This window comes from Flavobacterium sp. Leaf359 (genome assembly GCF_001423985.1).
Lineage (GTDB): Bacteria > Bacteroidota > Bacteroidia > Flavobacteriales > Flavobacteriaceae > Flavobacterium > Flavobacterium lindanitolerans.
In genome coordinates this window covers 456,276-513,946 of sequence record NZ_LMPW01000012.1, presented here as the reverse complement: position 1 = coordinate 513,946, position 57,671 = coordinate 456,276, and the positions used below count along the sequence as shown (strand labels likewise).

Genomic DNA, 57,671 nt, shown 5'->3' with positions numbered 1-57,671 from the left:
TGGAATCAACACCTCCGGAAAGACCTACTACGACACGTTTCATTTTCTTTATTATTTAATTCAAAAATATTTGACGCTGCAAAAGTACGCCAAAATAGAATAGTTTTTATATGCTCTGCATTTGTTTAATTTATAAACGCATTTGAGAAATTTATCTGTTTGCAGGAGCATTTTGCGGCAATTTTCGGGCTCCTTTGTTTTTACTATTGATTTTGAATTTTTCCTTAACCGGTTTATTCGGGTTTTCTTCCTTGACTAATTTTCCGTTTTCGTAATATTTCCAGATACCGGATTTTTTACCATTTTTGAATTGTCCTTTTATAGTTTTTCCCGCATCATCATTATAAGTAACTGCTCCGTCAAATTCTCCGTTTTTGTAGATGGCATCCTCTAAAACGACTCCTCTTTCACTATACTTTTTATAAGGTCCGTTTTTGATTCCATCCTTATAATTAGCTTCTTCGGCTATTTTTCCACTTTTGTAAAAAACTTTTCTAATGCCATTTAATTTTCCTTTGGAGTAGTTTTCAACTGTCATTATTTCTTTTGACTCTAAATGATAGTATTTCCATTCGCCTTCATAAAGTTTGTTTACTTCTTTTCCTTCACTTACTTTATTCCCTTTTTGGTCAAAGAATGTAGTATAGGCACTTCCGTCTTTTGCCGTAAAATCTCTGGTAGCTATAACTTTTAGTTCTTTAGTATCGTCAAAAAACTTAAAAACACCGGTTTCTTTTCCGTGTTCGAAAGTTCCTTCATAGCGAGGTCTTTGGGATTCTGCATAAGTTCCTTTCCAAAGTCCGTGGCGCAGGCCTTTTTCGTCGAACTTATTAGTTTCCTGTGCAAATGCAGCCTGGAATATTGATAAAAATAGAATAAATGTTATGACATGTAATTTCATACAATAGTGGTTTTATTATTCTTGTTAACTAAAAATATCAGTTTTTATTGCCGTGGTCTTCACTTCAAAAAGCCTGCCGAAACATTTGTGTCACAGACTGTGTCAGAATTTAAAAAAGCACCCTAATTGAGTGCTTTTTATTTTTTATTTCTTTTTTCTCTCGTCGAGTGATTTTTTCTTATCCTCCAGAGCTTTGTTTTTTTGCTTTTGCTGTTCCTGCGCCTGCTCCATCATTTCCTGCATTTTTTGCTGGAATTTGCTTTTAGGCTTTTCTTTGGTTTTATTCTCCTGAATTCTTGCATGGATTTTTTCATCATTAATGATGTAATTCTTAATTACCAGCATGATTCCAATTGTAATAGTGTTGGAGACAAAATAGTACAAACTCAATCCGGAAGCATTGTTGTTAAAGAAAATCATCATCATCAATGGCGACAGATAAATCATCATTTTCATGATTTTGCTCATATCCGGCATACCTTCCTGTGGTGGTGCACTCATTGTCTGGTCACCTGTTGTCATCTTCATGTAAAAGAAGATAGCAATTGCTGCCAAAATCGGGAACAAACTGATGTGGTTTCCGTAAAAACCTGAGATTACCGGAATGTGCTGCTTCCATGAGAAAATAGCATCGAAAGAAGACAAATCTTCAGCCCAAAGGAAGCTTTTCTGTCTCAGTTCAATAGCCGAAGGAAAAAACTGGAATAAGGCATAGAATACCGGAATCTGCATTAAAGCCGGGAGACATCCCGCCATAGGATTAACGCCTGCCTTGTTGTACAGTTTCATGGTTTCCTGTTGTTTCTTCATCGGGTCTTTTTTGAACTTCTCGTTCAATTCCATAATTTCCGGACGAAGCACTTTCATTTTTGCCTGTGACAGGTAAGACTTATAGGTTACCGGTGACATTACCAAACGTACCAGAATAGTAAATACGATAATTGCAATTCCGTGTGATAAGAAAAGGCTCAGGAAATCATAAACCGGAATGAAAATCCAACGGTTAATCCATCCAAAGATTCCCCATCCTAAAGAAATCACTTCGTCAAGATTTTTGTCGTATTTGTTTAAGATTTTATAATCGGCTGGTCCGTAGTACCAGTTCATATTGTAATTCACTTCTCCACCTTTGAAAGCCAAAGGAACAGTAGCTTTAAACGATTTTGTGAAGATGGTGTCCTTCTCAATATCTTTTACAAGATTATCTGATTTCAACTCTGCTACCTTAAATGGCGTATCTGTCAGAAGGATTGAGGTAAAGAAATGTTGCTTGAATGCAATATAGGTTACGTCTTTAGCTTCGGTGTTGCTGGAAGATTGTCCTAAATAGTCGTCTTTTCCATTTTCATATTCGTACACCAATTCTGTATAGCGGTTTTCATACGAAATACTCTTTTCGCTTCTGTAGGTCTTCATGGTCCATTCCAAAGGAAGCGGATTGGAAGTCTGCAGTACTTTGCTCAAACCTTGTGTTCTGATAGAGAAGTCAAGCATGTATTCTTTTGGCTTCAATACATAACGGTATTCCAGATATTGCTCCGGACCTGCTTTTAAACGCATGGTCAATACCTGGTTTTCACCTTCTTTGGTAAGAGTCGGCTCAAAATAAAGGTCTTTTGTATTTAAAACAAGATTGCCTTGTGTTTTAAGCTCGATATTTAATTTGGCATTATTGTCTTTAATTATTTTTACCAGTTCACCGGAACCTTTGCTAACGGCTTCGAAATTTTTCATTTCTGCACCAACAATATAACCTCCTTTGTTAGAAAAAGTAAGTTTTACCAAATCATTTTCTAAAGTCTGGATTTCCTGTTTTGCTGACGGAAGTGTTGCAGCATAAGCAAAACTGCCTAAAGAGCTTTTCAATTTTTCCAATTGAAGCGAATCTTTTGCCGTAGTATCAACTGCGGTTAATGCGGCTTCTTTTTCAGATGTTTTTGCTGCTGCTTTTTGTTTTTCTGCCTCAATTTTGGCTTTCGCATCAATTTCTTTTTGTGAAGGCTTATTGATATACATTACGCCCAACAAAAGCATAAAAATCAACAAGAAGCCAATAATTGAATTACGGTCAAACTTTTTTTCTTCCATTGTATTCTAAATAATTAATTTAATTACGCATCTAACGCGTGAGTTCTTTGCTGAAGTTGCCTTCAAATACTATTTGTTTTTATGTGTTACGGCCGCTTTTACAAAACTCACAAATAACGGATGTGGCTGTGCGACTGTACTCTTATATTCCGGATGGTACTGTACTCCGATAAAAAACGGATGTTTCTCAATCTCGATGATTTCCACCAATTTCGTATCCGGATTTATACCCGATGCTTTTAATCCGGCATTTTCCAATTCTTCCAAATATTCGCCGTTAAATTCATAACGGTGGCGGTGACGCTCCTGAATCTGGTTTTTACCATAAATCTTTGAAGCCAGAGTATCCGGTTTTATTTCACATTTCCATGCTCCCAGACGCATTGTTCCACCTTTATCAGTAATCGTTTTCTGTTCTTCCATCAGATTGATTACCGGATGTGCTGTTCCCGCATTCATTTCTGTTGAATTGGCATCTGAATACCCCAAAACATTTCTTGAATATTCAATTACAGCCATTTGCATTCCTAAACAGATTCCAAAAAACGGAATATTATTTTCTCTTGCATAACGAACCGTATCAATCTTTCCTTCAATTCCTCTTTCACCAAAGCCCGGCGCTACAAGAATACCGTCTAAATCCCTTAGCTTGTCGGCAATATTTTTCTCATCTACATATTCAGAGTGAATGCTCACTACATTGACTTTGGTTTCATTGGCGGCTCCTGCATGAATAAAGGCTTCTAAAATGGATTTATAAGAATCCTGCAATTCAACATATTTCCCAACCAAACCGATATTTACAATGTGTTTCGGATTTTTCAGTTTTTGCAGGAACTCGTTCCATTGTTTCAAATCCGGAGTTGCTTTTTCCGGCAAATCCAATTTTTTCAATGCTACTTTGTCAAGGCCTTCTTCCAACATCAGGTTTGGAACATCGTAAATTGTTGAAGCATCAATCGATTGGATTACAGCTTCTCTTTTTACGTTACAGAATAAAGCCAGTTTCTGACGCAATTCATCAGAAAGTTCATGTTCTGTTCTGCAAACCAAAATATCGGCTTTAATTCCGCTTTCCATCAATGCCTTAACAGAATGCTGTGTCGGTTTCGTTTTTAGCTCACCTGCCGCTGCCAAATAAGGCACTAATGTCAGGTGAATTACAATTCCATTGTTTTCGCCCAATTCCCAAACCAGTTGACGAACGGACTCAATATAAGGAAGCGACTCAATATCGCCAACAGTACCTCCAATTTCAGTAATCACTATGTCAAATTCGCCAGTTTTTCCAAGCAGCTGCATTCGCTCCTTGATTTCATTGGTGATATGAGGAACCACCTGAACGGTTTTGCCTAAAAACTCTCCTCTTCGCTCTTTTTCAATTACAGAAAGATAAACCCTTCCTGTAGTCACATTATTTGCCTGCGAAGTAGGAACGTTTAAAAAACGTTCGTAGTGTCCAAGATCCAAATCGGTCTCGGCTCCATCATCCGTCACATAACATTCTCCGTGCTCATAGGGATTCAAAGTTCCCGGATCCACATTAATGTAAGGATCAAATTTCTGGATTGTCGTTCGATAACCTCTGGCCTGTAATAATTTTGCTAGAGACGCAGCAATAATCCCCTTTCCTAAAGAAGAAGTCACACCGCCTGTAACAAAAATATATTTTGTCTGATTCATTGTGCTGTTGTTTGTCGTTGTAGTTGTGTAAAAAAACGTGGCAAAAGTACAAATTATTAATTGATAATTGAGAAGCGGGAGCCTACATTATTTTTTTTGAAAAAATTTAGTGGCGGTTTGATTAGTAAAAAAGAATTTACATTAATTTATTTTAAATAAATTCAATTTTGTTAAAATAATTTGTATTTTAGTCTATAATCAACCAAATAAAAAATTATCATGACAGAAGTATCAAAATTAAATCGATTTCTTGGGATCTTTATTGACGGTATTATTGCGTACATCCCAATGTTTGTGTTTTCTTTTATAGCGGTTCTTGCCGGTATTGGGATAATCTCCTACATAGGATGGCTACTCGGTGTTGGCTATTACCTCTTAAGAGATGCGCTCCCGGGCGGGCAAAGCATTGGCAAAAAGCTGATAAAGTATGCAGCCGTTAAACAAGATGGTTCTTCTTTAGAAGGAGACTATGCTACCAGCGCCACAAGAAATATAACTTTATTTATTCCGTTACTTGATGCTATTCTGGTGCTTATCGATAAGCCAAGACTGGGTGACGACTTAGCTAAAACAAAAGTGGTCAACAAATAATTTTAAACAAAAAATAAAGCCTGTGAATATTTCACAGGCTTTTTTATTGCTGCCAACTCAAGGTTTGGCGTATTGTTTCTTTATATTTCTGACGAGTTCTTCCAGTCCGTTTAATTTCAATTCATAAACCAGTTGCAATTGCTGTCCTAACTCTCCTTTTGGAAAACCTTTATTGCTGTACCAAACAACATAGTATTCCGGCAAATCTATCAGATACCGGCCTTCATACTTTCCGAAAGGCATTTTGGTATGGGCTAATTTTATGAGAAGCTTTTTCTGTTCGTCCATTTATTTGGAAAAATAGATTCTGACTCCAATCCAAAACACAAGAGAAATTATACTTAGTGTCAGGATTCTGCCACCTTGTTTCCTGTCGGATTCGATATAATTATAAACACGGTCGCCGTTTGGGAGTGTTTTTCTATGGGTTTTCAAATACCATCCTATAAAAATCCCCATAAATCCGCCTAAAAAAGCCATGATATAGCCAATGATAATCCAGGTAGTCTGACGTTCTTCCGGCTTAGCCAAATCTTCCAATCGTTGCTTTCTGTGCCTTTCGATTTCTTCCGGGGCTATTTCATGTCCTCTTTCCTTAAGAATCTTTTGGGCCAATAAGTAATCTAAATGACTCCATTCGTCTTTTTTGACTATGATTTCTTTTAGCTCTTCATCTGTAAAGTCATGCAGATAATGGTCTGAACCAATAGTTTCTACCAGATTAGACGAAAGCTGTAGCAAAAGAACATCGGCTTTTTCAAAATCTTCCTTTTGCAGTTTTATCAGGTAATCCTTTGTCAGTTCTGAACCTCCAAAATTACCATCCAAACCGGAAGAAACATCTTCAATACGGTACTCTATCTTGCTTTCTTTTAAAAAATTAGCCAGTTCGACAGCATCTTCTTTAAGATTGAATTTCTGAAAAGTAATGAATTGAGAATTTTCCAATGATTATTTCCAGTTAAAAGTGATTACTTTTTCGATATCCGGATTCAGGCTAAGAATAACCGGGCAATTCATTGCTGTTCTTTCCAATATAGTTCTGGTTTTATCATCGGCTGCAACCGACATATTCATCACGATTTCAATCTTCGCAATTTTTCTTGGTTCTGCCTGCATGATTTTGGTTACTTCAACAGTCGAACCTACCAGGTTTATGTCCATATCTTTTGATTTGATTGCCATAATCGAAATCATACAGCTACCCAACGCATTGGCCAGTAAATCTGTAGGGGAAAAAGCTTCACCTTTTCCATGGTTATCGGTTGGTGCATCGGAAAGAATTTCGGTTCCTGATTGCAGATGTACGGAAGAAGTTCTTAAATCTCCCAGGTATGTTACTTTTGATGTCATTATTTTGCTTCTTTAACAGACAGGTCTTCATCATAATAAAGAATGTAAACACCTTTATTAGAGTAGCCTCCCGCCGGATTTCTATTATAGTTGAATTTATTTTCTACTTGTTCTGTAGCCACATCATAGATGGTTTCTTCAAAGCTTTTTTCTTGCGAAAGTCGTAGCATGGCATCAAACGTAACATCAAAACCACGGGTTGCATACTGGTTGGGCAGGATGTTGTTTTTCTTTTTGTACATTTTCGCAAAAATCAATGCTTCGGGCGTATCATTTTCACGTGTCACGGCAGGATACATCATTTTTAGCTTAGCAAGATTGGAAACTAAAATTTCATCAGAATCCAGGGCTTTATTCGATTCCAAAATAACCAATTGCAACTGGTATTCGGATTGTGCCGCCAACAAGGCTGTAATTGTAGACTTAATCATCCAGATACTAGCCGTTTCCATAACGACATAGTTCATCTGATTTGGTTTAAGTAATGATTTCAGGCTTTCTGCAGACAATCCTCCTTTATCGGTAAAAGTAGCAAATCGGACATTGCCATAGTTGTCTGAAATATATTTTCTGGTCGTCGCTTTTTTAGGGTCAACAACGGCCACTATATTACCATTTTTGCTGTTCATGTAATCAAACATAGCATTTCTCAGATATTCCGGCGTTGGCATTGACTGGTATAGGTTGCTATACAGTTTGGCACTATCTTTTGATAATGGTGAAATTACAGGAACATTGCTTTGGTTCAGCATTTCTGCCGTTTTTTCGGCATGTGCCTGATAAAATGGGCCGATTACCACATCTGCTTTCGTTAGATTATTCTGTACAAAAGTGCTTGAAATATTAGATGTATTTTTATTTTCCTGTGAGTCAAAAATCTTTACGTCAATATTCAGTCCTAATGTTTTTGCAGAGTCAATAGCCATCAAAGCTCCTGAGTAAAAATCGAGAGTCATATTTAAGAAACCGTCTTTCTTAAGTCTTGTCTGAACAGTTGATGTTGAATCTCCACTTATTTTTGTCAGGTTAAAAGGCAGCAACAATACCAATTCCTTTCTATCTTTTTTAGAAAGTGTTTTAGTCAAATCCGTAAAATTTTTAGTCGAAGCGCCTGATACCGGCAACGTATTAGGAACTTTTAGCATCATTCCAACTTTTACGCCATCTTTCAATTCCGGATTCAAATCAATCAACTCGTTTTGGCTTAAGCCAAATTGTCTGGAAAGGCTGTAAAGTGTTTCTTTAGGTTTTACTTCATATTTGTCAAAATTTGAATCTGCGGTTTCCTGTTTTGGAGCTTCCTGTCTGGTTTCCGATTTTTTATCAGCAGTTTCTACTTTTGAAGGATTGCCTTTAATAATCAATACCTGCCCTATTTTCAAACCTTCTTTGGTTTCAGGATTTCTCTTTTCCAATTCTTCAAGAGTAATTCCGTATTTTTTGGCAATAGAATATTTTGTTTCTTTTGGCTGTACTTCGTGAGTAAAATCCTGTACGGTATTTTTGAGCTCTTTCTTTTCTTCTTTTTCAGCTTTCTTTTCTGCCTTCTCCGCTTTTCTTTCCTCTTTCTTAGTAGGCTTTGTTTCTTGTGGTGGAACTTGTTGCTCTTTTTTAGGTATTGTAAGAACCTGACCTATTTTTAGCCCGTTTTTTATTTCCGGGTTTGCTTTTTCTAAATCAGAAACAGAAATATTGTACTGCTTCGCCAGACCGTAAACGGTTTCTTTTGGAGCAACGGTATGTGTTCCGTTTTTCTTTTGGGATGGCGTATCTGTAACTTTTTGCTCTTTAACCGGAATCTTAACCGTTCCTTTGGAAGGAATCAACAAAACCGAATTTTCCTTTAGGCCATTTCTCGCATCAGGATTAAGCGTGTAAATATCCAGAGGTGTAACTTTATATTTCTGCGCAATCTGTGTTACTGTTTCACCGCTCAACACCGTGTGTTTCACATTTTGCTGTGCCTTTGCTGTAAAGGACACTAAAAACATTAATACAAGTACATAAAAAAACTGCTTCATTTTATTCTTTCTTTTAAAGGCTATATAAGTTTTATAAGCTATTAAGTCGTTACTAATTTAGAGAAAAGCAACGACTTAATTAATTTAATTTTTCAATTTCTTATTCCCACTCAATTGTGGCAGGCGGTTTTGAGCTGATGTCGTATACAACTCTGTTCACACCTTTTACTTTGTTTATAATTTCGTTTGAAATCGTCATCAAAAATTCATACGGTAAGTGTACCCAGTCTGCCGTCATTCCGTCTGTTGATTCAACTGCTCTAAGGGCAACTACTTTTTCATAGGTTCTTTCATCTCCCATAACACCTACACTGTTTACCGGAAGCAGAATTGCGCCTGCCTGCCAAACTTTGTCATACAATCCGTGTGATTTCAATCCTTCAATAAAAATAGAGTCTACTTCCTGAAGAATCCTCACCTTTTCCGGTGTGATATCTCCTAAAATACGGATGGATAATCCCGGCCCTGGAAAAGGATGTCTTCCTAATAATTCCGGAGAGATTCCCAATGTAGCCCCTACACGTCTTACTTCATCTTTGAAAAGCATGCGCAATGGCTCTACAACTTTCAGTTTCATGAAATCCGGCAAACCTCCCACATTGTGATGGGATTTAATGGTTGCAGATGGTCCTTTCACAGAAACCGACTCGATTACATCAGGATAAATAGTTCCCTGGGCAAGCCATTTCACGTCTTCCAATTGATGGGATTCGTCGTCAAAAACTTCAATGAACACACGTCCGATTGTTTTTCTTTTTGTTTCAGGGTCTTCTATTCCTGCCAACTCACCCAAAAAACGTGCCGAAGCATCTACTCCCTTAACATTGAGTCCCATTCCTTTGTATTGTTCCAGGACGTTTTCGAATTCATTTTTGCGCAATAATCCGTTATTTACAAAAATACAGTATAGGTTTTCACCAATGGCCTTGTTTAACAAAACTGCCGCTACGGTAGAATCAACACCTCCTGATAAACCAAGAACTACTTTATCGTTTTTGATTTTTTCCTGAAGTTCGGCTACGATTTCTTCAACAAATGCATTTGGCGTGAAGTTTTGAGGCACTTTTGCAATCTTAACCAGGAAATTCTCTAAAATCTGTTTTCCATCCGTTGAGTGGTATACTTCCGGATGGAATTGAATAGCATAAGTCGTTTCTCCTTCTATTCTATAAGCCGCATTTTCTACATCTTTGGTACTTGCCAGCCTTACGCCATTTTCAGGCATTTTTTTGATAGTATCGCTATGGCTCATCCAAACCTGGCTGTTAAGATGTACATCATCAAAGAAATCTTCATCGTCTTTGATAAAAGTCAGATTGGCTCTTCCGTATTCACGAATATTGGAAGGTGCTACTTCACCTCCTGAAAAGTGGGCAAGATATTGTGCTCCATAACAAACGGCAAGCATTGGCAGTTTGCCTCTGATTTGTGACAGGTCAGGATGCGGTGCATCTTCTGCTCTTACAGAAAAAGGACTTCCTGATAAAATTACAGCTTTATAACTGGATAAATCACTCGGAAAATGATTGTATGGGAATATTTCGCAGAAGATATTTAATTCGCGAACCCTTCTCGCAATCAGTTGTGTGTATTGCGATCCGAAATCTAAAATAAGTACGTTGTGTTGCATACGCAAAAATACTATTACTATTTGAAATTAAAAACGCATCGGCAAAAAAACAAAAAAGTTTTTTTGTAGTATTGCATTACTGTTTACAACCAATTTTTTAATCAGGCACTTGTTTTTTGTCTTTTTATAATACCAGAAATTGTTCCGGTTGCTAAATGAACGAACCCATGAACATGGAATCAACAGGTATTCAAAATCATTTATCTTCTTTTTTCAAATGGATAGTAATCTGTTTGCTTACAGGAATACTTTCAGGATTAGCTTCAGCCCTCTTTCTTTTCTTGCTTGAATGGGCTACTTCTTACAGAGAAAATAATTATTGGATTATTTCCTTATTGCCTGTTGGAGGCCTGATGATAGGGCTTCTGTATTACTATTATGGTAAAGAAGCAGTAAAAGGAAACAATCTGATTTTAGAGGAATATGATAATCCGAAGAAAACCATTCCTTTTATAATGGCTCCACTGGTGTTAGCAGGAACCATCATCACACATCTTTTTGGCGGTTCTGCCGGCCGTGAAGGAACTGCCGTTCAAATGGGCGGTGCCCTATCCGATCAGTTTACACATCTGTTTAAATTACAGCCTGAAGAACGAAAAACGATATTAATAATAGGAATAAGTGCGGGATTTGCTTCCATTTTTGGAACGCCTTTGGCGGGAGCCCTCTTTGCTCTTGAGGTTTTGTATTTCAGCAAAATACGAATCAACAGCATCGTTCCATCTTTTATGACCGCCTACATTGCTTATTATACAGTAGAGCTATTGCCTGTAAAACACACCCACTATTCCATTCCTTTTGTTCCGGAGCTTACTGCCATGAATTTATTTTGGATAGTTCCTGCCGGCATTCTTTTTGGACTCGCAGCTATGCTATTTTCAAGAACAACTCATTTTTGGGGGCGCCTTTTTTCGAAATACATTCCATATCCACCTTTAAGACCATTTGCGGGCGGAATTATTCTTGCGATTATTATTTTCAGCTCCCATACCACAAAATTTATCGGATTGGGGATACCTGCCATTGTGGATTCTTTCCAAAACCAGAGTAACAATTTTGATTTTTTACTTAAAATACTTTTTACCGGATTTACGTTAGGCGCCGGATTTAAAGGAGGCGAAGTGACACCTTTGTTTTTTGTTGGCGCAACCTTAGGGAGTGCACTTTCAGGTTTGATTCCGCTGCCTGTGGCACTTTTGGCTGGTATGGGTTTTGTTGCTGTTTTTTCGGGCGCTACACATACGCCTGTTGCCTGTAGCATCATGGGAATGGAACTCTTTGGAGTAGATTGTGGAATTTATGTCGCATTGGCCTGCCTGGTGGCTTATTTCTGTTCAGGTTCTGTAGGAATCTATCACTCTCAAATCGTTAAAGGACCAAAACATATTGTTTATCAGAAAATCAGGCGAAAAGACCTGAAAGATTTATAATGCATTTGTATTACTACATTCCTTAATTTTATTAATTATTATAGCAAAAAAATGTAATTTCGCAATCTATGAAAGAAGAAGATATTAAAGGGATACAGGAATTATTGGTATCGCCTAAAAAGATTGCAATTATTCCGCACCGAAGTCCAGATGGTGATGCTATGGGGTCTACCCTGGGATTATGCCACCTGCTAAAAAAACTAGGCCATGATGCCGTAGTGATTGCTCCAAATGAATTTCCTGAATTTCTGGCCTGGCTGCCCGGTTCTGAAGCCGTACTGATTTATGAAAAAGACAAAACAAATGTTACAGCAGTTCTCCAAAAAGCAGAATTAGTCTTTACGTTAGATTTCAATGCACTTCACAGAACGGGAGAAATGGAAAGCGTATTGTCGAAGTTAACAGTGCCGTTTATTATGATAGACCATCATCAGAAACCGGACAATTATGCGATTTATACTTATTCTGATACAAATTTCGGCTCTACTTGCGAGATGATTTATAATTTCATCTTGTTTTTAGGTCATAAAAACCTGATTGACAAAACTATTGCTTCCTGCCTGTATACGGGAATAGTAACAGATTCCGGTTCTTTCCGTTTCCCTTCAACAACCAGTATGACCCATCGCGTTGTGGCCGAGTTGCTGGATATTGGCGTAGAAAACGGAGACATCCACAATTCATTGTTTGACAACAATTCTTATCACAGGCTTCAGCTTTTGGGAAGAGCATTGCAAAACATGAAAGTGCTGCCGGAATACAAAACCTCCTACATCAAACTGACACAGCAGGAACTCGATGAGTTTCATTATGTGAAAGGCGACACGGAAGGTATTGTAAACTATGGACTGACCATACGTGGAATTATCTTCACAGCCATATTTATCGAAAACAAAGAAGAAGGAATTATTAAGATTTCATTCCGTTCGCAGGGCAACTTTGATGTCAACCAATTTGCCCGCGACTATTTTAACGGTGGAGGACATATTAATGCTGCTGGAGGAAAATCAACTCTGTCTTTAGACGAAACCATAAAACAATTTGAATCTATTTTACCAAAACAAAATTTTAATGTGTAGGCCTATGAAATTTTTCAAGCTTATTTTGGGTATTACAGCCGGGGCTCTACTGGTTACGGGCTGTACACAACAACAGGCAAGAAAGCCTATTTCGAATTCCTCAGGAACTTTTATGAAAGAGTCTGTTGAGCGAAACAAAAAACTGATTGCCGGTGAGGAAGCCGAAATCGAAGCCGTTATCAAAAAAGATACGGCAGCCAAATATATAGCCACAGCAAAAGGTTATTGGTATAAATACGATTTAAAAAGTACGCTGGCCGATACGCTGACTCCAAAAAAAGGAGATGTTGCCTATTTTGATTATGAAGTCAAAGACCTGAACGGCAACATGATTTATACAGAATTAGAACTTCGTCCACAGGTGTATCGTGTCGATAAGCAAAATATCATGATGGGAATGCGTGACGGTATCAAGCTGATGAAAAAAGGGGAAAAATTGACTTTCCTTTTTCCTTCGCATATGGGCTATGGCTATCATGGCGACAACAGGAGAATTGGGCACAACCAGCCTTTGATGGTTACAATTACCCTAAAGGACATCAAACCGGAAAAAGACGCCAAAGCAGCTTCTAAGGACACAAAAACAACCGTTCCCCTAACTACCGAGACTCCAAAAACAACAGAAACAATTAAACAATAAACCGACTATTCACTATGAAGAAAATAACAAGTTTACTTTTAAGCCTTAGTGTTTTATTTTTATCCTGCGACAAGTCTAACAGCAATCTGCCTGATGGTATGTATGCTGAAATCGAAACAGACAAAGGAACCATTATGGTGGAACTGGAGTATAAAAAAACACCGGTTACGGTTGCTAATTTTGTATCGCTTGCCGAAGGAAAAAATCCTGTAGTAAATGAAAAATACAAAGGAAAACCCTTCTATGACGGATTAAAATTTCACAGGGTGATTCCTAATTTTATGATACAGGGTGGTGACCCCGACGGAAATGGTTCCGGAGGACCGGGTTACCGTTTTCAGGATGAAATTGTTCCGGAACTAAAACATGACAAAGGCGGTGTGCTGTCTATGGCAAACGGAGGTAAGGCTACAAACGGAAGTCAGTTTTTCATCACACACCAGGCTACACCATGGCTTGATGGCATCCATACTATTTTTGGCCATGTCATGGGCAACGGAATGGAAGTTGTGAATGCCATACAACAAGACGATGTTATTAAAAAAATAACCATTATCCGTAAGGGTCAGGATGCCAAAAAGTTTGATGCTCCTAAAATTTTTAAAGATGGTTTTGACAAACAAACTGAAGAGCTAAAAAAGCTTGAAGAAGAACAATTAAAGATGAGGGAGAAATATTCTGCTGTCATTAAAGAAAAGGAGGCTCAATTCCAACAGTTAAAAGCGCAATCAACCAAAACCCAATCCGGATTACAATATAAAATAATTACCAAAGGAAAAGGCAAAAAGCCTGTAGCCGGAACTCCGGTTTCTATTAACTATGCCGGTTACTTTGAAAATGGTGATTTGTTTGACACCAATATTGAAAGTATCGCTACAATTTTCGGGAAATTAGACCCTAACAGAGCTGCTGCCAAGGCTTATTCTCCAATTCCCTTCACTATTGGAATGAAAGAAGGCATGATTCCTGGCTTTATTGAGGGCATTGAACAATTATCGCCTGGAGACAAAGCAGTTATCTTTATTCCTTCTTATCTTGCCTATGGAGAAAGAGGGGCTGGTGGTGTTATTCCTCCAAATGCTAATATTATTTTTGAAATTGAAATGCTGGGAGCTACTCCTGCAAACTAATAGATTATTAAAAACAGTATAGAAAACTTAATCTGATACACAATGAAATTAAAATTTATTTGCTTATTGTTTCTGGCCATGACAACTGGTCTTAGCGCCCAGACAAAATCAGCCGCTCCAAAGAAAGCCGCAACCACTAAAAAAGCAGGAGCTACGGCTCAAGACCCGGGCATTTATGCTCAGATAGAAACAAACAAAGGAAGAATAGTCGTGAAGTTGGAATACCAAAAGACACCTATTACGGTGGCCAACTTTATCTCACTTGCAGAAGGAACCAACAATGCCGTAAGCGCAAAATATAAAGGAAAACCTTTCTATACGGGAATTAAGTTCCACAGAGTAATTAAAGATTTTATGATTCAGGCCGGTGACCCGGACGGTAATGGCTCCGGCGGTCCGGGCTACCGTTTTGCAGATGAAATTGTTCCGGAATTGAAACATGATTCAGGCGGTGTACTTTCAATGGCTAATGCCGGAGTTGGCACCAACGGAAGCCAGTTTTTTATTACTCATAAAGATACTCCGTGGCTTGACGGAAAACATACTGTTTTTGGTAAAGTAGTCAGCGGTATGGATGTGGTAAATGCTATTGAGCAGAATGATGTAATCATGGAAGTAAAAATCATCCGTAATGGAGCTGACGCTAAAAAATTCGATGCTGCAAAAGTTTTCAATGATTACTTTTCCAACAAAGATGAAATAGAGAAAAAACAACTTGCTGCCGAAGCCGAGAAAAAAAGAGCATTGGAAGCTGAGTATGCTCCTGTAAAGGCTAAAAAAGTTGCTGAATTTGCAGCTATGAAAGCTACTGCCAAAAAAACAGAATCAGGTTTACAGTATGCCATTACGCATAAAGGAACCGGAGCCAAACCTACATCAGGAACAGTTTATGTTGGTTATGCAGGTTATCTGGAAGACGGAAGCCTGTTTGACAGCAGTAATGCAGAAATATCAAAAGCATTCGGAAAATATGACGCTAACCGCGATGCACAAGGCGGCTACCAGCCATTTCCTTTTGACATTACAAACAAAGGAGGCCTGATTCCTGGTTTCCTTGAAGGAATTAACCTAATGTCGTTTGGAGATAAGGCTACGTTCTTCATCCCGTCTAATCTCGGTTATGGCGAAAGAGGTGCTGGCAACGTAATTCCACCAAACTCCAACATTATTTTTGAAGTAGAGCTTTTAGAAGCACCAAAACAATAATTAGCTTTTAAATACAATACAAAAAAAGGGATTTTCATTTAGAAAATCCCTTTTTTTATTTTTTGAACTTCCATTCAAATTCATCCTTGTCATTGATGATGGCACCTATTTCTACCTTTACCACCTCATCAAATTCAGCCTGCAGTATTGTCCAGTTAGCTTCGTTAAAAAAGTTTTCCAGCGTGTCGAATTCTTCCTTTTCCCATTTTGCCCATCCGGCAGCTTCGAGTTCTTTTTGTACTTCAGCCATTGGACGGCCTATAATTTTTTTATCGAAAAGCAAAACTTCCGGATTGGATGTGATAAGATAGCCCAACCTGAAATCTTCATCCTTGTAAAAAGTCAGTCGGATTTTCTGCTTGTTGTACTGTAATATTCTATTACCATCTTCATCTGTAGAGGTCTTATCGGGTTTGCCGTATACTTCTTCTACATCTTTTTGCAACATCCCGAAGACCAGTTTGTCTATTCCTGTTTTTGGATTGATTTTCATATTTTATTTGTTATTTATTTTATCAAGCAGCCTTTGTCTGGCTCCTTCCTCCCATTCGTTTTTCAGTATGCTCAAAATTATGGAATCGCGTCTGTCATCGCTATTAAGTTTGGGCATATGGCTTCGCAATATTCCCTCTACCTGGCAGCCAATACTTTTCATTGCCGCTATGCTTTTGGCATTATTACTGTCTGCCCTGAATTCGACCCTTTCCATTTTCAAAACCTCAAAAGCAAATTGCAGCATCAGGAATTTGCAGTGTTTGTTGAGTCCGGTTCCCTGAAAATCTTTCCCATACCATGTATATCCAAGCTGCAAGCTGCTAAACGGAAAATTAATATCATAAAAGCGTGTGCTTCCGGCGTAGCGCCCTGTTTTCTTGTCTATAACGATAAAAGGAAATTCTGTCTTGTTTTCGCGAGCTTGTATTGCCAGGTTGATGTAGTTTTTCAGATTTTCACTTCCACTAGCCGCTATGCTTGAAAATGTCCAGATTTCAGGCTCATTGAGTGCAAAATACAACAGGTTTTCAAAGTCGGAATGTTGCAACGGACGCAACAAAACAGTATCGTCTTCTAAAACCAGGTTTTGTGAAAAGTCAAATTCTTTTTTTAATGTCATAAAGATTGTACGATTTAGGGTTGTATAGGGGCGTAAAAAAGCTTCGTGAAGATATAAAATATTGACAGGTTTTTTTACGGATTGGAATAAATTATTACAGTCGTTCCTGTATTAATAATAAACATTTTAGTTCATAACATAAAAAACACTGTATACATTGAAAAAATTAACACTAAACCCTTTTTATCACTATCGATTTGTGATTTTTTTGCAATAAAAATAAATTAATTTGTTTATTTATAAATTATTTTTTGTAGTATTGTATCACTCTCACGCCAAAATGACTAATTAAAAACCAAACAGTATGAAACAAAGAGCTAAACTTTTAAAGAGCCTCCTTTTTATTTGGAGCATGTTGTTATTAAGTTGTCAGACAGACGAAACTCAGGAAATTTCCGGTGAAAATAATTCTGTTTCGCCTATAGTCAGCAAACCATTTACCGATTTTAAAAAACTTCCTGATTTACTTTCGGAAGCGCTCCCGGGCGACCTGCTTAGGGCAGCAAGAAACAGTAATCCTAACGCTGATTCTAACTATCAATTTGAAATCGACAGTACGTCTGTAACACAAATCACTAACAATGGCATTGAATATTATACAATGGCTGTTACCCGTGAAACAACCGAAGAAGGAACATTTGAAAATCTTGTTGTTTTTAATATCGGAAATGAGAAAAAAGCGATACTTATAAAATATAAGCCTGACGATTCTTACCTTTCCCGCTATAAGGCTGATACTCAAACCCAGTTTACCGGTAAATTCAACATGACAGAGATAAGCAGGACTTCTTTTCTTTCCAGAAGTGCTACTGCAACTAAATGTTTTATAAGCACCCAACTATATTGTACCAATAATAACCCGCCAACCTTAGCCGGCCAGGGCTGTTATAAAAACAAAGACGGCGGAGCCCATGTGAAATCGGTAATATCAATTAATTGCTTCGAAGTAGTCGTAAATAGCCCTGAACCGTATCTCGATAACAAATTCATTCTTGAACCCGTAAATGACGCCGGCGGTGGAAATCCTGATATTGCAATTCCAATTGCTACCCAACCTGTTTTTCTTGGAAACATTCAATTTAGTTTTATAAGACGTTTAACTCCGGAACAAAAAGACTGGTGGGACAGTCCTGCTAACAATAAAGCCGTGGTCTCAATTCTTAACCATCTAAACCAAAACACATTTGACGGGACAATCAATCCCGAAGCAATGGCATTTGCCAAGAAATTAATTGATTATTCTATTGCAAACGGACTCTCATTCGAATTTGACGGCAGAATAGAACCGTCCGGAACCAGAACAATAAATAGCCTGGAAGAACTAGCCGAATCTTTAAACCAACTGGAAATAAATTCAGTTGAAATGGAACAGCAACCTAACATAAGCAATACTTTTTTAGGCAGCTATAAATTCAAAATCAATCTTTTTACAGGATTAAGAATGAATGTGAAATTTTCTGTTTCCAGACAACAACGACATACGGTTACCAATGTAACTTCTGAAGAATATGGTGCATCACTGGGAGAATGGAGCCAAAGCGACTATTTCGTTGATATACTGCCCAACGGAAACATTAAAGTTGAAATTATAGGCTCTATGAAATATGATTATTCTATAGAAGGCTGGGGAATCAAAGTCTTCAAAGGAATACGTCTGACCTTAATCCTGAATCCGATGGATGCCACTATCGTAAGCTCATCATGGCGTTACAATTAATATTAAAAATCCAACTATGAAACAACAGGTCTTTGAAACAGAAACAGTATACAATCTGCCTTTTATTTTAGGCACTTTGTGGGAAGTAATCAGCCTTCTTTTTCTCGCCGTAATTATTTATTTTATAATAAAATTATATCGGAAATTAATTAAATTTTTAGATAGAAACACTCCTGATTAATCAATTATACTTAACTAAAACGGCGGGGAATTCCCGTCGTTTTGCTTATTAACTAATTAGTAACCAGATAAAATCTTACCACTTATTCTTCTATACAACCACTTATTACTTTCCATTAAAACAGGTCAGCTTTTGTGGGCATATTTATACATAATAAATTAATCAGGACAATTCTTTCACAACCCGAAGATATCAGCCAACAATAAAAGCCAAACAGAACTATGAATCTCAAAACAAAACTTCTTTTTAGCTTCCTCATAATTGGAAGCTTACTATTAGTAAACTGCCAGGTCGAAGACCTTCAGGAATCGGCCAGTAAACGCAATCCATACGCTCCTATTGTCAGTAAAGAATTTAAAGAATTTGAAAAACTTCCGGGCTTATTATCAGAAATTATACCCAATCACGGATTATCAGTCCGGAATAAGAATACAGACCCGCGTTATCAATTTGAAATAGACAGTACCGCGGTAATCCAAATTACAAATAATGGGATAGCCTATTACACGATGTCTATCACAAGAGAAAATCAGGAAGATGGCGTATTTGAAAACCTTGTTGTTTTTGATGACGGAAATGAGAAAAAGGCAATTATTGTTAAATATAAACCGGATGCCTCTTTTCTTTCCCGCTTCGAGCTAAATCCGGACACCCAATTTTCGGGAAAGTTCAATATGACGGAATTAGGACACTCCAATTTGGCCTCCCGATTGACTTCTGCCACCAAATGTTTTATAAGTACGCATTTGTATTGCACCAACAACAATCCGCCCACATTAGCCGGAAAAGGCTGCTATACTAACAAGGATGGAGGTGCACACGTGAAATCGATAACCTCTGTTAATTGTTTTGAAATAATTATAAACGAACCCGAACCCTATCTTAACAATACTTTCGTTCTTAATCCTATTAACGATGCCGGAGGCGGAAATCCTGACATTGCAACATCTATTGCAACACATCCCGTTTTTATGGGAATAATTGATTTTAGATTTATCAGGAGACTTACTCCGGAACAGAAAGCATGGTGGAATAATGCTAATAATAATGCTGCTGTGGCTGTTATATTAAACTATTTAAAAGAAAATACCTCCAATCATTCCTATGTTAACAATCAATTGATTTTAGATGGTGATATCAATAGTGAGGCAAAAGCTTTTGCCAAACAATTTATTCAAAACAGTATTGTTAGCGGATTAAATTTTAATTTTGAGAAATCTCTCGAATCTCCTGCCAATATTGACTTTACAGGCATTGATTTAAACACTACTGAAGGTAAAAAACTCGATTGCATATATAAAACTATGATGACAGTACCTGCATTTAAAGATTTATTTCAGAATACGTTTAGCACGAATGACAGAATAAATGTAAAATTTGAAATTGCAGATAATCTTCCTACCACTTTAAATGGAAATTGCCAAATGTTTCCGACTAGAGAGAATGAAATAGTTACATATAATAATTTAATCAGGATTAATAAAAATATTCTTGACAATTCTAAATCTGATATTTTTATTGCAAAAGTAATACTCCATGAAGCTATACACGCCTATTTGAATATTAAACAAGCTAATTGTAATAATGGCGCAACCTTACCTTATTTAAATAACCTACAATTAGGTGAACTTATAGGAACATTCTATCAAGGATTTAATTGTCATATAAATGTAAATGGGTCAGCACAAAGCCAACATGATTTTATTTTTAACCATATGATTCCAACATTTATGGATGTGCTATGGGGATTAAAAGACAAGCTTATCTCACAATCCCATCAACAGCAAATAACGAGCGACCCTTTTTATAATACTACTACAGAGGCGTTAGAACCTTTTATTTGGAACGACTTTTTTTATAATTTAAGCCTGGCAGGACTTCACCAAACCGAATCATTCATAAATTATATAGAAAACGACCCTGTAAAACTACAAAAATTTAATTTCTATAATAATTCCGCACAATTATTAACCAAAAACTGCAACTAATGAGAATTTTATTATTTATCCTCTTTCTTTCAAATTGTTTATTTGCACAAACTCCTTCCCAAAGAACGGATTCATTATATATCATTTTTGATTTTAAAATGACGGATGGAATAGGGAAAAGCTGGGTAAAAAAGCCGAACAACGATGAAGTTTTTTCTGTATGGAATTCGCAAAAAGACAGCATTGTTTTTAGAAAAGAAAATTCCATACAGGCTAAAGACCCGTATGTATCAAAAAGATTTTTTAAGAAAAGAAATCCAAAAAAAATCATCAATATTGATGATTTGATTAAATTGAATATAATGGAATATAGAAAACTAATGGAAAAAAATTTTATTTTCTTAATAAACGAAAAGGCAATATCTAAAAAAATAAAGCTAAATAGAATTGAAGACCGGTCCTATTATGAAAGACCACAGGAATGAAAAGTAATAGAATTTAACACGAGAGTATGTAAGCCCCTAAAATTCCGCACAATTATTAACCAAAAACTGCAACTAATGAGAATTTTATTATTTATCCTCCTTCTTTCAAATTGTTTATTTGCACAAACTCCTTCCCAAAGAACAGATTCCCTCTACATTATTTTTGATTTTAAAATGACGGATGGAATAGGGAAAAGCTGGGTAAAAAAACCAAACAACGATGAAGTTTTTTCAGTTTGGAATACGGAAAAAGACAGTATTATTTTGATAAAGGAAATTGCCATACAGGCTCATAATCCTTATGTATCGAAAAGATTCCTAAAAAAACAAAAAAACAAAAAAATAATCCACATTGATGATTTAATTAAATTAAGAGTTTTAGATTTTTTAAAATTAACGGAAACGCATTTTGTTTTTGTAATAAATGAAAAAACTCTACATAAAAAAATAAAACTTAATAGGATTGAACACATGACTTACTATGAAAAACCACAGGAATGTGAGTAAAACGTATTTCAAAGGTTTAATATAATCTTCATCAATTATCTGGTAATAAATTTTTAAAAAGGAACAGTAGATAATTTATAACCTAATATGGAGTATGAAAAAAAAATATGTCTTAATTATTTTATGCTTCTCATTTCTTTTGTCATGTAAAACATCTTCTAAGTTTAATCGAAATGAAATATCAACGGACAAAGAAAAAAAAGAATGGATTTTTGCCTTTAAGTCACAGGTATTCTATGAGTGTCTTAAAAACAATAATGTCATGATTGAAAAAGATGCTTCTCCCTCTTTAAATTTTCAAGTATTGGGAGATTTCAATGTATTATCAAAAACGACTGCTATCGGGAAAAATTATTCCAAAATTATCAACGATAGGGCAACTTGGCTTAAAGGTGGAGATTTGGAAGGCTATAAAGCTATTACTAATGGTTGTCTATCCTTTTTTGAAAGTAAAGAATTAGATTCAATTGCAAATTCGGAATATCTTAATTTTAAAAATTAAGTAGCAAAAAAAGTTGAATCAATTATACTTAACTAAAAACGGCGGGAATTCCCGTCGTTTTTTATTTTACCCTCTCACTTTAATCACTTTCTGTTTCGATTTTGTGTAACTAAAAATAAAATTCATTACTTTAGAAAGGTAAATCATTGATTTTCAAATCGAAACAGCAACACTTAACAACAGAGATATGAAAACTTTTCTATTTACTTTATTCGCAACAGCAATTGCCCCTTTTGCTTTTGCACAAGAGCCGGACAAGGCGTTGATTCGTGTAAAATATGCCTTTTCACATGTACGGGATACTACAAACAGGGAAAACTATTATAGGGAAAACATGATGCTAATAGCCGGTAAAAATGCTTCTGTATATTTAAGTTATGATAAAATAATACAGGATATAGAAGCCAAAGAAGCGTTTGAAAAACAAAAACGTCAGCAGGCTAATGTAGAAACTCCCACATTTGTTTCTCCGCCCAAAAAAAGACAATCCAATAGCATGGAGATTTTCTATTTTGCCAATCGGCATAAGTTTATTATAAAAGAGCAATTGGTGGCTTTTTATCTTACAGAAGAAAAAGTAGAAAAAATTGACTGGAAAATCTCAACCGATACCCGTATTATTGAAGGCCTGAATTGCAAAAAAGCAACAGGCTATTTTAGAGGCAGGAACTGGACAGCCTGGTTTGCGGAAGAGTTACCTTTTTCAACCGGGCCATGGAAACTGGTAGGATTGCCCGGACTAATTGTTGAAGCTTATGATGAGGATGCAGAGGTGAGTTTTATCTTTTTAGGATTGGAGAAAATTGACGAAAAGGCAAAACTGGTTAAAAATCCATCGAATGATTATACTATCAAAAAAATAGGAAGCAGCAATGTCCTTTCAGAAACTGAAATTCAATTGCCTCCAGATGCTATTAAAGCAACTCCGGAAGAAATAAAGAAATTAAAGGAAACCCGCGATAAGGACCCAAAGAAATTCCTGCAAACCCAAATGGAATTAGTAGGACTTGGCAGCCTCAAACAAGTTTCGCCTGGTAAAAACACTGGCATTCCTGCACAAATGCCCGTATTTAACAATCCGATAGAGCGCCCAAAATCTCTACATCCTTACCCATGATGATTTTTGGTGGAATGGCAACAATGAAAACAATAGTTCTTCTCCTACTTTTATTTTCATGCTCCAATCTTGCTGCTCAAGACCTGAGCAACGTACTCTTGTATGAACAGCGTTTTTTTGACAGTGACACCTGCTGCTGGAGAAAACTTGCCAATACTAAAGAATATGAAAAAGCGGGCAATATGATTGTTTCGTATCTTAAAAAGAATAAAAAACGCACCAACAGTCAATCCTTACAATGGCATGCCGGACAAATGTTTGCAAAGGCGCAAAATGATAAACAGGCCATATTTTATTTTAAAGTTTTCAGGGAAAAGCTTTACTGTTTGAATACTAAGCTTTTATAGAGATAATCAAAGAAGTCAGGTAACGATTTGGTAACAGTGCTTATTGCTTTGCTTTTCAATGTGTTTCCGTTAGCTCAATAGCAAATATACAAAATCTATCCATTTCGCTATTACCAATCTAATTTTAATCGTTTACTGGAATTTTTATTCCATTTCAAAAGTAACGGTCACATTCCCTGAACCCAATGCCGATGCTAAACCTGTTACATCATCAACTGCACCTAACTTAGTGTAGTTATATGATGTTGAAAAGGTCTTGTAAAACAGCACCAACGTTTTTGAACCGTACAACATTAAATCCCCATTTTTAATGGTTCCGGGATTGGATGAATTGGTCGGCAGGCTGTTCGGCAAATCATAGTATTTCTCATTATTATTCAGTTCAACCATATTGATGGTCAAGGGCAGCATATCCTTAAATGCCTTTGCCGAATTGTTACCCAACAATGTTGCCGTAAAGGTTTGTGAACCGACCTTTATTTTAATTTTACCGTTAGCCATAGCGGTAGTATTTTCAGGATTGTTATTTGTGTTGCTATTATCATCGCTCTTATCGCAGGACGAAGCGCTGCATACAATCATTGTCATAAAAGCCACAACCATTAAAAAAGAATGTTTCATCTGTTTATTTTTTATTTGTTTTTAATAGTCAGATGAAATGCCCAAAAAAGATTTTGTTGATTTGATAAATTCATTAATGGGCATTTCATAACTGCCATTTTATTTCAAATTGTCTTTAAAGAATGTTTCCAACTTGGCGAAAGGAATAACATCAACCTTGTCGTATAAATCTACGTGAACGGCATTCGGGATAATCATCAATTCCTTTGGTTCTGCTGCTGCCTTAAAAGCATCTTTACTGAAATAAAGGGAGTGCGTTTTTTCTCCTGCAATGATTAAAAGCGGTCTTGGCGAAATCTCTTTGATGTAGGTCAGTATCGGCATATTCATAAACGACAACGCATTGGTCGCATTCCACGCACCTGTGGAGTTCAGGGAACGCTCGTGGTAGCCTCGTGGTGTACGGTAATAGTCGTGGTATTCTTTTACAAATTGCGGTTCATCGCCTTTCAGCTTTTCAGGATTTAATATTGCGCCGGATTGGAATTTTCCTGCTTCCGCATCTTTCCAACGTTGCTCGCCTAATTGCTCCAATGTTTTTGTACGCTGTTCTAACGTAACTGCATCATTATAACCTTTAGACATTACCCTCGTCATATCGTACATACTGGTAACGGCAACGGCTTTCACACGCTTGTCAATGGCAGTAGCGTTTAAGGCAAAGCCTCCAAAACCACAAATACCGATGATACCGATTTTCTTTCGGTCAACGTTTTTCTGTATGCCGAGATAGTCCACTGCTGCGCTGAAATCTTCAGTATTAATATCAGGTGAAGCAACCGCACGAGGTTCGCCGCCGCTTTCGCCAGTGTAGGACGGGTCGAATGCCAATGCGGCAAATCCCCGTTCTGCCATTTGGTTGGCATACAATCCCGATGATTGTTCTTTCACAGCCCCGAATGGTCCACTGATGGCAAGTGCCGCCAAAGGCTCGCTGCTGGGATTTTTCGGGGTATATAAATCGCCTGAAAGCGTAATACCGTAACGGTTTTTAAACGTTACTTTTTGGCGTGTAACCTTGTCACTCAACTCAAACGTATAGTGTTCTGTTTTTGCTGTATCGTTCATTTTCTCTGAATTTTTATTGTTTGTATGCTGTGTGCAGGATTGCCCTAAAAGCATAAGGCTTAATACTGCTAAAACTGATAATCTTTTCATATCTCTCTATTTTAAATTGACTTAATGATTTTTGCAGGAATACCGCCTACAATTATGTTATCGGGAACATCTTTTGAAACAACCGCACCTGCCGCTACTATGGCATTTTCACCAATGGTTACGCCTTGCATAATGGTAGCACCTGTGCCAATCCAAGCATTCTTTTTGATGTGGATATGCCCGGTGGTCAGTGTCGCCCTGTTTCCGGGCGTTACGGGGTGTCTCTCTGACAGCAGGCTGACCTTTGGGGCTATCAGTACGTTATCTTCAATAGTGATGCCGCCCAAATCAAGAAACACACAATCGAAGTTGATGAATACGTTTTTACCTATTTTGGTATGCCGACCGTAGTTGATGTGTAGCGGTGTGAAAACGGTTGTGGTTTCGTCAATCCCACTTCCTGTAATTTGGCTTAATAAACTTCTCACTTCATTCGGCTCGGCTGTGCCGTTCATTTGAAACAACAATTTCTTTGTATCGTAACAGGCTTGTCCTATTTTGGAATATTGAGGGTCGCTGAATGGTACACTTTCGCCATTACGTAACCGTTCAAATATATCTGTTGTTGCTGTTTCCATTGCCTAACATTTTATGATACAAAGGTAAAAACAAAGCCTTACAACGGTTTTGCTGTAAGGCTCAAATTGCTTTTCTGTAAGGCTCAATTTTGGTTTGATAAATATTTTGGACGTGACCCTGCGGGTCGGGCTATTCGCTACAAGTCCTCGCTCGTTCTTCGCTGTGGGCTTTTCGCTTCTATCCCTCACGCAAAGCGAACGCTAAATAATGCGGTTGAGATTTTTGTTTAATTTTGTGGCACATTATAAACAAATATGTGTAAATAGGCACTGTAACAAAAAGACAGACTGAAAATGGCAGTATTCTTCCCGACTTTTGACGAAATACAAAACCTGAAAGTAAAACCTGAAATCGGAGAACTGTATTTGCTTAACTTTCTCAAAAATAATTTAGACGACAGTTTTGAAATTTTCTTCAATCCATTTCTCAACGGAGATAGACCTGACGTAATAATAATGAAAGAAAACCAAAGCGTTTTAATCATTGAAGTCAAAGATTATGTTTTGGACAGTTATGAATTAGACGAGCGGAAAAATTGGAAAGTAAAAAATATTAATCAACACATTAAGTCGCCTATTTCCCAAGTATTACAATACAAGGAAAATCTTTTCAACTTACATATTGAAAATCTTTTAGCAAAGAAAATATCGAATATTAAAAATTTCAACATTGTAAGTTGTGCTGTTTATTTTCATAATGCTACAAGTACTGAACTCTCGAATTTTTTAGTTGAACCATTTAAACACGACAAAAAATATTTAGACTTTTTAAAGTATAATATTCAACTAATTGGCAGAGATGATTTATCTGAAAATCCATTTAATGAAATTTTGAGAAGTTGTTATCTTATATCTAATCAACCTTCATTCTATTTCACAAATGACATATATAAAAGCTTCAAACGGTTTTTAAATCCGCCATATCATTTTAAGGAACAAGTGGAAAAAGAAATTCCATACACTAAAAAACAGCTTGAAATAATTTATGGTGGAAAAGAAAAAAAGGAACAAAGGATAAAAGGTGTCGTAGGTTCGGGAAAAACAACAATATTGGCTGCGAGAGCAGTTCAAGCGGTTAAAAGAACTGATGAAGAAGTTTTGATATTAACCTACAACATCACTCTAAAAAACTACATTAAAGATAAAATTAGTAAAGTTCGTGAAAACTTCAATTGGACAAACTTCATAATCTTAAATTACCATTTATTCATTAATACTGAACTCAACAATATTGGCGTAGAAATCAAAGTTCCTGAAAATTTTGATGAAAATACAGACGAGTTTAAGGAAGAATATTTTGAGAAAAATTACTATTCAAATTTAAATCTCTTTGAAGAAAACAAAGATAAATTAAAAAAATACAGTGCTATTTTCATTGATGAAATTCAAGACTATAAAAGACCTTGGATGGATATTATCAAAACTTATTTTTTAAAAGAAGATGGAGAATATGTGCTATTCGGAGATGTAAAACAGAATATTTACAATAACAAAATTGAAAACAAGGACATTTCAACGAATGTAAAAGGTGTCAACGAATTAAAAAACAGTTTTCGTTCTGACTATAAAATTCAGGATTTGACAATTGAATTTCAGAATGAATTTTTTAAAGACAAATATGAAATTGACAATAAAAATGAATTTTCAAATGTTCTACAAATTGACTTTCAAAAAGAGCAATTAGGTGCAATAAACTATATTTATTTATCTGATGTTGATAGCGTTGTAAGTTTGTACACAATAATTTATCAAAATGCTATAAATAAAGGAATTCAACCCAATGACATTACCGTTTTGGGAAACACAATTTCTTTACTCAAAAAATTTGACGCTTACTATCGTTACAGTTCAAACGAAAAGACAAATACAATGTTTGAAACCAGCGAAATGATATATCGCTATGGAATTAATTTCGTTGGAAAAGGGCCATTACCTTGGCTTGTAGAATTTAAAAAATTACTCAAAAGAGAAAATGATAGAAACGCAGAAAAGGCGAACAATCAAATCAGTATCCTTCTAACATTATATGATTTGTATTTAGAATATCCCGAACAGTTCAAAGAGAAATTAGAAATTCGTTGTAGAACTTTCGGAACGACTTTTACAGACTTGGCTCTATTTATAGAGAAATATACAAACGAAATTAAAGAGTTTAAAAATACTTATAACCCAAATACACTAAGTAAAAATTTGAAGTTCATCCGAGACAACAAAAAAATGAACTTTTATATGAATAGTGGAACAGTGAAAATTTCAACAATTCATAGTTTTAAAGGGTGGGAATGCGAAAACTTATTTTTAATTATTGAGAAACGACATTCGGTAAGTTTTGATGAAATTTTATACACAGGAATTACAAGAAGTAGGACAAACCTTATTATTATCAACTATGGAAATACAGAGTATAACGACAAACTTAACGAACTAATAAAACGAGTAAAATAAGCATTATACAAAAAGATTAGAACGGAAAGCCCGACCCACTTGCATTTTTTGTGCTGGCTTTTGAGCGTTGGCAAAAATGCAAAGGGGACACGCCCAAAATATAAAAAATTACACCTCTGTCGGTGGGATACCATATTGCTTTTTAAATGCAGTAGAGAAATGTGAGGGGTTTTTAAAACCTACTTCCATATATACCTCCTGTACTTTTTTCTTTTCTTCCTTTAGTTTGATATAAGCCATTTCCAAACGTTTATTGATGAGCCATTTTTGTGGTGTGAGGCTGCTTATCTTTTTAAAATCCCTTTTGAATGTTGCTAAACTCCGACCTGTAAAAGCTGCGATTTGTTCCATTGAAAGCTCCTGCATATAGTTTTCGTTCAGGAACTCCAAAAGGTCAATTTTCCACGGGTCGGCAAAGTCGAAAAGTATCGGGTAAAATACTTCTGAATTGTTGAGCAAAGCGTAAATGCCCTCCAATAGTTTTAAATGTGTTACGCCCTCTGTTGGTTTTACATTGCTGTCGAAATATGGAGTAAGGGATTGAAACAAACTTTCAATCGCAGGGCTTGGCTTTAGCTTGAAAACTTTTTTGTCTGATATAGGCACATCTTTAGGGATCTCCGCTTTATTCATCTTGCTATAAAACTCCCGCAAAACATTACGTTGAAACGTCAGCGAAATACCTTTGTAGCAATCTGCGCCTTTACTGTTTTTGAACATTTGTAGACGGTTATCTCTCCTGATGAATGCACATTCTCCCGCCTTTATTATGGTCTTTTTATTCCGGTCAACAATAACCTGTTCGCCCGAATAGATATATACCAAAACGTGTTCGGGTTTGGAGTGTACACAGTGTGCGCCATATTCGGAAAAACACGAAAGGAAAATTCCCGAATAGCTTAATGTGTCGTATTTATCTTCTTGCTCTACATTCATAACCTGCTGATATTATTCCTGTACAAATTTAGAAATTTTGTGCCTGCTTTGCTTTTCTGAAAGGCTCATTTTGTTTTGCTGTGAGGTTCACTGTAAATATTTTTCAGATGCTCTGCTTCTAATTCTTCGGTCAGCTGAATAATTTTTTGACACAATAACGCCATTTCTACCGTTTGCTTTTCTAACCTATAAAGGAAAGCTGCTGCTTTTTTCTCGGAAAAATGATGGTATAACATCTTCACGATTTGGTTGTAGTTTACACCAATACTCCTGAACTGGCTGTGGAAATTGGTTAATCGCATATAGTAATCCATTGTAACCTTATCAATTTTTACCGTTTTGATTTCTTTTCCAAACAACACGGAAGTAATGAATTTAGCCTTGGTATGTACACCGGATTTCTCAAACATTGCCAGAAATCGGGCGTTTTCTTCATCGGTAAGCCTGAACATATACCTGTTTTGTGCAGGGTTAAGCTTTGGTTTTCTACCGCCTTTGTTCCATTTTTTTCTTTGATTTCCATCCATAACAATCTATTTTTAATATTTCAACCATTCGACTTCGGAGAAATGGTTTAGCTCCCTGCGTAAGGGCAAGTGGTTTTGAGCAGCGGAATTTATTTCGAGCAGCTCAAAACACAACTTGCCGTGTTCCGGTGAACACAATAATCCACTCTTCGAGATGGATTGTAGTCAGCAGAGAAATGCTCATTTCCTGTGTCAAATTTCAGGAAGAATAATAGAAACCCTGTAAGCCATTGAACGCCAAACACTGCCATTGAATGCCATATTTATGTGGTTGTTGCATATCTCCTTTTATTTGTCCGAACAATGAGCGAGTTGTATAAACGGAAAAACGTACAAACGGTCATATATGGCTCCCAATGCCTGAAAGAACAAACGACAAAAATTACAAACAGACAAATACAAAAATTATGAACAGAGACAATGAGAAAAAAGTGACACCGGATATTGATGAAGCGAAAATGATGGAATTGATGGTGGATGGAGTAAGAAAAGATGGTTTTAAAGTTCCTGTTGAAGAACCAATCCAACAGCAGGAAAAAGAAAAGCCTGTTTCAAGAGAACGTAGCAGGATAAAAAGTAATAGTCAGGCTGATTATGAAAAGATATTTTTTAAGGAGGTAAAGGGTACGGCACGGCAGGGAAAATCGGTATATATTGACCCCGACCACCACAAAAAACTCTCCCGTATCGTTCAGGTTATCGGAGAAGATAACATTACAATCTATGCTTATCTATGTAATTTATTGGATTACCATTTTCAGGAGTTTGAACAGCAGATAACGGCAAGCTTCAATGAAAAGAATAAGCCTATTTTTTAGTCCATAAACACGGTGTTTCATCCTCACAAAATTGTTTCCAAAAGAAAAAAACAGAAAAAAAAGAAAGCCATTCAAACAAGGCGGACAAGCGGAAAACCAAAAGGAAACGGAATAAGTCCCGAAGGGTGGCAGGGCAACACAACAACCCGGCGAAGCCACCTTATTTGCCCTGCCATTATGCCGTAGTCTTTTGGTTGGGCTGTGCGGTGGCTGTCCGCTTTACCTTTGCTACCTTTTTGTTCTTTTTGGGTACATTTTCAACTATTCAATTTGGCAACTGAACGCCAAATACTACCTCTGAAAGCAATATTAGAAAGCCCCATATAAGTACCTTATATTTTTAAGGTTCAAATGATACAGATATGGAGATAACGGTTTTAGACATTCAGATTTTGAAAGCACTACACAGGGAAGTAAAGGAAGTTTCTTTATTGATTGAGGAAATCACAGCGCCTTACAAAGCATTGCAACAGGCAACGAAATGGCTCGACCAACAGGAAGCCTGCCAACTGCTGAACATTAGCAAACGTACGTTGCAGACGTACAGGGCAAAGGGTATTCTTGGAGCAACGCAAATCAATCGGAAAACGTATTTCAGATTATCCGAAGTGGAATTACTGATGCAGGGAGAGCGACCATTAAAAAAGCAGAAGAAATGAAACAGATTGGAAATTCAAACGAGGATATGCTTGCACTGCTCGAAGCTGTGGTAGGCATCAAAAATGAACTGCTGTATATCAGGGAATATTTCCACCCACTCTTAAAAGGGGAAATCTACCTGTCAGGTGAACAGGTTTGCGAGATGCTGCACATCAGCAAACGGACGTTGCAACAGTACAGAGATGACGGACTGATACCTTTTATCAAACTCGAACGGAAAATCCTTTTCCGGGAAAGTGATATTGTGAAGGTATTGGAAGATAACTATTGTAATTGATATAGAAAACCAATAGTTAGCTTACTGTCTATTTATCAGATAATTACAAGGAGACGGATAATTATTATCACGATTTAGATTGCTTACGTAACCCGATTACTGCGTTTACAATATTTTGTTTAGCATCTTTATTGCCCCATTCTTTCCAAAATTTAATTGTTGCACTGTCTGGCTTTATTGTTGGTTCTGAAATAAGTACCCTTGTTGGCAATAATGAGGCATCTCCAACTATCAATGCTTCGCCAATGTCTAAGATTGGAAGAACTTCTGTTAAACCTGTAAGATTATCTGGTAAAAGTCTTTTAATTACAGCTTGGTCTTCAGCATTAGCAAGTCGTAACGAAATAAAGTTGTTGCACTGACTTAAAACAGTTCGGTTTACTTCGGCTGGTCGTTGGCTGATTACAGTTAAGCTCACTCCATATTTTCTACCTTCTTTTGCAATTCTTTCAAAACTTTTCAAACCAAGTTCGGAAGCACTATCTTGATTTGTTCTTTCTGGAATGTACAGGTGAGCTTCATCACAAAGTAAACAAATTGGATGTTGATTTTCTTTCGTTGTCCATTGTTGAACTGTAAAAATAATTCTTGCAACTAAACCAATTACTAAGGGTAAAACATCGGACGGCACTTCGGAAAAATCTATGATTTTTACGCCTGATTTTTTGCCATTAAGTTCCGAACCGTGCATCAACGCGCTACAAAAATCGTTCAACCAATCTAATTGTAATTCATCTTCGGAAATTTGAAATAAAAATCCTAAGCGTTTATCATCTTTCTTTGCTTCAAGACGCTGAATGAAGCGAGATAATTTCCCATTAAAATCTCCATTTTTACCTGCTGACGTAGAACCTGCAACACGCTCTGTGTCTAATCGTTTAAGTTCGTCTAAAACAGCATCTAATTTGTACGGTATTGGACTGTCAATTGTTAAGTTATTAGTAAATACTGTATCTCCTATTGAAGTAAGGTAGTTTTTCTTTTCAGTATATACAGTTCTCGAAAAAACCATTGCCTGATTTGGCGCATTACTGTCACTTCTATCAAGCAACATTGCCAACATTTCTTCATAGGTTAATAACCAATAAGGCAACATCAAAACACCGTTTGCAAGGTTGCCCTTTTTGCCCAAATCCGAAGGATTGGCAATTCTGAAATGTTGTATTCCGTCAGCTTTAAAGTTTGCTCCGCTATATTCTCCGTGTATATCAAATAAGATAGAATTTGCCATTGGCAATTTTGCTATCTGTTCAATGATTTTGGCTACACACCAAGACTTACCCGAACCTGTACTGCCAACAATTACAGCGTGTCTTTGAAAAAGTTTATCTCCGTCCAAAAATGCTTCTGCATTTTCATCTATGGAATATTTTCCGATTGAAAGCGGAATTTCATAATTCTCTTTTGTGGAAATAGTTTGCATAAACTTGGTAATATTCTCTCCGTCTATCGGATAACATTTTGCTTCTATTTCTGGAACTGTATCAAGTGTTCTTTTGAAAACGTTTTCTTTCTCTCCGTGTTTATTCAACAAAGTGCCAATCAAATTCACTTTCAAAATGTTTTCTGTGAAAAGGAAATTGTTTAATCCCAAATCGTCTCCTGCTGGTTGTTCTTCATCAGAAGCCTTCCGAGTTATGCGGTTGATAATTCCGATTAAATGTTGTCCTGCTTTTGAACTTTGAATTGCCACCAAGTGATTGACTTGTAATTTTCTTAGTTTTTCGAGTTCGTCAACTTTTATGATTAGTGTTGCCGTGTCAACACTAAAAACTGTTCCAATAGAAGAATTGTCTTCAAAAGTGAATATTGCCATATTGTGTTATTGTATTCGTTTTAGGTATTCTGCCAAGTTCCAATAGCTAACGTCTTCAATTATATGTTCTCCTTGACTTGATGAATATATTTTGGTGTCTTTGCCATTGCTTTCTTCCATTAAGATATAATTCTTACAGCCTCCATCAATTATTGTTTCTTTTGTTTTGGGTGTTAATTCTTTCGTGATAACAATGATTGGTTTTGTCTTTATTTGTTGAATGAGTTTTGGTTGTACGTGAACATCATTAAAGCCGTATCCAATACACAAATAACCATTTGCATTTTGAATTTCATTATCTGCTTGTGCGAATATGGTTCTGTATGGTTCATTATGCGTTTCGGCATATTTACTAAGTCCTGGCGTTACAATTAATGGCTTGTAATCTTGTGGAATATCTTTACGTAGAGGTAAATGCACATTTTCTTTATTTGATGTTTCAAACCAATCCAAAGAGCCGTGAACTTTCCAAATATTAACTTGTCCGCTATATCCTTTTATGTTTGACAAAGCATTTGTGTGAATGTTATCTGAAAAATGTCCGATGTAGTTTTGAGCATATCCCGTACAAATAAATGCTTCGGCAGTACTTGCACTATATTCTGCAATGCGGTCGTAATTAGTTGTCACTATGGAAAGTTTTCTGTTGGTAGTTGAAAGCAAATGTTTCATCAATATTACCAATGGTACTTCTTTACTATTCAAAACAAATTGTTCGTATGCAATCAAATCGGCTTCCGAAATCAACTCCCAAGTGGCTTTAATTACAGCTTTCAGAACATTATCATTGAGTTGTATGCTCAACAAGGCTTTTTCCAAGTCTTGAAACTCATCAAGACTTTTCTTAAATGCTTCAAGTTGAGTATTATCGATATCATTATCAAAAGACAATGTACTTTTTAGATATTCTCCAAGTCTCCACATCGACGGTAAGCCAAAAGGAACAGAACCTCCACTACCCAATATAATCAAAGGAACTTTATTTGTCCAATCTTGAAGTTGTTTTAATAATGCGTCAAAGTCCATTTGTAATTTTCATTATATTGTTATTTCATATTTTTCTATCAAAAATTCATCAACTTCTTCTTTAGTTGCTCCATTTGATAGAAAGTATCTGTCTTGTTCGTTCAACTCACAAATACCAAAATTCTTTACGTAGTTTTTGGCATATGATAAAAAGCCTGCTGAATATGGCTTGCTTGTATTTGCCATATAATATTCAAATACTTTTGATTCCAAAATACGTTTCAGTATTTTAAGTTCTTCGGGCGATTCATCAAAAATTGCGTAACCGCAATAAATCAACATTTCCTTTTGGTCGGTAAAAACAAAGTGTGGATTTTTTGCCATATAAGGGAAAAGCAGTTTGTAACCTTTGTCGGATAATGCTTGTGTTCGTCCAAATGCATACCAAGCATCGTAATTTCCATTACCGTTGTCTCTTAATATCAAGGATTTCTTATTGTCTAACAAGTACTTATAGGCTTTTGGGAAGTTTGATTTTAAATATTTCTCAGTCATTAGTGAAAGCGGACTCATTCCATTTGTGTATGGATAAATCAGTTTCTCTTTCACAATTTCAATCTCGTGTTCATATTTGAGAATATTAGGTTTTATTATGTCACGGCAAATCACTTTTTCTATTTCATATTCTTTTCCGTTTTGCTCGAGTATAAAATAATTTTCCGTTTCAGAAACAGGTTTAAAAATATAAGTGTCATTACTAAGCGTAGCTATACCGTTTCTTATCTTGTATTTTTCCCCTAATGGCTTTCCTGTATTCTCAATTCGTTTGATATTTTCGACAATTTTTTTGTCATTAAGAAGCCAACCCTTATGAAAGTCCAAATCTTTATAAGGAATTCTATTGAAAGATTTAAGTTCGTTTTTGGTCAAAGTAGAGCCGCTCTCCTTTTTGAATGAAACAAATGATGATTGCTTCTTAGAGATTAAACAAATACAAGTATATGCAGACTTCTTTCCAAACAATTTTTCGTGTCCGAAATCAATAATACTCAAATTGTATTTCTTTTCTTGGAAATACTTTCGTAATTGTCTTGCATTTACACTTTTGTAGAATGAATTTACTGTTATATAACCCAAAACGCCATTTTCATTTAGTTGTGTTAAGCCTATTTCAAAAAATGGAATATATAAATCAGGATTGCCTGATTTTGTAACAGTCCAATTGGATAAAAGCATTTTAGATGCTTTGTCAATGTTTTTTGCTCTTACATAAGGCGGATTGCCGACAATTAAATCAAACCCGTTATTTTTTTTTATTTTTGGATTGTTTTTAAGCCAATCGAATGAAAGGGCATTACCACAATGCAAATTAAATTTAAACTCTTTTCTATCTTCATTATTTGCCAAAGCCAAAAGTGAAAGCAGAATTTCTGTTCTTCTGATGCTACTTTTACTAATATCTAAACCAAAGATATTTTCACTAAATATCTGATAATAAGTTTTGTCAGTTTCCGACTTTAATTTGTTGGAAACAGTATATAAAAATGCTCCACAACCGCAAGCAATATCTGCAACTAAGGCATCTTGATGTGGTTTTTCAATTTTTGAAAATGAATTTTCTACTATAAAGGTTTTGATATAGTTTGGCGTATAAACGGCTCCGTTAATAACTTGTTCCTTTTTAGGAATAGCCAATTCAAACGCTTCAATCAGGTCATCAAAAGTAAACTTAACATCCAAATGAATGTGTTGGCTCAATGGAGAATTATTTGAAATAATCAGCGATTGTATTAAAGTATTGTTTCTGACCTTTATAGCATTTGCTTTAATAAAAGCAGAAACAATAATCTTATTCAGAGAAGTTTCATCTTCGCTGAACTGATTAATGATATTTTTAAATTCTTTCTGCATTTTGTCAGTTTAAAATTTGAATTCGGTCAATGTTTCTACCCCTGTCGCTAAAGAATGCTTTTTCTTCATCAGTTAATCCATAGAGTTGATAACACAATTCATCTAATGCATTCCATTGTGCCGCAAGTAATCTTGAAATACTTCTTTGCTGTGATGGGGAAGAAGATTTATAGTTACTTTGTAATTCGTCAATTCGTTTAGCAATCCTTGCCAAGCCAGATTTCAATTGCGTGTTTTGTCTGAAATTTTCGACAGGAAAAGGAACAGGTTCAAGAAATTGCTTGTTGAATTTAAAATAGCCGTTCGACTGAGGATTAGCAATTGACCTTGCTAAAACAGAATACACGGTTGAGTTAATGACTGCCGATAAAGCATATAAGCTATTTTCGTCTTTTTCGGGAATGTCTATAAAAAATACATTGGCATTGTCGCAATAAGTTCTATCAGAAGATGTAACGTTAGCGAAAGTATCTAAAGCTGTCATTGGGACTAATATTTTAGGGTAAGTGGCTCCGTGATTTTGTACCCTTGTAAACAAGTGCCAAGAATTGTCAGTATATTTTTCAGGGAACTTCTTTGGTAATGTCTCAACTGTGGCTTCAATAACAGCCTTGTTTCTTCGTAAATATTCAGAAGCAAGAGGAAACCGTTCCTCAAAATCAGAGAATTTTATTTCTGATACAATTCCGTCTGCAACATCATAAGGAAAGATAACAAATACATCTGCAGTGTCTTTTCTGTACGGATAGAAATTCTCATTACAAATGAGCGGTCTGCAAGCATCCAATTCAATCTCAAAATCTTCTTCAATGTGGGATTTTCCTCTGATGATTCCATTTTCAACAGAAATAGGTCTTATGTGATAAGCTCTATCCCAAAGTACTTGAACGCCAACACGCACTTTTGCATAATCTCCTAAAGAACCGTTCTCTAATAATCGTGTTTTGATTTCAATAAGTTGATTGTCGTCAAAACTCCAAGGATTAGCAGTAATGGCGGTCGCTGGTAAAATAGAATATTGTTCAGGTGCAACATCTGGTGTTTCTGTTTCTCTTAATTGCGACGCAAGTGTTTCAGTATTTCCGTCAAATAATTTAAAACTAAAATTATCGGGAGATGATTTATCTAAAAGAAGTAAGGCTACATAAGTAATTCTGTCTTTGAATATAGTAGTTGTTTCAAAATCAATTACTGATGAAAGATAATTAGATGTTGTAATTATTTCTCGTATTTTCTTGCCGTATTCTGTTTTGAAAAATCTTTTTTGGACAATATATCCAAGTTTCCCTGACGGATTTAATAATTCTATACCTCTTTCGATAAAAGGAATAGCCAAATCAACTTTTCCGTTTTTTGCAGACGGAAATTTTCTTTTGATGTACAGATGCATATAAGGTAAATCTACATTGTAGTGTTTTACCTCCACATAGGGCGGATTTCCGACTATAAAATCAAAACCACCTTTTTCCTCAAATATTTCTCTGAAGCCGTGTTCGCCTTTCCAATCAAAAATGTTTGTATTTAAAAATTCCTCTTCGTTGTTTTCAAGTGATGGGAATATTTCGAGAATATCAGACTCAACCAATGAATTGCCACAACGAATATTATTGCCTATTCCGTTTAAGATTTTATTTCCAAAAACACCAATTTCGTTGTATGATTCAAGGTATTCGGAAGTATCTACAATTTTTAGAGATAAAGACATTTTAGCAACCTCAACAGCTTCAGGGTCAATATCAACCCCGAAAATACAATTGTCCATAATTGCTTTTTTACCCAATATATTAACGATTACATCATCATTTGTGGATACGAAGTACTGCTGAAAATCGGGATGATTGGAAGTGAAAAATAATTCACGGAAAATTTCTTCTATATAATCATAAACCTCAATAGCAAAAACACCGCTTCCACAAGCTATATCTAAAATCTTTTTATCGAAAATGCTTTCAATTCCTTCTTCCAAAAGTTTTTGCTTAGGAATAGTTCTTCGGATAATTTCCTGAACAATATATTGTGGTGTACTAACAGCACCTTTCGTCTTTAAATATTCACTTTTGATTTCGTCTTTTACCTCATTGTCTCCAATCAGCAGTTTTTTAGAAAGAAAAATTTCGTAAATATCACTAAGTACCTTTGTAGGTATTACATCAAAGCGGTATGGAGACGGATAATAAAGTTTTTGTAATAGTTGGTCAAAAACTTCATTAGAAATTTCGATTTCGTGAATTGCATTTATACGGTCAAACAAAGGTCCGTCATAATGTTCAAAGAAATCAAAATAGGAAGAATTTTTAAATTCATTCCAAAACCCTCCTTCTTTGAAGGAGAGCAACAATCCCTCTTCTTCAATTTTTCGTGCTTCACATACCCGAATGAATAAAATTCTATTGATGATGATTTGAACAATATAACTAAGATTTGCTGAATTAATTCCAATATAATCAGTGTTTCTATTAAGAATATCGGTCGCTAAAGCTAATCGGAAATCCGAAAGCTGTTGAGCAAATTTAAAGTCAGGAGTTGTTTTTTCGACATAACGATTCCCTTGAAAAGAAGCAGAATAAATCTCGTCAAGTTTACCTTTATAAATATTTTCTTTAAGAAGATGTGCTTCTAAAACATCAAATTTTTCAATATAATCGTCAAGAGTAAAGTACAACCTTCCCAAATTGGCGTTTTGTCCTCTTTCAGGTGTATATGTACAATCGAAGATTGCAAATTCTTCAAAATTTGAAATGAAAGCACAGGGAGCTAAAATTGACCAACCGTAAGATTTTATCTGGAAAGCAGCTTCTGCATCTTCAAGAATTTTTACAGTAATATCTTTGGCATCAAGAAACGTTAGTTTCTGTCTCGCAACTTTGAAAGTGTAATCAGGTCGTGTGTTTTGTGAACCAATTTCTTTCAGTTTTTCTTTCTCTGATTTTGATAACACTTTCTCTTGAAGAATTTGAGATGTATCCCGAACATCCCAACCGAAAATTGCTAATAATTCGTTGAGCCAAGTTCTGATTGTTTCTTCTGAGGTCAAATCAAGTTTGCCTTGTTCTTTGAACTTAGTGTATTCCGCAATGAGCTCAGCTAATTTTTGTTTTCGTTGTTCTGAACTCATTTTCTTTTCTTTTTTGTTTGATAGTTGATTTCTTCTTCTGCTGCAATTAGAATGTCTTTGGCATATTTTTCATCGATAAGCTGATATGCGACTTGTCGACTCATAAATGCTACCACAAGTTCTTTCTCATCCACATTGAAGGTCTTGGCAATTATTGGAAGCATTTGCCTGTTTACAGGTCGCTCTCCTCGTTCTAACTTACTCAATGTACTTTGGTCTATATCGAGCAATGCGGCAAGCTTCCGTAAAGGCATTTCTGCCTGTTCTCTAAGTTGTCTGATATGGTCGCCTAAGTTTTCCATTTGCATCTTGAAATTTATTTCTTGACATTGTTGTCAAATTTAATCTAATATTTCATTCTACCAAAATCTTTAGTAAAGTTTTCTTTATGTAGATAAGGTTGAGTTAAATTGAGAAAGAAGCCAATGCAATAACATTCACCTTCTTTATAGGCTTCATCGTTGCGAAACAAAAGACCGTTCCATCCCCTTAAATTTATGCGATACCTTTTGCATATCCTTTCCAACTTTCTCGTTGAGTATCTTGGCATAAATCTGTGTGGTGGCAATGTTTTTATGTCCTAACATCTTGCTTAAACTTTCGAGCGGAACACCTTCGCTTAAAAACAAAGTTGCAAACGTATGACGTGCCAAGTGAAAAGTTACTTTCTTTTCTTTCAGGCAGTCGATAAGTCCGGATATTCTCTTCAAGCTGTCATTGCAAACAGTGTTTGAGGGTACGGGAAAAACCCTTCCGTCCTTTTCCAGTCCCGCATATTTCTCGATAATCATTTTCGGAATATCCAAAAGCATCACGTTTGACGATGTTGCCGTCTTTTTCCGGCGTATGATAATCCACCTGTTACCGTCAAAGAACTCCTGAAGATGGCTGTTTTTCAATGCTTTCATATCCGAATAAGACAGTCCTGTAAAGCAACTGAAAACGAACAGGTCTTTTACCAACTCATCTTTCTTTGTAGCACAGTTGAATGTTACAAGTTGTTCCAACTCGTTCCGTAACAGATAGCCTCTATCTTTGTCCTTTTTGGTATTCTTGTATTCACTGAACGGATTGAAAGCAAGATGCTTTCTGCTCATTGCCAATCGGCAAAGCGTGGTAAATCCAATCATATATACCCAAACCGTGTTATGCCCCAAATGATGGTTATCACGCAGGTAGTAATCAAAGTCCTGCACAAAATCAGGGGTAAGACTGCTAAACGATACATCGGTATAACCGTATTTCACACGTGCAAAATTGCGAAGATGCTTTGTGAGTGTCCTGTATCTCCGGTAAGAACCTATAACCCTAAGTCCGCTACCTACTTTTTTCTCGAAGTCTAAAAGAAATTGTTCACAGAACTTGAAAAAGGTCAGTTCTCCGCTTTCCATACCGAGAAAGGCATTTTTAAGCTTCGCACTGTTTACCGTCCCCTCGTTCTTTAGGATTTTGGAATAACAGTCTTCCATACCCAAACGGATTTTGTCAAGTTTGTCGTTTACCTCTTGGGCTTCTCTGCTTTTTCCTGTAACCCTGCCGTACTTCAAATCCCAATTTATTGAAGAAATATCCAGTTTGGTACTGAATGCAGACTGCGTACCATTTACGGTAATTCTACACATAATCGGAACCAATCCGTTTTTCTTTGGGGCATTCTTTTTAAGGTAAAACAATACCTTAAACGTTGATTTTTTTGTCGTTTCCATACTCACAATTCTTAATGATAAAATTAAACTTATGTGAGCTACGGAACAATATGAAAAACTGAGCAAAAAGCTGAAATACAGTATTTTAAAATAAGTATTTTCGATATTTAAAAGTAACGTTTTAGTAACCTTACTTTTGCCAAACCTCGCTTTTTACTGCTTTTTACCTCATTACCAAAAAATCATAAAAAGGCTGTAAATCCTTTATTTACAACCGTTTTACCTGTTTTTAATTTTTGATGTATTTTTACTGAAACTTTATTTTAAAAAAACCTATAATTTTTTATACCGGTTGTTTGGAGGTGACGAGGGAAAAGCATGGTATTTCTATGCAAAGGGAACTGTTGCTTTTATAAAACGGGATAAAGAAAGACTACAAAAGATGATACAGAAATGGGATAAAAATCTTCCAAAAGACAGGAATTATGATGCCTTAGTACAGCTTTATGAAAATTGGGATAAAAAATATTTAGAGGCGACGGAGTGATGAAGTTATAAAGTTGGAAAGTCATAAAGTTATAAAGTTGTAAGGTTAGATGGCTGAAAGTAGTATTTACGATACACATTCCTATCTGATAATTTTAGGATTTTACAGCCAATAATTTGCCTTATATTTGTGAGAAAGCAAAATTATAACTGATGAAAAACACTTTCTTAAAACAATCAATCTTATTATTTTTTATGCTATTTGCTGTTACTTCATTTGGACAGGAAGGCAAGAAAAACCAAAAAGCAGTTATCAAAACCAGTATTCATTGCGACCATTGTAAGGAATGTGAAACCTGCGGGTCAAAATTTCAATCCAATATGCTAAAGATAAAAGGCGTACGAATGTATGAACTGGATGAAAAAAACAGTACACTTACGGTGTATTATAATGCTACAAAAACGGATTTACAGACTATTAAAACGGCCATCTCTAAATTAGGCTATGATGCAGACGATATCAAAGCTGATGCAGTTGCTTATGAAAGCTTAGACAATTGCTGTAAAAAAGCTTAACAAACTTAGTATGGATACAAAAAACAAAGAACATTGGGAGGCCGTCTATCAGAATAAAGGCCCGGAAGAAGTAAGCTGGACACAAGAAATTCCAAAAACTTCATTGAATTTTATCCATTCTTTTAGTTTAAATAAATCCGCTAAAATCATTGATATTGGCGGTGGCGATAGCAAATTGGTTGACTTTTTACTCGATGAAGGTTTTGAAAATATCAGCGTATTGGATATTTCTGCAAAAGCACTGGAAAAAGCAAAATTACGTTTGGGGAATAGGTCAGAAAAAGTAAACTGGATTGTAAGCGACATATTGGATTTTAAACCCGATACTACCTTTGATGTGTGGCATGACAGGGCTGCATTTCATTTCCTCACTACAAAAGAACAGGTAGAAAAGTATATCGAAATCGCCCAAAGTGCCGTTTCCGGATACCTAACAATTGGTACTTTTTCTGAAAACGGACCAAAAAAATGCAGTGGTCTTGATATAAAACAATATAGTGAAGAAACCCTGCATGCTGTATTAAAAAACAGATTTGAAAAATTACACTGTATTTATGAAGACCACAAAACACCTTTTAATACTACACAAAATTTCTTATTCTGTAGTTTTAAGAGAAATAGGAATTGAGTATGACAGCGAAACCAGATAATATAGACGAGTATATTGCGACTTTCCCACATGACGTACAAAAGATTCTGCAAGAAGTTCGCTCCACCATACAAAAGGCTGCCCCTGAAGCCACCGAAGCGATTAAATATGCCATTCCTACTTTTGTACTAAATGGTAATCTTGTGCATTTTGCTGCTTTTAAAAACCATATTGGTTTCTATCCGGCACCGGAAGGCATGGAAGAATTTGACAGGGAACTCACTGCTTACAAAAAAGGAAAAGGTTCTGTACAGTTTCCTTTTGACCAATCCATACCACTCGACTTGATTGCAAGAATCACCGCATTTAGGGTAAAACAGAATTCTGAAAAAAAGAAATAATATAATGATGCAATTCCAGACGCTTGAAAAAAGCAGTACAGAAGAAATTCTGGAAGTTTTCAATAGTTCATTTTCAGATTATATTGTTCCTTTTCGGCTGACCTTACCACAATTAGAAGGGAAAATCACCAATGACAGCGTTCGCATGGAATTGTCTGTCGGAGCTTTTGAAGCCGGCAAATTAGTCGGGTTTATACTTCATGGTTATGATAAGATTAATGGGAAAACTGTGGTTTATAATGCCGGAACGGGAATCATACCTGAAAAAAGAGGAAATGGACTCACTGCCCAACTTTACGAATATATTCTCCCTTTTCTAAAGGCTGAAAATACAGACATTGTCAGACTTGAGGTACTTACGGAAAATATTCCCGCGCTAAAAACCTATGAAAAAACAGGTTTTAAGATAGTCCGAAATCTCGACTGTTATAAAACATTACTACAAATAGAAGGTCAAGACAAAGACTATGACATTAGAGAGTTAAAATCGTTTGATTGGCAAAATATGAGACTGTTTTGGGATTGGGAACCTTCATGGCAAAATTCAATCACTGCCGTAGAAAATTTAAAAGAAACCAATCATGCGGTTGGAATTTTTGAAGAAGAACAATTGCTTGGTTATCTGATTTATAATCCTGCTGCGAAAAGAGTACAGCAGTTTGCTGTTAAAAAAGAATTCCGTAGAAAAGGATTGGCAGGGCAGCTTTTCAGCTATATCGCTTCTAATTTTGGTAACGAAATAGCATTAATCAATATCGATGGTAATTCTAAAGAAACTGCAGCTTTTTTGGAATCTATGGGATTCGAAAAATTTATAAGCCAATATGAAATGGAATTAAAATTAGATGGCTTGCGGGAAGTTTATACAGGATAGTAAAGTTTAGATTTCTATTGGAACCTTTGCGGCTCTGCGTCTTTGCGAGCAACTATTTCACGCAAAGACGCAGAGTCGCAAAACGAGGAAAATAAGAAAAACTCCCGAACAGCGGGAGTTTTTTATACTAGGACTTTGATTAATATTCAAAAGTCCCGAATTCACTTTTTATTGTCAGCTTCTTGTTTTCTGAGGCTTCAACCCTACCTACAATCTGCGCTTCAATGTTAAACGACTCGGAAATTGCTATGATTTCATTGGCTATTTCCTGTGGTACGTAGATTTCCATCCTGTGTCCGCAATTGAATACCTGATACATTTCTTTCCAGTCTGTCTTTGATTGTTCCTGAATAAGCCTGAAAAGTGGCGGAATCGGGAATAAATTGTCTTTTATCACATGTACGTTATCAACAAAATGTAAGACTTTGGTTTGAGCACCTCCACTGCAATGAACCATTCCGTGGATTTGTTCCGGAGAATAGGTATCCAGGATTTTTTTGATAACAGGCGCATAGGTTCTTGTTGGAGAAAGTACCAGTTTTCCGGCATCAATTGGAGCGCCTTTAACTTCGTCTGTTAGTTTCACATTACCGGAATATACCAAATCTGCCGGTACAGAAGCGTCAAAACTTTCAGGATATTTCTGAGCAAGATAGTTATGGAATACATCATGACGCGCTGATGTCAATCCGTTACTGCCCATTCCTCCATTATACGACTTTTCATAAGTTGCCTGACCAAAAGAAGCCAAACCAACAATCACATCGCCAGGTTTGATATTGGCATTATCGACTACTTTGTCTCTTCTAATTCTTGCCGTTACGGTAGAATCGACAATTATGGTACGTACCAAATCACCTACATCTGCCGTTTCGCCACCTGTTGAATGAATGGTAACGCCAAAAGATTTCAATTCTTCAATAAGTTCTTCAGTTCCGTTAATGATAGCAGAAATTACTTCGGCCGGAATCAGGTTTTTGTTCCTCCCAATAGTGGAAGACAGCAATATATTGTCTGTAGCGCCAACGCACAACAAATCATCAATATTCATAATGAGGGCATCTTGAGAAATGCCTTTCCAAACAGACAAATCGCCCGTTTCCTTCCAGTACAAATAAGCTAAAGATGATTTTGTTCCTGCTCCGTCTGCATGCATAATGAGGCAGTAATCTTCGTCATTGGTTAAGTAATCCGGAACAATTTTGCAGAAAGCTTTTGGAAATAATCCTTTGTCTATGTTTTTAATTGCGTTATGGACATCTTCTTTTGAAGCAGAAACTCCTCGCAAATTATAGCGTTTGCTGGTATCAGAACTCATAAAAATAGGTTGTGTTGTTGTGCCGCAAAGATAATCAGTTTTTTTGAGTTTCAATTGGCAGACAGTCATAGATTTTCAAGCTACCTGCTTTTGTAAAACATGGGCTAATTCTCTATGATTTCAATTTCAACACGTCGGTTTGCAGCCCTTTCTTCCTCACTTTTTTCCGGAATGGCAAAAAGCGGTTCGGTTACTCCAAATCCTTTGTAGGTCACCCTATCTTTATCAATTCCGTTCATTTCCAAGAATCTGGCAATGGCTTTGGCCCTTTTGGTCGAAAGGTCCTGTTTGTCGTTTTGCATACAGCAAATATGCCCCTGAATCTGTATTTTCATCTGTGGATTTCTTTTCATGACTTCCAGCAATTCATACATTTTGGGTCTTGAGTCATTAGTAATAGCAAATGTGTTCAACTGAAAATTAAGATTCTCCAGTTTTATTTTTTCGCCGGGTTTTGCAACCGTCAGTTTTTCCATAAAGGCAACATCAAAAACCAATTCACTGGTCGTGCCATTAGGATTCTGTAGGGTCATCTTTTGCGGATATTTAGGCATTTCCCTCTGTTTTTTCACCACCGGTTCTTCCTTAATTCCAAGAATTTCATTTTCTCGTGGCAGGTCTTTGGCCAAAAGGAAATAAATGGTAACCTTTCTGTTTTCGGATTTTATTTTTGATTGCCTGTGTCTTTCTCCAAAGCTTCTGGTCTTGAAATCATCCCTGATTTTTAGCTTTCCGTTTATTATGCCATAAATAAAATCGACTCTTTTTTGTGCAAGCGTGTCGTTAAAAGCTGTGGTTCCGTCTTCATCAGTATAACCATTGATTGCTACAATTTTGACCTCTTTATTGGTATTGATAAAATTTTGCAGCCTTTCGTTTTCCTGTTTTTTGAGTTCGTATTTATTACTGTCAAAATAGACTGAAAATTCTTCCTGTGCCTGTGCTACTAACGAAAAAAATAAAAAAAAGATATATAGAGCCGTATTTTTCATGGACTGGGGTTTATAAATAAAAACGAAGTAACAAATTATTTATTACATAGGAAAATCTGCCGGAACATCCAATATTGCTACTTACTGTCAAGTATTACAATCTCTACTCTCCTGTTTTCATTGCGCTCCTGCTCATTCCTTTCCGGTATCTGGTGAATGGGCCTTGAACTGCCAAATCCTTTATATTGCAGCCTGTCTTTACTAATGCCGTTTTCAATGAGGAAATTATAAATTGCCCTTGCCCTTATGGTGGCGATGTTTTCTAAATCTGTTCCCAACTGACAGCATATATGCCCTTGTATTTCTATTTTCAAATCGGGTCTTTCAACCATTACACTTAGCAATTCCTTTAATATAGGTTCAGATGATGGCACTATAACTCCGGAACGGTTGTAAAAATTAAGATTTTTTAGCGTGAACTTATCACCGGTTTTTAAGTTTTTTGTTTCTTCTGAAAGATTCTCTTTTGCAACGGGCTCTTCTTTTTTAGCCGGAATAGTATAATAAACTACTGCTTTACGGTTGGCTGATGCCAAACCAGGCTGGGTCAACCGTTTTCCAAAACCTTTTATTTCAGCTTTCCCGCTTATTTTTATATTGCTGCTTTTAAGTTTTTCCAAAACATAATTAGCCCGTTTTACAGAAAGCACATCATTATACTCCAGACTGCCAACCGAGTCGCAATAGCCATAGATTTTTTCAACTTCTGCTGTAGGATTATCACTTATCCATTGTTGCAATTTGGTCGTTGAGGCGGTATTCGTTTCTGAAATATCAAAATCAAAAAACACCTGGAATTGTTGTTCCTGAGCATATAGGAGTACAGAAAACAATAAGAGGAAAGTTGTGGTAAATTTTTGCTTCACGTTATATTTTTTATTGATTATCGGAAACTTTACACCAAAAGATTCTTACATCTAGGTTTTATAACTTGTCATGTTTACGGCTCTGCGCCTTTATATGAAATAATTGCTCGCAAAGGCGCAGAGCCGCAAAGTAATTAAGCCTTATCAAAGAAAAAATTATGAAAGTAACCCTTTCGGGTTTTCTTTTATATGAATTTTTTAAATCTGTCTAATCATTTTGATCTGTGGCTAAATCCACTATTCTTTGATTTGGTATAAACTAACCGATAGTCATTTATTTTTTATACTAACGGAAGATTCAGAATTTTATTACGATTAAATAAAAAGTGAGACAGCTTTCGCTATCTCACCAGTTTTAGAATTAATTTGCTGGGAAAAATTAGAATTTAGGTTCACCCGGTAAAGGGCTTGTATTTCAAACTCAAATCCTAAAGCAAATTAAAATATTTATTTACGATGGGGGTAAATAAATAAGTATAAGTACAAAACTTATGGGGTAAAGTTCTATCGAACGAACTCTTATTTTCATCACTAATTTAAGTTAAAACAGTATAGTTTTTCAGAATTTTGGAGGATAATCGATTAAATGCAATATTCTTAGCCAAAACACTTTACCTACTTATTTTACTCCCAATCCGGCATTGAGGCATTCGTAAATAGCGTGGTTCTTGAGGCTACTATGCCAATCAGGTATTTCTGTATATTCCTCGCACTAATAAAATCATTTGAGGTGTTTACAAAAATTACTTCCGCTTCATTAGGCGAATATCTGGCATCAATGTCTACCGTTCCGGCCGGTTTTTCGGTATTGATTTCTGCGGTTGTATTGGTACTGAAAGTATGCTGGAAAATTCGCGTATCCAATTGCCTGTAGTCCGGATTTTCAAAACCGGAAATATCCCGGGTAAAAAGTAATTTTTGTCCCGTGATTGAAAAATTAAGACTTCCCACAGCTCCATTCACTCCCGAAATAACCAGGTCTGTAATGCTACCTTCGGACGTAATCACATATATTTCGGCATTATAACCGCTGGCATCATTAACCTTTAAGGCAATTTTTGAGCCATCATAACTCCAATCACATTCTGAAATAAATTTACCATTTGGCGTATGGAAGATTTCAGTCAGCCCGCTCCCATTACTGTTTATCCTATACAGTTTGTCAAAACTCGGATAGATAATCTGACTACCGCTGGTGTTCCACGAAAAATTGATAAACTCAGGATTAAATCCTGCAACGGGCACTGAATTTGTCACTTTGAATACTCCCGAACCATCCGGATTCATGATATAAATATGGTTTTGGGCTCCGTTGGAACGGATAAAAGCTATTTTATTCGATTGGTTGTTTTTTCTGGGTCTCCAGCTATTGGTTTCTGAACTCGTCAGTTGTATCTGATTGCCGGAATTGTCACCTGCATATATAACATTATTCTCGCTAAGCTTTTTGACAAAGAGGAAACGGGTATCCGGAAAAGAAGTTGTCGTGAATGTTCGTACCGTACTCATAACAGGAGCATTTACTCCATCAGAAGCCGAAACCTGCCAAAAATATTTGGTTCCGAAAGCAAGATTTTGCAAAGTAAAAGTTGGGGTACTGATATCCGAATAAACTACCACATCATCTGTAGCATCGTTTCTGAGTATGACTTCATAGGTGAGCGAATCCTGTTCAGGGTCTGTAGCCGTCCAGGTCAAAACAACCTGGCGGTTCTGGTTGACCGCATTGTCAGCCGGAAGTGTTAATGTTGGAGCATTGGGCGGGCGGTTGCCACTTGTGGAGACAGACAATTCAAAAACGATTTCCGTTGTACTGTTGTTCACAACATTTGCTGCTTCAAACTTGGTCAGATAGCCGTCTTTTTGAGCCTGAAAAGAATATTGGCCTACTACAACTTTAGGAACTGTAAACCTTCCGTCTTCATCAGTAAAAACAATACTTGATGTTGGATTGGAGAAAACTTTTGCATTCGCCAAAGGTTCAAACGTATTGGCTACGACTACCCTTCCTGTAACGGTTCCGAAATCTTCTCCATCGACTTTTTCCTCACTGCACGATAGCAGCAGAAGCAAAAGAACAAATCCTGATTTTATAAGAATATTTTTCATGACTTTAAAGATTAAAAATTATTGCTTCAGCGGATTTTGGGCTTCTTCAATGATGTATTTCTCATAGATTTTCTGATTTTTCCTTGGGAAATAATATGTCAGCCCTAACCCAAACCGGAAATAATAATCATCGCGCACTCCTCTTTCCAAATAATCTATAGTGTCGCTAAAGTTGAGATTGTGTTCGGCATACACTTTTATTCCGATTGTTTTGGAAGCCAGATATTCCAGTCCGGCACCGTATTGCACTTTTGCATGCGTATTTTCGAAAAGACGGTTGGCTCCAAATCCGACACCTCCAAAAACATACGGACTCAGTTGTTCTTTAGGCAGTAAAATCAATTCGGCATTCAGGTCAAAAGTCAGATAGCCTACATCCAGACGGTCTTTGTTTGCCAGGTTAATAACATTAGTGGAACCGCTAAGGTTAAAACCCGGAGTGAAAAAATATTTCAATGCCCCACGACCCATCGGACGAAATAATGACTTGTCATAATCGCCATCAATAAGCGTGGCTCCTCCCGCTAATTCAATCGCAAACCGTGACCTTCTTTCTGTTTTGTATCTTCCGTAGATTCCGGTAGCATCTGCCACTTCTTTTTCCATTTCATATTTTGAAATAAGCGAATCTACTTCTTCTTTGCTGGCATCTGCTTCCCAAATTTTATCCTGAATTCCTTCCAGTACCAAAGACTGTACTGCTTTTTCGATAGCTTCTGTCACAGCCATCTGTACGGGTTCGTTTGTAGAATATCCCGTTTCGACTTCAAGCAATCTTTTGAATTTGACATATCTGAAAAAGCTCTGGTCAATGGCCTGCGACAGAATAGTTTTGGAAACATATACTGATTTCAGGATTTTTCCGCTTGCCGTAGAAATCATCCTAAGGTAAATGGTCACACGGTCCTGCCTGTATTTTGTAGAACCTCCTACTCCAAAATATCTTGCCCCGAAACCTCCCGTTATGATGTTCGTATCATAGGAAACAATACCTCCTTCTAACAAAACTCCTGCATACAAAAGCGGCGTTAGCTGTTCTGTTGAATTTGGATTTTTAGAATATTCCTGCCTCGTAGAGCGAATCAGGTTTCTTTCCTGCAAAAGATTTCCAATATTTTCGCGCTCAATTGGAACAAACCATTTGGAATCTTCCAAAGCCTTGATTAATATAGAGGTCGCTCCCTGAGTTACGGCAGTACTGAAGGTACTTCCGTTATCCGAAGCTTTATATTGTCCTGTTTGGTCCCTAAATTTATAAATCCCAACTACCACGGGTTCTTTAGGTTTTGGCAATTCCCTTAAAAGTGTTGTTGCCGGGGTGATTTCTCCCAACGATGCTTTTTCAATCTTCAATGGCTGATTGTAATAAGCGCCACATCCGGAGAGCAACAGCATCAGGACTATCGCAAAGTAATATCTGATCTGCATATTATGATTTTGGGATGATAACTTGTGTTTGTTCTCCTGTATTGGTATCCAGGATAGTTACGGTCAGTCCGTTTTCTGACGGAAAAATTTCAACAGACAGGCTGCCAAAAGTGTAGCTCCCTTCTGAAATTCCGTTATTTCCAAATTGTTGTGTGAACAGGGATCTGGAAACCAAATTCAGCAATTGTGAGTTCAGGTTTTCAGTAAAACTCTCCAGTTCGGTTTTTGTTTTGGTCGTGACCGTATTATCTTTTAGTTTGTTTTGGGCTTCGGCTGAACTCAGAAGCCACTGGTAGTTAAAAGTATCTCCTCCAAAATTTGGGTTTCTGGGCTTGTAGACCAGATCCTGAGCATTCGCTGCATAGGCCAGCAAAATGATAATTGCAGTTGCTAGAGGTTTCATAATTAATAGAATAAGATTAATACTGAGTGAAATATCGGCTTTGTTTTTCCAGATTTTTCAGATAAGCAGAAGTAACATTTACAGCATCTTCGGCTACGAGACTTAAAAATTCTTCATCGGGATTTACTAAAAACTCATAAATGGGATTAGTATCTATGCTGATCGTAATTTTTGTATTTCTGGCAAAACTCAATTCTTCAGTTATGGTAACAATCTTTTTGGAATTGATTTTCAGATCGCTATACTTAAAAAAATATAAGTCATAAAAATCTTTACCTGCTTTGGTTTTGGTATCATCGGTTACTATTCCGGACAATTCAAAACCGTCTACAGGAACTATTCCTTCATCCTTTTTTTCTTCACCAATGACAATCCTGTCTTTTCCCACCAGTTTTTTATCACTATCATAAAAAAGGAGCATGACAATAACTTCATCATTCTCATTGACATTGATTTGGGTTGATGACAGCTTTTTTGTCTCGTTCGGATCTAAAGTAAAAAGCCCTTCCTGAGCATTATTGGATTGATTGCTGTTTATCTTATTCTTTCTTATTACTGATAATTTATACGATAGGCTTTGAACGATATCGGTTAAATTTTCCGCAGTACCGGTAATCTTTATATTTCCTTCAATTTCTTCCAGGTGTATTTTTGCCTTGACCTGGCTGTTCGTCAGTTGCGAATAGGCGGCAGGAGCAAAAAGCATCAGCATGAAAAAACTATAGGAAAGATATTTTGGCATGGCTTATTGGTTTATTATAATTACCGAAGAACCATTTCCGGACTGTGTGACTTTCATGTCTTTTGAAAGGGAATTGGTTCCATAATTTTGTATGTTCTGATTATTACCTTGCTGGATCATCTGTGTATTCACATCATATTTCGTGTAATAGGTAAAATCCTGAATACCGTTATTTTTCCCGGATTGTATGATATTCTGTGTTATTGTGTTGGCCTGTTTGGAAAGTGAAATAGCATTATCATCACCGTTTTGAAGTACAGAAACATTGACTTCATTCGCTTTTAAGTTTGCATTGAACAAATTGTAATCTCCTATTTGCTGAACCAGAATATCTCCTTTCTGAAACAAGGAATTGGCATACTGTTTTGGATTCATGCTTGAAACCACAAACAGGGTTTCTTCCTTCGAATCAAAGACAGAAGAACTGTATTGATCGAAGCCCGGGTTTTCTTCTTCCTGTGCCAAAGCAACCTGAGAAAAAAGTACCAGGAGCAATAGCTTAAAAAATAAGGGTTTCATAATCTTTTGTTTTATAAAAATGGGGCTACCTGAACCGGCTGCCCCATTTTAATTCCTCAACTAGTTGGATTGAGTAACATTGTTGATGTTAGAATTTCCTTTTTGAACGTTCATGCTGGTTTGGTTGTTACCGCTTTGCATTACGTTAGAATAGTTAAAGTTTCCTATTTGAAGTGTATTGTCTAAATGACCAAATCCGTTTTGAGTAGTCAGAGCGTCATTTTCCTTGCCATATTGGTAGTGGCTAGCCTTATTAGCACCGGAAGCAGCTACGGCAGTACTTGTTTGAGTAATTTTAGAGTCGTTCATTTCACCACCCTGGCTAGTGTAGGCAATGTTGAAATCTCCATTTTGAGTTTGTAAAGCATCATTATATCCGTGTGGCATAAATGGCACAGCAACAGCACTCACAAATCCTAATGCTTCTGCACTAAACGGAGCTCCGGATGGCATTTCGTTTCCGCTGGTGCCCTGGTCAATAGTAGCTTTGTTGTTGTTTCCTGTCTGAACCTGTTTTGCCCAATCATGACCGTTTCCGGCAACAGGGTTTAGCTGATCCTGCCAGATAGTAGCCTGGTTGCTGTTTCCTGTCTGAACCTGATAAGCTTCATTGTAAAGATTGTTTTGTGATACAAAAGCGTTGTTTGAGTTTCCAACTTGTTTTACGTCTGCTTTGTTATGATTGGAAGCAGAAGAAAGGTTTGGATTAATTCCTTGTGTAACATTCGAAACGTTATTGTTTCCTTGTTGTCTTACATCCGAATCCTGATACGATCCTTTTTGATTAACAGCCGAGTTGTTGGATCCGCCCAACTGCAAAACATTGCTGTCATTAAATTGTGCAAAAGAAACTGCACTTACCAGCATCACTGAGATGCTCAAAATCACTTTTTTCATAATAAAAATATTTAATTGGTTATAATTACAATTTAATATTTGGGGGACGAAAAAAGTCTTAGAGGGAAGCTGCTAACAGCTTGTGAATGAAGTATTTTTGGATTACAATTGTGGTATCTTGCTTTTCAAAGTTATTTCTTTTTTCTAAAAAGCAATACGGGAAACCGTAAAAATTACATGCTAATTCTTATTTTTCTATGAATTGTTTAAAAAATCGGATGAAATACATGATTTTTAATTTATACCATCAAAATTAATTATAAAATTCACATTTAAATCTTTTTTACTTAACCTTTTCGTAAGAGATAGTTTGCAAAAAATAATTTTCAAAAATTATTGTGTAAAAATTTTCTTTCTATACCTGCTCAAATATCCATCCTATTGTATATATATTTGCCGAAATTTTATTTTATTATGAAACAAAAACTATTATTTCTTTTTTTATTCCCTGTTTCCTATTGCTATTCGCAATCTGCAATTCAGACCTTGAATTCCGGTAGCGTAATTGGAACCGCGGCTTCTGTTTCGATAGGGGAAATTTTTGTTGTTCCACAAAATCAAAACCAAACCAGTTCCGGAATTATTGGTATTCTTACAATGCTGAACAATAATAATCTTGAAGTAGATCATTTTGACCTGACCGAAAAAATTACCGTGTACCCAAATCCTACAGTGGCTAAAATATTTTTTGACACAAAAGAAGCTATTTCGAACGAAAGCGTGTCGGTATATAACAATGCGGGACAAGTAGTTCTGTCAAAAAACATTGATTCTGATCATTCGCTGGATCTTAGTCCCCTTTCAAGTGGCACTTATTTAATTCAATTCGCAAACCAAAAATTCAAAACATTTAAAATCATCAAACGTTAACAATGAAAAAATTATTACTTTTTACTGCTTTATTATTTTCTTTTTTAGTCTCGGCTCAAGTTCCACAAGGAATTTCTTATCAGGCTATTGCACTTAGTTCATCTGGCGCACCTGTTGTTAATTCAAACGTAGGAATCAGACTTTCTGTATTAGACAATACTGCTACCGGTACTGTTTTATATGCCGAAACACATACCAAAACCACAAATGCCCAAGGACTATTCGCTACAATTATTGGTCAAGGTTCTGCCACAACAGGAACATTTTCTGCGATTAATTGGGCAACCAACCCAAAGTTTTTAAAGGTAGAGCTAGATGTTGCCGGAGGAACAAATTATGTTTTGACAGGAACAACACAATTGCTTTCGGTTCCTTATGCTTTGGCAGCAAAAGGCCTGGCTTTACAAGCCGGAGAAGGAATCAAACTGATTTCGCCAAACGGTACTCCATACCAGCTTACTGTTAATGATAACGGACAACTTTCTTTGCCTACTTCTGAAAATAATTCTAATATTCCAGACTTATTATACCTGTATGGAACATTTAATAGCTTTAACCCAACTTCTGCACTTTTAATGCATAACACTGATGCTTCTTTTATTGGATATAAATATTTAACCTCAGGAACTCAAATAAAATTCATATCTACTAATAGCGCTAACGGAGCTGTTTATGGAGTTAATGGATTCCGAGATTTAGTTTTAAATGCAAGTGCGTACACAATTCCTTCAAATGGATTTTATTTTATCCAAGTTGGTACTTATTCTCCAATGCCTCTACAACTTACATCAATTGCTCCGGAGGTATACGTAAGAAAAAGCGATTTTAATTCCATAACACGCAGTATGACTTATAATGCCGCAACAAACACTTTGTCAGCAACAGTTACAGGCATTGTAAGCGGTGATAATTTTAATTTCACTTTTGCCTCCCCTAACAGTTCAAATGACCAATTTGGTGACAACCTTGCAGACGGAACAATTGATAAGAATGGTCCCCCAATTTCTTTTCCAGGAGCCACTTCAACTCCAAGAAACTACAGAATTGATTTAGTTCTAAACTTCAACGGTTCGGGCAACTATACCATTACACCTCTATAATACAGATAAAAAAAGCCTGCTTGAAGCAGGCTTTTTTAATTGTTGTGTTGTTGTTGTTTGTAGTATATTATTTTGTAAATAATAATTCTCTGTATTTGGTTAATGTCCAGATTTCATCATCTACCAAAAGCTCCAGCTTGTCACAGTGCTTTCTGATAATTTCAAAATAAGGTTTCACCTTGTTGCAGTAGGCAAAAGCCATTTTTTCTGTATCAGAAAGGTTATTAGCTTTTTTACGTTCCTGGGTCATTTCTTCTACCTTAGTATTGATGGCTTCGATGTGTCCCGAAATTTCTTTGATTAATGTAATCTGCTCTTTCGCTATTGTTTCATATTCTTTACCAAAGATGTCTTTCAAACCTCTTACATTTTCAATCAAAAGGTTTTGGTAACGGATAGCCGTTGGCACCACGTGATTTCTGGCAATATCTCCAAGAACTCTTCCTTCAATCTGGATTTTCTTAGTATATTCTTCCATTTCAATTTCATAACGAGCCTCAACTTCTACATGGTTCATTACTCCTAACTCACCAAACAATTCGATAGCTTTTTTAGAAACTTTTGCTTTTAAAGCCTCAGGAGTTGTCTTATGGTTGCTTAATCCTCTTTTTGCCGCTTCTTGTTGCCATGCATCGCTATAACCGTCGCCTTCAAAAAGGATGTTTTTTGTTTCTTTGATGTATTCTCTCAAAACATTGAAGATAGCATCGTCTTTCTTCATGTCCTTCCCTTCAATCAAGGCATCAACTTCTTTCTTGAAATCGATAAGCTGTTTTGCTACGATAGAGTTTAGTGTAGTCATAGCATTGGCACAGTTTGCAGTTGAACCTACAGCTCTGAACTCGAATTTATTTCCGGTAAATGCAAACGGAGAAGTTCTGTTTCTGTCTGTGTTGTCAAGCAATACATCCGGAATTTTTCCTACTACATTTAATTTAAGGTCTGTTTTTTCTTCAGGAGATAATTTTCCGTTTGACACGCCTTCCAATTCTTCCAAAACTTTGGTTAGCTGCTGTCCAATAAAGACAGAAATAATTGCCGGAGGTGCTTCGTTAGCTCCTAAACGGTGGTCATTGCTGGCTGTAGCGATAGAAGCACGCATTAGTTCCTCATAAGTCTGTACCGCCTTAATTGTATTGATAAAGAAAGTCAGGAACTGAAGGTTGCTCATTGGCGTTTTTCCAGGACCAAGCAAATTCACTCCGGTGTCTGTTGCCAACGACCAGTTATTGTGTTTTCCGGAACCGTTAACTCCCTTGAATGGCTTTTCATGGAACAGCACTTTGAAATCATGGCGTTCTGCTACTTTTTGCATCACATCCATTAATAAAGAGTTATGGTCAACCGCCAGGTTTGTTTCTTCAAAAATAGGAGCCAATTCAAATTGATTTGGCGCTACTTCGTTGTGACGGGTTTTTACCGGAATTCCCAAAAGCATACATTCGTATTCCAACTCTCTCATATAAGAAAGTACTCTTGTTGGGATGGAACCGAAATAGTGGTCATCAAGCTGTTGTCCTTTTGCAGAAGTATGTCCTAATAATGTTCTTCCTGTCATTAATATGTCCGGTCTTGAGTTTGCCAATGCCGAATCAATCAGGAAGTATTCCTGTTCCCAGCCTAAAGTAGCGGTAACTTTTTTTACATTCTTATCAAAATAACGGCAAACCGATGCTGCAGCTTCGTCAATAGAGTGTAATGCTCTTAATAAAGGTGTTTTATAATCCAACGCTTCACCTGTATAGGAAATAAAAACAGTAGGAATACATAATGTTGTACCAAAAATAAAAGCAGGCGATGTAGGATCCCAGGCTGTATATCCTCTTGCTTCAAATGTGTTTCTGATTCCTCCGTTAGGAAAACTCGAAGCATCCGGTTCCTGCTGAACCAATTGTCCTCCTCCAAATTTTTCTACCGGGTCGCTGCCATCAAATGAAGTTTCAAAAAAAGCATCATGCTTCTCTGCCGTTGTTCCTGTCAATGGCTGAAACCAGTGCGTATAATGTGTTACTCCTTTTGACAATGCCCATTCTTTCATTCCAAGAGCAATATAGTCTGCTAATTTTCTATCGATTTTCTTTCCATGCTGTATTGCATCTTTTACACCCTGATAAGCGTCCTGCGTCAGGAACTGGCGCATTGCCTTGTCATTAAATACATTGCTACCAAAAATTGCAGATTTTTTCTCCAATTCCTCAAATTTGACAGGCTTTCTTCCGGCTGTCTGCGCTAATGCTTGAAAACGAAATGTCGACATATGAATTGTTTTAGATTTGACTAATTTGATGCAAAGATATAATTTTTGAATAAAAAAATAATTTATACCCCTATTTTTTTTAGGGTATAAAATAATAAAAACAAAAATATGCACTCATAA

General features: G+C 36.4%; 56 protein-coding genes (1 of these 56 only partly in view). 24 read left to right on the top strand and 32 right to left on the bottom strand.

The genetic code is table 11. The annotated features are described in order from the left end of the window. From mnmA to ASG38_RS10705, 4 genes are all read right to left on the bottom strand, one after another. Positions 1–43 carry the beginning of a tRNA 2-thiouridine(34) synthase MnmA gene (gene mnmA / locus ASG38_RS10720; protein ID WP_056070396.1) on the bottom strand. 1,145 nt of this gene lie to the left of the window's left edge, so the window shows 43 of its 1,188 coding nt (coding positions 1–43); its start codon is at positions 41–43; the stop codon falls past the left edge of the window. A 108-nt stretch (positions 44–151) separates the two neighbouring features. Beyond that, positions 152–901, bottom strand: a complete 750-nt coding sequence (locus tag ASG38_RS10715; protein ID WP_056070393.1) for a toxin-antitoxin system YwqK family antitoxin — start codon at positions 899–901, stop codon at positions 152–154. A gap of 144 nt (positions 902–1,045) precedes the next feature. Beyond that, positions 1,046–2,989: a membrane protein insertase YidC gene (gene yidC / locus ASG38_RS10710; RefSeq protein ID WP_056070389.1), complete on the bottom strand. Its 1,944-nt coding sequence runs from the start codon at positions 2,987–2,989 to the stop codon at positions 1,046–1,048. Positions 2,990–3,058: 69 nt separating this feature from the next. Then, positions 3,059–4,672: a CTP synthase gene (locus ASG38_RS10705; RefSeq protein ID WP_056070386.1), complete on the bottom strand. Its 1,614-nt coding sequence runs from the start codon at positions 4,670–4,672 to the stop codon at positions 3,059–3,061. Positions 4,673–4,891: 219 nt separating this feature from the next. Here ASG38_RS10705 and ASG38_RS10700 point away from each other — a divergent pair, with 219 nt between their 5' ends. Next, positions 4,892–5,263: an RDD family protein gene (locus tag ASG38_RS10700; protein ID WP_056070383.1), complete on the top strand. Its 372-nt coding sequence runs from the start codon at positions 4,892–4,894 to the stop codon at positions 5,261–5,263. Positions 5,264–5,320: 57 nt separating this feature from the next. On the opposite strand, the gene ASG38_RS10695 is transcribed toward ASG38_RS10700, so the two are convergent. The 5 genes from ASG38_RS10695 to guaA form a co-directional block, all read right to left on the bottom strand. Next, entirely contained in the window at positions 5,321–5,551 is a 231-nt protein-coding gene (locus tag ASG38_RS10695) for a DUF3820 family protein (RefSeq protein WP_056070380.1), read from the bottom strand. Beyond that, a complete protein-coding gene (locus tag ASG38_RS10690) occupies positions 5,552–6,211 on the bottom strand; it encodes a hypothetical protein (protein WP_056070377.1) in 660 nt (219 codons plus the stop codon). 3 nt (positions 6,212–6,214) lie between these two features. Then, complete coding sequence (locus ASG38_RS10685; protein WP_056070374.1) at positions 6,215–6,616, bottom strand: OsmC family protein; 402 nt, start codon at positions 6,614–6,616, stop codon at positions 6,215–6,217. Further along, the gene (locus tag ASG38_RS10680) at positions 6,616–8,637 is read right to left on the bottom strand and encodes a LysM peptidoglycan-binding domain-containing protein (protein ID WP_056070371.1); all 2,022 of its coding nucleotides are present in this window, start codon (positions 8,635–8,637) and stop codon (positions 6,616–6,618) included. The genes ASG38_RS10685 and ASG38_RS10680 overlap by 1 nt, the downstream gene beginning before the upstream one ends. A gap of 100 nt (positions 8,638–8,737) precedes the next feature. Continuing rightward, positions 8,738–10,267, bottom strand: coding sequence for a glutamine-hydrolyzing GMP synthase (gene guaA / locus ASG38_RS10675; protein WP_056070369.1), 1,530 nt, complete (start codon positions 10,265–10,267; stop codon positions 8,738–8,740). Positions 10,268–10,440: 173 nt separating this feature from the next. Here guaA and ASG38_RS10670 point away from each other — a divergent pair, with 173 nt between their 5' ends. From ASG38_RS10670 to ASG38_RS10650, 5 genes are all read left to right on the top strand, one after another. Beyond that, complete coding sequence (locus tag ASG38_RS10670) at positions 10,441–11,697, top strand: voltage-gated chloride channel family protein (protein WP_056071424.1); 1,257 nt, start codon at positions 10,441–10,443, stop codon at positions 11,695–11,697. Positions 11,698–11,765: 68 nt separating this feature from the next. After that, positions 11,766–12,776 (top strand): bifunctional oligoribonuclease/PAP phosphatase NrnA, encoded by a 1,011-nt coding sequence (locus ASG38_RS10665; protein WP_056070366.1) that lies wholly within the window; start codon positions 11,766–11,768, stop codon positions 12,774–12,776. 4 nt (positions 12,777–12,780) lie between these two features. Next, positions 12,781–13,416, top strand: a complete 636-nt coding sequence (gene gldI / locus ASG38_RS10660; protein ID WP_056071421.1) for a gliding motility-associated peptidyl-prolyl isomerase GldI — start codon at positions 12,781–12,783, stop codon at positions 13,414–13,416. Between the two features lie 14 nt (positions 13,417–13,430). After that, complete coding sequence (locus ASG38_RS10655) at positions 13,431–14,546, top strand: peptidylprolyl isomerase (RefSeq protein WP_056070364.1); 1,116 nt, start codon at positions 13,431–13,433, stop codon at positions 14,544–14,546. Positions 14,547–14,588: 42 nt separating this feature from the next. Further along, entirely contained in the window at positions 14,589–15,752 is a 1,164-nt protein-coding gene (locus tag ASG38_RS10650; RefSeq protein ID WP_056070361.1) for a peptidylprolyl isomerase, read from the top strand. 55 nt (positions 15,753–15,807) lie between these two features. Here ASG38_RS10650 and ASG38_RS10645 read toward each other — a convergent pair whose 3' ends face one another. Continuing rightward, entirely contained in the window at positions 15,808–16,245 is a 438-nt protein-coding gene (locus ASG38_RS10645) for a hypothetical protein (protein WP_056070358.1), read from the bottom strand. A gap of 3 nt (positions 16,246–16,248) precedes the next feature. Next, the gene (locus ASG38_RS10640; protein ID WP_056070356.1) at positions 16,249–16,866 is read right to left on the bottom strand and encodes a GNAT family N-acetyltransferase; all 618 of its coding nucleotides are present in this window, start codon (positions 16,864–16,866) and stop codon (positions 16,249–16,251) included. Positions 16,867–17,170: 304 nt separating this feature from the next. On the opposite strand from ASG38_RS10640, the gene ASG38_RS10635 reads away from it, so the two are divergent. The 7 genes from ASG38_RS10635 to ASG38_RS10605 all read left to right on the top strand — a co-directional run bounded on the left by ASG38_RS10635 (position 17,171) and on the right by ASG38_RS10605 (position 23,650). Then, a complete protein-coding gene (locus ASG38_RS10635; protein WP_157486146.1) occupies positions 17,171–18,583 on the top strand; it encodes a hypothetical protein in 1,413 nt (470 codons plus the stop codon). 402 nt (positions 18,584–18,985) lie between these two features. Continuing rightward, complete coding sequence (locus tag ASG38_RS10630) at positions 18,986–20,752, top strand: SprT-like domain-containing protein (protein ID WP_056070350.1); 1,767 nt, start codon at positions 18,986–18,988, stop codon at positions 20,750–20,752. Beyond that, complete coding sequence (locus ASG38_RS10625) at positions 20,752–21,177, top strand: hypothetical protein (protein ID WP_056070347.1); 426 nt, start codon at positions 20,752–20,754, stop codon at positions 21,175–21,177. Before ASG38_RS10630 ends, ASG38_RS10625 begins: the two co-directional genes overlap by 1 nt. Before the next feature lie 75 nt (positions 21,178–21,252). Beyond that, positions 21,253–21,684 (top strand): hypothetical protein, encoded by a 432-nt coding sequence (locus ASG38_RS10620; RefSeq protein ID WP_056070344.1) that lies wholly within the window; start codon positions 21,253–21,255, stop codon positions 21,682–21,684. 94 nt (positions 21,685–21,778) lie between these two features. Then, positions 21,779–22,186, top strand: coding sequence for a hypothetical protein (locus ASG38_RS10615; RefSeq protein ID WP_056070341.1), 408 nt, complete (start codon positions 21,779–21,781; stop codon positions 22,184–22,186). Positions 22,187–22,373: 187 nt separating this feature from the next. Then, complete coding sequence (locus ASG38_RS10610) at positions 22,374–23,303, top strand: GLPGLI family protein (protein WP_056070338.1); 930 nt, start codon at positions 22,374–22,376, stop codon at positions 23,301–23,303. Between the two features lie 23 nt (positions 23,304–23,326). Further along, positions 23,327–23,650 carry a hypothetical protein gene (locus ASG38_RS10605; RefSeq protein WP_157486145.1) on the top strand — a complete coding sequence of 108 codons (324 nt, stop codon included), beginning with the start codon at positions 23,327–23,329 and terminating at the stop codon, positions 23,648–23,650. Positions 23,651–23,794: 144 nt separating this feature from the next. Here the strand turns inward: ASG38_RS10605 and ASG38_RS10600 are convergent, their stop codons facing one another. The 3 genes from ASG38_RS10600 to ASG38_RS10590 all read right to left on the bottom strand — a co-directional run bounded on the left by ASG38_RS10600 (position 23,795) and on the right by ASG38_RS10590 (position 26,007). After that, positions 23,795–24,271: a cyclophilin-like fold protein gene (locus tag ASG38_RS10600; protein WP_056070332.1), complete on the bottom strand. Its 477-nt coding sequence runs from the start codon at positions 24,269–24,271 to the stop codon at positions 23,795–23,797. Between the two features lie 99 nt (positions 24,272–24,370). Next, a complete protein-coding gene (locus ASG38_RS10595; RefSeq protein WP_056070330.1) occupies positions 24,371–25,429 on the bottom strand; it encodes an alpha/beta hydrolase in 1,059 nt (352 codons plus the stop codon). 11 nt (positions 25,430–25,440) lie between these two features. Next, entirely contained in the window at positions 25,441–26,007 is a 567-nt protein-coding gene (locus ASG38_RS10590; RefSeq protein WP_056070326.1) for a DapH/DapD/GlmU-related protein, read from the bottom strand. 294 nt (positions 26,008–26,301) lie between these two features. On the opposite strand from ASG38_RS10590, the gene ASG38_RS10585 reads away from it, so the two are divergent. Beyond that, on the top strand, positions 26,302–28,452 hold the full coding sequence (locus ASG38_RS10585) for a nuclease-related domain-containing DEAD/DEAH box helicase (protein ID WP_056070324.1): 2,151 nt from the start codon (positions 26,302–26,304) through the stop codon (positions 28,450–28,452). A 108-nt stretch (positions 28,453–28,560) separates the two neighbouring features. Here ASG38_RS10585 and ASG38_RS10580 read toward each other — a convergent pair whose 3' ends face one another. Next, positions 28,561–29,388 carry an AraC family transcriptional regulator gene (locus ASG38_RS10580; RefSeq protein WP_056070322.1) on the bottom strand — a complete coding sequence of 276 codons (828 nt, stop codon included), beginning with the start codon at positions 29,386–29,388 and terminating at the stop codon, positions 28,561–28,563. A 65-nt stretch (positions 29,389–29,453) separates the two neighbouring features. Then, entirely contained in the window at positions 29,454–29,915 is a 462-nt protein-coding gene (gene mobA / locus ASG38_RS10575; RefSeq protein ID WP_056070319.1) for a conjugal transfer protein MobA, read from the bottom strand. A gap of 407 nt (positions 29,916–30,322) precedes the next feature. Here mobA and ASG38_RS10570 point away from each other — a divergent pair, with 407 nt between their 5' ends. The 3 genes from ASG38_RS10570 (at position 30,323) to ASG38_RS10560 (ending at position 31,670) form a co-directional block, all read left to right on the top strand. After that, complete coding sequence (locus ASG38_RS10570; RefSeq protein WP_056071418.1) at positions 30,323–30,733, top strand: DUF3408 domain-containing protein; 411 nt, start codon at positions 30,323–30,325, stop codon at positions 30,731–30,733. A gap of 362 nt (positions 30,734–31,095) precedes the next feature. Continuing rightward, the gene (locus tag ASG38_RS10565; protein ID WP_056070316.1) at positions 31,096–31,392 is read left to right on the top strand and encodes a helix-turn-helix domain-containing protein; all 297 of its coding nucleotides are present in this window, start codon (positions 31,096–31,098) and stop codon (positions 31,390–31,392) included. Then, complete coding sequence (locus tag ASG38_RS10560; RefSeq protein WP_056070312.1) at positions 31,389–31,670, top strand: helix-turn-helix domain-containing protein; 282 nt, start codon at positions 31,389–31,391, stop codon at positions 31,668–31,670. Before ASG38_RS10565 ends, ASG38_RS10560 begins: the two co-directional genes overlap by 4 nt. Before the next feature lie 67 nt (positions 31,671–31,737). On the opposite strand, the gene ASG38_RS10555 is transcribed toward ASG38_RS10560, so the two are convergent. The 6 genes from ASG38_RS10555 to ASG38_RS10530 form a co-directional block, all read right to left on the bottom strand. Next, a complete protein-coding gene (locus ASG38_RS10555; RefSeq protein WP_056070308.1) occupies positions 31,738–33,486 on the bottom strand; it encodes an ATP-binding protein in 1,749 nt (582 codons plus the stop codon). Positions 33,487–33,492: 6 nt separating this feature from the next. Then, complete coding sequence (locus ASG38_RS10550) at positions 33,493–34,512, bottom strand: SIR2 family protein (protein WP_056070305.1); 1,020 nt, start codon at positions 34,510–34,512, stop codon at positions 33,493–33,495. Positions 34,513–34,524: 12 nt separating this feature from the next. Next, a complete protein-coding gene (locus ASG38_RS10545) occupies positions 34,525–36,363 on the bottom strand; it encodes an N-6 DNA methylase (protein WP_056070301.1) in 1,839 nt (612 codons plus the stop codon). A 4-nt stretch (positions 36,364–36,367) separates the two neighbouring features. Beyond that, positions 36,368–39,478, bottom strand: coding sequence for an N-6 DNA methylase (locus tag ASG38_RS10540; RefSeq protein WP_056070297.1), 3,111 nt, complete (start codon positions 39,476–39,478; stop codon positions 36,368–36,370). Continuing rightward, entirely contained in the window at positions 39,475–39,780 is a 306-nt protein-coding gene (locus ASG38_RS10535; protein WP_235498585.1) for a helix-turn-helix domain-containing protein, read from the bottom strand. The genes ASG38_RS10540 and ASG38_RS10535 overlap by 4 nt, the downstream gene beginning before the upstream one ends. A 153-nt stretch (positions 39,781–39,933) precedes the next feature. Continuing rightward, entirely contained in the window at positions 39,934–41,184 is a 1,251-nt protein-coding gene (locus tag ASG38_RS10530; protein ID WP_056070290.1) for a site-specific integrase, read from the bottom strand. A 292-nt stretch (positions 41,185–41,476) separates the two neighbouring features. Between ASG38_RS10530 and ASG38_RS18295 the strand changes: the two genes are divergently transcribed. From ASG38_RS18295 to ASG38_RS10505, 5 genes are all read left to right on the top strand, one after another. Continuing rightward, the gene (locus ASG38_RS18295) at positions 41,477–41,671 is read left to right on the top strand and encodes a hypothetical protein (protein ID WP_056070288.1); all 195 of its coding nucleotides are present in this window, start codon (positions 41,477–41,479) and stop codon (positions 41,669–41,671) included. Between the two features lie 152 nt (positions 41,672–41,823). Beyond that, positions 41,824–42,186: a heavy-metal-associated domain-containing protein gene (locus ASG38_RS10520; protein ID WP_056070286.1), complete on the top strand. Its 363-nt coding sequence runs from the start codon at positions 41,824–41,826 to the stop codon at positions 42,184–42,186. A 10-nt stretch (positions 42,187–42,196) separates the two neighbouring features. Continuing rightward, positions 42,197–42,814, top strand: coding sequence for a trans-aconitate 2-methyltransferase (locus ASG38_RS10515; RefSeq protein WP_056070283.1), 618 nt, complete (start codon positions 42,197–42,199; stop codon positions 42,812–42,814). A 2-nt stretch (positions 42,815–42,816) separates the two neighbouring features. After that, positions 42,817–43,176, top strand: coding sequence for an iron chaperone (locus ASG38_RS10510; protein ID WP_056070281.1), 360 nt, complete (start codon positions 42,817–42,819; stop codon positions 43,174–43,176). Between the two features lie 4 nt (positions 43,177–43,180). Continuing rightward, on the top strand, positions 43,181–44,050 hold the full coding sequence (locus ASG38_RS10505) for a GNAT family N-acetyltransferase (protein ID WP_056070278.1): 870 nt from the start codon (positions 43,181–43,183) through the stop codon (positions 44,048–44,050). A 139-nt stretch (positions 44,051–44,189) separates the two neighbouring features. Here the strand turns inward: ASG38_RS10505 and ASG38_RS10500 are convergent, their stop codons facing one another. The 9 genes from ASG38_RS10500 to ASG38_RS10455 all read right to left on the bottom strand — a co-directional run bounded on the left by ASG38_RS10500 (position 44,190) and on the right by ASG38_RS10455 (position 53,324). Continuing rightward, positions 44,190–45,368 carry an AIR synthase related protein gene (locus ASG38_RS10500; protein ID WP_056070275.1) on the bottom strand — a complete coding sequence of 393 codons (1,179 nt, stop codon included), beginning with the start codon at positions 45,366–45,368 and terminating at the stop codon, positions 44,190–44,192. 104 nt (positions 45,369–45,472) lie between these two features. After that, on the bottom strand, positions 45,473–46,360 hold the full coding sequence (locus ASG38_RS10495; protein WP_056070273.1) for an OmpA family protein: 888 nt from the start codon (positions 46,358–46,360) through the stop codon (positions 45,473–45,475). A 77-nt stretch (positions 46,361–46,437) separates the two neighbouring features. After that, the gene (locus tag ASG38_RS10490; protein ID WP_056070269.1) at positions 46,438–47,226 is read right to left on the bottom strand and encodes an OmpA family protein; all 789 of its coding nucleotides are present in this window, start codon (positions 47,224–47,226) and stop codon (positions 46,438–46,440) included. Positions 47,227–47,850: 624 nt separating this feature from the next. Next, positions 47,851–49,335 carry a carboxypeptidase regulatory-like domain-containing protein gene (locus ASG38_RS10485; RefSeq protein ID WP_056070266.1) on the bottom strand — a complete coding sequence of 495 codons (1,485 nt, stop codon included), beginning with the start codon at positions 49,333–49,335 and terminating at the stop codon, positions 47,851–47,853. An 18-nt stretch (positions 49,336–49,353) separates the two neighbouring features. Next, positions 49,354–50,763 (bottom strand): CsgG/HfaB family protein, encoded by a 1,410-nt coding sequence (locus tag ASG38_RS10480; protein ID WP_056070263.1) that lies wholly within the window; start codon positions 50,761–50,763, stop codon positions 49,354–49,356. A 1-nt stretch (position 50,764) separates the two neighbouring features. Then, positions 50,765–51,166, bottom strand: a complete 402-nt coding sequence (locus ASG38_RS10475; RefSeq protein WP_056070260.1) for a curli production assembly/transport component CsgF — start codon at positions 51,164–51,166, stop codon at positions 50,765–50,767. A 16-nt stretch (positions 51,167–51,182) separates the two neighbouring features. Then, positions 51,183–51,908, bottom strand: a complete 726-nt coding sequence (locus ASG38_RS18290) for a curli production assembly/transport protein CsgE (protein ID WP_235498584.1) — start codon at positions 51,906–51,908, stop codon at positions 51,183–51,185. A gap of 3 nt (positions 51,909–51,911) precedes the next feature. Then, positions 51,912–52,427: a hypothetical protein gene (locus ASG38_RS10460; RefSeq protein WP_056070258.1), complete on the bottom strand. Its 516-nt coding sequence runs from the start codon at positions 52,425–52,427 to the stop codon at positions 51,912–51,914. 60 nt (positions 52,428–52,487) lie between these two features. Then, the gene (locus tag ASG38_RS10455; protein WP_056070255.1) at positions 52,488–53,324 is read right to left on the bottom strand and encodes a hypothetical protein; all 837 of its coding nucleotides are present in this window, start codon (positions 53,322–53,324) and stop codon (positions 52,488–52,490) included. Between the two features lie 414 nt (positions 53,325–53,738). On the opposite strand from ASG38_RS10455, the gene ASG38_RS10450 reads away from it, so the two are divergent. Continuing rightward, a complete protein-coding gene (locus tag ASG38_RS10450; protein WP_056070251.1) occupies positions 53,739–54,194 on the top strand; it encodes a T9SS type A sorting domain-containing protein in 456 nt (151 codons plus the stop codon). Positions 54,195–54,196: 2 nt separating this feature from the next. Further along, on the top strand, positions 54,197–55,294 hold the full coding sequence (locus ASG38_RS10445; RefSeq protein WP_056070248.1) for a hypothetical protein: 1,098 nt from the start codon (positions 54,197–54,199) through the stop codon (positions 55,292–55,294). 67 nt (positions 55,295–55,361) lie between these two features. Here the strand turns inward: ASG38_RS10445 and ASG38_RS10440 are convergent, their stop codons facing one another. Beyond that, on the bottom strand, positions 55,362–57,551 hold the full coding sequence (locus ASG38_RS10440) for a glutamine synthetase III (protein WP_056070245.1): 2,190 nt from the start codon (positions 57,549–57,551) through the stop codon (positions 55,362–55,364). Positions 57,552–57,671 lie beyond the last annotated feature (120 nt).

Excerpts from the sequence above, each read along its gene's own strand:
- ASG38_RS10715 (WP_056070393.1), bottom strand. The coding sequence starts at position 901 with ATGAAATTACATGTCATAACATTTATTCTATTTTTATCAATATTCCAG.
- yidC (WP_056070389.1), bottom strand. The coding sequence starts at position 2,989 with ATGGAAGAAAAAAAGTTTGACCGTAATTCAATTATTGGCTTCTTGTTG.
- ASG38_RS10705 (WP_056070386.1), bottom strand. The coding sequence starts at position 4,672 with ATGAATCAGACAAAATATATTTTTGTTACAGGCGGTGTGACTTCTTCT.
- ASG38_RS10700 (WP_056070383.1), top strand. The coding sequence starts at position 4,892 with ATGACAGAAGTATCAAAATTAAATCGATTTCTTGGGATCTTTATTGAC.
- ASG38_RS10695 (WP_056070380.1), bottom strand. The coding sequence starts at position 5,551 with ATGGACGAACAGAAAAAGCTTCTCATAAAATTAGCCCATACCAAAATG.
- ASG38_RS10685 (WP_056070374.1), bottom strand. The coding sequence starts at position 6,616 with ATGACATCAAAAGTAACATACCTGGGAGATTTAAGAACTTCTTCCGTA.
- ASG38_RS10680 (WP_056070371.1), bottom strand. The coding sequence starts at position 8,637 with ATGAAGCAGTTTTTTTATGTACTTGTATTAATGTTTTTAGTGTCCTTT.
- guaA (WP_056070369.1), bottom strand. The coding sequence starts at position 10,267 with ATGCAACACAACGTACTTATTTTAGATTTCGGATCGCAATACACACAA.
- ASG38_RS10670 (WP_056071424.1), top strand. The coding sequence starts at position 10,441 with ATGGAATCAACAGGTATTCAAAATCATTTATCTTCTTTTTTCAAATGG.
- ASG38_RS10665 (WP_056070366.1), top strand. The coding sequence starts at position 11,766 with ATGAAAGAAGAAGATATTAAAGGGATACAGGAATTATTGGTATCGCCT.
- gldI (WP_056071421.1), top strand. The coding sequence starts at position 12,781 with ATGAAATTTTTCAAGCTTATTTTGGGTATTACAGCCGGGGCTCTACTG.
- ASG38_RS10655 (WP_056070364.1), top strand. The coding sequence starts at position 13,431 with ATGAAGAAAATAACAAGTTTACTTTTAAGCCTTAGTGTTTTATTTTTA.
- ASG38_RS10650 (WP_056070361.1), top strand. The coding sequence starts at position 14,589 with ATGAAATTAAAATTTATTTGCTTATTGTTTCTGGCCATGACAACTGGT.
- ASG38_RS10645 (WP_056070358.1), bottom strand. The coding sequence starts at position 16,245 with ATGAAAATCAATCCAAAAACAGGAATAGACAAACTGGTCTTCGGGATG.
- ASG38_RS10640 (WP_056070356.1), bottom strand. The coding sequence starts at position 16,866 with ATGACATTAAAAAAAGAATTTGACTTTTCACAAAACCTGGTTTTAGAA.
- ASG38_RS10635 (WP_157486146.1), top strand. The coding sequence starts at position 17,171 with ATGAAACAAAGAGCTAAACTTTTAAAGAGCCTCCTTTTTATTTGGAGC.
- ASG38_RS10630 (WP_056070350.1), top strand. The coding sequence starts at position 18,986 with ATGAATCTCAAAACAAAACTTCTTTTTAGCTTCCTCATAATTGGAAGC.
- ASG38_RS10625 (WP_056070347.1), top strand. The coding sequence starts at position 20,752 with ATGAGAATTTTATTATTTATCCTCTTTCTTTCAAATTGTTTATTTGCA.
- ASG38_RS10620 (WP_056070344.1), top strand. The coding sequence starts at position 21,253 with ATGAGAATTTTATTATTTATCCTCCTTCTTTCAAATTGTTTATTTGCA.
- ASG38_RS10615 (WP_056070341.1), top strand. The coding sequence starts at position 21,779 with ATGAAAAAAAAATATGTCTTAATTATTTTATGCTTCTCATTTCTTTTG.
- ASG38_RS10610 (WP_056070338.1), top strand. The coding sequence starts at position 22,374 with ATGAAAACTTTTCTATTTACTTTATTCGCAACAGCAATTGCCCCTTTT.
- ASG38_RS10605 (WP_157486145.1), top strand. The coding sequence starts at position 23,327 with ATGAAAACAATAGTTCTTCTCCTACTTTTATTTTCATGCTCCAATCTT.
- ASG38_RS10600 (WP_056070332.1), bottom strand. The coding sequence starts at position 24,271 with ATGAAACATTCTTTTTTAATGGTTGTGGCTTTTATGACAATGATTGTA.
- ASG38_RS10595 (WP_056070330.1), bottom strand. The coding sequence starts at position 25,429 with ATGAAAAGATTATCAGTTTTAGCAGTATTAAGCCTTATGCTTTTAGGG.
- ASG38_RS10590 (WP_056070326.1), bottom strand. The coding sequence starts at position 26,007 with ATGGAAACAGCAACAACAGATATATTTGAACGGTTACGTAATGGCGAA.
- ASG38_RS10585 (WP_056070324.1), top strand. The coding sequence starts at position 26,302 with ATGGCAGTATTCTTCCCGACTTTTGACGAAATACAAAACCTGAAAGTA.
- ASG38_RS10580 (WP_056070322.1), bottom strand. The coding sequence starts at position 29,388 with ATGAATGTAGAGCAAGAAGATAAATACGACACATTAAGCTATTCGGGA.
- mobA (WP_056070319.1), bottom strand. The coding sequence starts at position 29,915 with ATGGATGGAAATCAAAGAAAAAAATGGAACAAAGGCGGTAGAAAACCA.
- ASG38_RS10570 (WP_056071418.1), top strand. The coding sequence starts at position 30,323 with ATGAACAGAGACAATGAGAAAAAAGTGACACCGGATATTGATGAAGCG.
- ASG38_RS10565 (WP_056070316.1), top strand. The coding sequence starts at position 31,096 with ATGGAGATAACGGTTTTAGACATTCAGATTTTGAAAGCACTACACAGG.
- ASG38_RS10560 (WP_056070312.1), top strand. The coding sequence starts at position 31,389 with ATGAAACAGATTGGAAATTCAAACGAGGATATGCTTGCACTGCTCGAA.
- ASG38_RS10555 (WP_056070308.1), bottom strand. The coding sequence starts at position 33,486 with ATGGCAATATTCACTTTTGAAGACAATTCTTCTATTGGAACAGTTTTT.
- ASG38_RS10550 (WP_056070305.1), bottom strand. The coding sequence starts at position 34,512 with ATGGACTTTGACGCATTATTAAAACAACTTCAAGATTGGACAAATAAA.
- ASG38_RS10545 (WP_056070301.1), bottom strand. The coding sequence starts at position 36,363 with ATGCAGAAAGAATTTAAAAATATCATTAATCAGTTCAGCGAAGATGAA.
- ASG38_RS10540 (WP_056070297.1), bottom strand. The coding sequence starts at position 39,478 with ATGAGTTCAGAACAACGAAAACAAAAATTAGCTGAGCTCATTGCGGAA.
- ASG38_RS10535 (WP_235498585.1), bottom strand. The coding sequence starts at position 39,780 with ATGGAAAACTTAGGCGACCATATCAGACAACTTAGAGAACAGGCAGAA.
- ASG38_RS10530 (WP_056070290.1), bottom strand. The coding sequence starts at position 41,184 with ATGGAAACGACAAAAAAATCAACGTTTAAGGTATTGTTTTACCTTAAA.
- ASG38_RS10520 (WP_056070286.1), top strand. The coding sequence starts at position 41,824 with ATGAAAAACACTTTCTTAAAACAATCAATCTTATTATTTTTTATGCTA.
- ASG38_RS10515 (WP_056070283.1), top strand. The coding sequence starts at position 42,197 with ATGGATACAAAAAACAAAGAACATTGGGAGGCCGTCTATCAGAATAAA.
- ASG38_RS10510 (WP_056070281.1), top strand. The coding sequence starts at position 42,817 with ATGACAGCGAAACCAGATAATATAGACGAGTATATTGCGACTTTCCCA.
- ASG38_RS10505 (WP_056070278.1), top strand. The coding sequence starts at position 43,181 with ATGATGCAATTCCAGACGCTTGAAAAAAGCAGTACAGAAGAAATTCTG.
- ASG38_RS10500 (WP_056070275.1), bottom strand. The coding sequence starts at position 45,368 with ATGAGTTCTGATACCAGCAAACGCTATAATTTGCGAGGAGTTTCTGCT.
- ASG38_RS10495 (WP_056070273.1), bottom strand. The coding sequence starts at position 46,360 with ATGAAAAATACGGCTCTATATATCTTTTTTTTATTTTTTTCGTTAGTA.
- ASG38_RS10485 (WP_056070266.1), bottom strand. The coding sequence starts at position 49,335 with ATGAAAAATATTCTTATAAAATCAGGATTTGTTCTTTTGCTTCTGCTG.
- ASG38_RS10480 (WP_056070263.1), bottom strand. The coding sequence starts at position 50,763 with ATGCAGATCAGATATTACTTTGCGATAGTCCTGATGCTGTTGCTCTCC.
- ASG38_RS10475 (WP_056070260.1), bottom strand. The coding sequence starts at position 51,166 with ATGAAACCTCTAGCAACTGCAATTATCATTTTGCTGGCCTATGCAGCG.
- ASG38_RS18290 (WP_235498584.1), bottom strand. The coding sequence starts at position 51,908 with ATGCCAAAATATCTTTCCTATAGTTTTTTCATGCTGATGCTTTTTGCT.
- ASG38_RS10460 (WP_056070258.1), bottom strand. The coding sequence starts at position 52,427 with ATGAAACCCTTATTTTTTAAGCTATTGCTCCTGGTACTTTTTTCTCAG.
- ASG38_RS10455 (WP_056070255.1), bottom strand. The coding sequence starts at position 53,324 with ATGAAAAAAGTGATTTTGAGCATCTCAGTGATGCTGGTAAGTGCAGTT.
- ASG38_RS10450 (WP_056070251.1), top strand. The coding sequence starts at position 53,739 with ATGAAACAAAAACTATTATTTCTTTTTTTATTCCCTGTTTCCTATTGC.
- ASG38_RS10445 (WP_056070248.1), top strand. The coding sequence starts at position 54,197 with ATGAAAAAATTATTACTTTTTACTGCTTTATTATTTTCTTTTTTAGTC.
- ASG38_RS10440 (WP_056070245.1), bottom strand. The coding sequence starts at position 57,551 with ATGTCGACATTTCGTTTTCAAGCATTAGCGCAGACAGCCGGAAGAAAG.